We start from the raw sequence: 56,693 nt of genomic DNA, 5'->3' as shown, positions 1-56,693 counted from the left end.
ACGACATCGGTGATGGTGGCGCCGGCGGCCATGCGCTCGACATCAGTATCGCGTGCGGCCGCACGTAGTGCATCGACATCGGCAGCGCTCAAGGAGCCTTTTAGTTCGATGCGGCGCTCGAAAGAGGTGGAACCGGTTTGGGTGATGGATACGTGGACATCGTCAAGCGCAAGCTTCTTGCCGGCCTCCTTGATGGCCTGGGTGGAAGCAGAAGCCAGGGCAGACATGAGCAGGCCGGTTGCGGTAAAGCCCTTGCCCTTTCCGCCTTCCTTTTTGGTGCGGTCCGCGGTCACGGAGTGATCATTGTGGCGGACCACGACGCCGAACTTGGTGCCGGTAGCGGGACGGGCAACGGCGGCGTCGGTGCCCACTTCCTCGGGTTCATAGTCGGGAACAATAAATTGCTGGGACCAGGCACCGATCAGATCAGCGGCGCGGGCTGCGGTTCCCTGCTTGGTGAGCAGGTGATCGGCCTTATCCAGCGAAACGAGGGATTTGGGGTAGCGGGTCATGCGGAAGATATTCTGCGCATTATCGATGCCCACCGTCTGATCGATGGGGGAATGCAGGGACAAAAGGGGCTTGCGCAACCGCGGCAGGTATTCTTCGGGGTTGGTTTCTGCCAAATCCTCCAGGAATTTGCGCGAAATGGTCAGGGCCCTGCCGCCCAAGACGACCTCGACCTCACCATTAGCGTCTACCTCGCCGATCTTATCCGCGTAGTGCAGCACGGAGTGCGCGGGATCGAAGGGGGCGCCGATGGTGGCCACGGCGCGAATCTTTTTCATTGCCGTGGCGGCCTTGAGCACCGCTGCGCCGCCCAAGGAGTGACCAATGAGCATCTGTGGTGCGGAATAGTGTTCTTCTAGCCAGTCCGCGGCGGCGCGGATATCGTCGACATTCTGGTTAAACGTGGTGTCCGCGAACTCGCCTTCTGATTGCCCCAAACCGGGAAAATCAAAACGCAACGTAGCGATACCGAATTCCGTTAATTGCTTCGAGGTGCGGGCCGCGCCAGGGGTATGGCGCGAGCCGGCAAAGCAATGCGCGAAGACGGCGAAGGCGAGAGGGGGAGCATCAGGAAAGTCGATGGTTCCTGCCATCTCGGTTCCTCGGCTGGACGGCAGCTTAACATTGACGGATTGCATGGCACCTACAATAACGGCCCCATAAGTTCCAAGCCAGATGAGGTTGACTAGAGTCGTAGGCAGCCAGCCCCTAAAGGAGGAATTGTCGTGGGAGCATTCGATTGGTTCTGGAAAGCGATGGGCTCGCAAAGCGAGCGAAACGATAAGAAATCCAAGGCCATCGTGGATGAAGCTCGCTCCGCCGCGGATATATTCGCGCAGAGCGACGATGCTGCCGTGGCCCAAGCCGCCCGCGATGCGGTGCGCGGCGGCGAGGTCGCAGACAAGGCCCAATTCCTGGGTGCCCTTGCCGTAGCGTGTGAACGCACCCTGGGCCTGCACCCATTCACCGTGCAATCGCAGGCGGTACTGCGACTGCTTACCGGCGATGTCATTCAAATGGCTACCGGTGAGGGCAAGACTCTCGTTGGCGCGATGGCCGCAACGGGTTTCGCGCTGACCGGAAAGCGCGTTCACGTCGTGACGGTCAATGACTACCTAGCCAGTCGCGATGCCGAATGGATGCGGCCTGTCGTGGAATTTTTTGGGCTGCAGGTAGCCTCCGTGACGGAGGGCATGAGTGCGGACGAGCGCCGCGATGCCTATGCGCAGAATATTATTTATGCCCCAGTCAATGAATTGGGCTTTGACCTGCTGCGCGATAATCAGATCACCGAACGTGCACAGACGGTGCAGGCTCCTGGCGATGTCGCCTTGGTAGACGAGGCCGATTCCGTCTTGGTGGACGAGGCCCTCGTGCCGCTGGTCTTGGCCGGAAATCGCCCCGGTGAAGCGCCCACCGGGCAAATTACCAATGTGGTCTCCCGCCTCCGAGAGAACCACGAGTACGTCATCTCGGATGATGGGCGCACGGTGCAGCTTACCGATGTCGGCGCAGCCCGCGTAGAGCGAGAGCTCGGCATCGATTCCCTTTACTCCGAGGACACTATCGGTACCGTCCTAGTCAAGGTCAACTTGGCGCTGCACGCAAAGGCGCTGTTGATCCGCGATATTCACTACATCGTGGTGGACGGCAAGCTGCAGCTTATCGATGCCTCCCGTGGCCGCGTCGCCGACCTGCAACGCTGGCCCGACGGGCTGCAAGCCGCGGTAGAGGCCAAAGAGGGCTTGGAAGTCTCAGAGGGCGGGCGCATCCTCGATACGATTACCCTGCAAGAACTCATGCGCCGGTACCCGCTGGTCTGTGGAATGACGGGTACTGCGGTAGAGGCCACCGACCAGCTGCGGCAGTTTTATGACCTGCGCGTCTCCGTCATCGATCGGAACAAGCCTTTGCGGCGCTTCGATGAGCAGGACCGTATTTTTGCCACCATAGGGGAGAAGTCGGTGGCAATCGTTGAAGAAATTGCCCGCCTGCACGATGCTGGTCAACCTGTGCTTGTGGGAACCCAAGACGTGGCGGAATCAGAAAATTTGGCTGAGGCCTTGCGCGAACGCGATATCGAAGTCAACGTGCTCAACGCCAAAAACGACCGCGAAGAGGCGCAGATTGTCGCCGAAGCCGGCGATGTGGGGCGGGTAACCGTCTCCACACAAATGGCCGGCCGCGGTACCGACATCAAGCTCGGTGGCGCCGATGAGGCCGACCACGATGAGGTGGCCGAACGCGGCGGCCTTGCCGTGATCGGAACTTCTCGGCACCGCACCGCGCGGCTCGATAACCAGCTGCGCGGGCGTGCAGGGCGCCAAGGGGACCCAGGCTTGGCGCTATTTTTCGTCTCCCTGGAAGATGATGTGGTGCAACAAGGCGGAGCTGGGGAAAAGGTCAGCGCGCAACCTGGCCCTAGCGGGCTCATCGAATCCAAACGAGTGCAGGACTTTGTAGCCCATTGTCAGCGGGTAGCAGAGGGCCAATTGCTAGAAATTCACGCGCAAACCTGGAAGTATAACCAGCTCTTGGCGGACCAGCGCATCATCATCGATAAGCGCCGTGCAGCGCTATTGGATACAGACCAAGCGTGGCAGGAACTTGCAGAGCGCGCCCCAGAGCGGGCCAACGAGCTTGCGGATCTCCCGGAGCCAGTGCGAATTCAGGCGGCGCGAGAAATCATGCTGTATCACCTCGACATGGGCTGGGCCGATCACCTCGAGCTGCTCGATGATGTGCGCGAATCCATTCACCTGCGCGCCATCGCGCGCGAGACCCCAATTGACGAATATCACCGCATCGCGGTGCGCGAATTTAAGGACTTGGCGCAGCGGGCGGTTGATCAGGCCGTAGAGACCTTCAGGCAGGTGCCTATTGACGCCGAGGGGGCACACCTTGCAGACTCTGGGTTGAACCGTCCAAGCGCAACGTGGACCTATATGGTCTCTGATAACCCCCTTGCGGGGCAGGGAAATTCCGTGTTGAGCGGCATCGGAAATATTTTTCGGTGAAATAATTGCCCACTGAGAGATCAAAGACTCGGTAGAGTCGCTATTATTGGTATAAGTAACTCAAAACTAATCCCCGGAGGTAACAATGAGCGAGAACACCGGAACCCCGGAACCACAGGTGGAGACCACCTCTGTATTCCGCGCTGACCTGCTCAAGGAAATGGAAAATGGCACCAAGGGAACCGAGACCTCTGCGGTAGGTACGGAAAACTTGGAGGACGGCCAGGCGTTGCTTGTGGTCAAGCGCGGCTCCAATGCCGGTGCCCGCTTCCTGCTGGATCAGGACACCACCACGGCAGGGCGCCACCCAGAGGCAGATATCTTCCTGGATGATGTCACCGTTTCCCGCCGCCACGCTGAATTCCGCAAGAACGATGACGGCCAATTCGAGGTAGTAGACGTGGGATCCCTGAACGGCACCTACGTCAACCGCGAGCCGCGTAACTCGCAGGTGCTCGAGGTTGGAGATGAGATTCAGATCGGTAAATTCCGCCTCGTCTTCATCACCAAGCAGGACTAAAACCGCAGCAGACAAACCGTTTTGCCGTACTTGGTTAAAGCGGTTTAGTCTCCTTTTTATATCCAACGACTACTGAGACACTTTTAAAGAGATAGACACAGTGAGCGCAGCAGAATCCGCGGCGGCATCAGCTCGCCGCAAGAGCCCGAACACGAAGAAGGCTAAGACCATGTCCATTGGCGTGGTCTTAGAAACACTGAATCAGCAGTTCCCTGATGTCACTGTGTCTAAAATCCGCTTCCTCGAGTCAGAGGGGCTGATTTCTCCCCAGCGCACTGCCTCCGGCTACCGCCGGTTCACGCAGGAAGACGTGGATAGGCTGCGCTATATCTTGACCACCCAGCGGGATAATTACACCCCGCTTAAGGTCATCCGCGAGCAGCTGGAAGCGATGGATTCCGGCCAGGTCACCGCCATTGTTTCTGCTGGCAATGCGGAGACCTTGCTGTCCCCGCAACAGTTCAAAGCACCCGCGGTAACGCGCTTGACCGATGCCGAGGTAGCAGAGCAAGCCGGAGCATCCGAGGCGGATATTGCCACCTTTATCAAGGACAAGCTCATTAAGCCGGATGCCGCGGGATTTTTCAATACCGACGACGTGGCCATTGCTTCTGCCGCGGTAGCGTTGCAGGCCTTCGGCTTTAGCGCTAGCCAGCTGAAGTCCCTACGCAATAGCGCACGCCGCCAAGCAGATTTGATTTCGCAGGTTGCGGCCCCCGTGGCGCACTCGAATTCCGATACCGCGCACCAGCAGGCAGAAGAGCTCTCCCAGCAGATGACGGCGCTAGTCGTTTCTTTGCACGCCACCCTGGTAAAGACGGATTTGCGCCACGAATTTAACGCTTAACTCACCATGGCAGCCTCCCTTGTGGGAGAGTGGTAGCTATGAGTGATGTAACCCTTGAATTTCACGGCATTCACCAGCTTGGGCCAGAAGATGATGTCTGCGCGCTGCTGCGGTGGCCCGAAGAAAATCGCCTCATTCCAGTCTGGCTTTCGGCCGTAGACGGAATCCAATTGGCCGCCGTTTTTGCTGACCAGCGCCCGAACCGCCCCACGACCCACGATCTTCTGTGCGAGGTCTTGGAGGCTGCAGGTGGCGTCGAGGCCATCGAGATTGTCAACCACCATCAAGGCACCTTCATGGTGGATATTCAGACCGCGCAAGGTGAAGTTTTTGATGCACGTGTAAGCGACGCCTTGGCGGTAGCCGAGTACTTTAAGGTGCCCATTGTTGCCGAATCTGCGCTCTTGGCGCAGGTATCCGTCTTCGCCAGCGAGGACGACATCAAGGAATACTTCGACCTCGAGCTTCCTACCCCCACGCAGGACTGGGAAGACAGCGAGGACTCCTCTGCCGAGGAAAGCACCTCTGCATCCGGAAACGCGCAGGCCGATGCCGATTTCGAAGAGATGATGCGCAGCCTTGGCATGGATGAATCCGATTTCCACACGGGGGAAGAAGACGAAAAAAATTAATGACACGCGTGTGACTAATGGTGACAATGTGGTTTTTAAAGTCTAAAGTTGTACTCGAAGGTTAAGCAAGCACCGCTTGACGGGGGTGTGCGCTTGGCATTTAATTGATCTTTAGAGCTTCCAACAAACCCCATTGGAGTAATTACGTGAGCATCACCGAGGACACTCAGTCCGAGTCCCAGTACGTCCAAGAATCCCTCTTTGATGTGGGGCCGGATGAAGAAGTGGGGTACCGCGTGCCCATCGCTTGCCAGGTTGCTGGCATCACCTACCGCCAGTTGGACTACTGGGCACGCACCAACCTGGTCAACCCCTCCATTCGCACCGCACGCGGCTCGGGCTCGCAGCGCCTATATTCTTTTAAGGACGTCTTGGTCCTCAAGATTGTCAAGCGCTTGCTCGATACCGGAATCTCCCTGCAGAACATCCGCTTGGCCGTGGAATCGCTGCACGACCGCGGTGTCAATGACTTGGCGGAACTCACCCTCGTCTCTGATGGCACCACCGTATACGAGTGCCGCTCCAATGATGAGGTCATTGACCTTCTCGCCGGCGGCCAGGGCGTCTTCGGCATCGCAGTCCCGGGAATCTTGAAGGAACTGTCCGGCACGATTACGTCCTTCCCCGCAGAGCGCATCGAGGAATTGCCCGATGACAACGTGGTTGGCTTGGATGAGCTCGCCGCTCGCCGCAATCGCAAGAGCTCCTAAGTCCTCTTAATAGGTTCTCCCTCCAGACCCCAGCTCACGGGGGTGGAGGGAGTTTTTATACCAAGGCTTGGCTCCTAGATTCTAGGGGTCGCTGCAACGATGATGGTTACTTTGGTTTGTTGCTACGTAATCACGCTGTGGACGATAAAGGGAAAGTCCTCCCTACCTAATAAGGAACTTGAATCATTAGGTTTAGATGAATACTCGACCTCGCCCAGCGGTGCTTCTAGTGCAGTCACTAATGAAGGCGGGGGAGCTTTCCGATCTCTTAGGTACTCTTGATGCGCCTTGGGCTATAGATACGACAGGGGCCTCAGTTCATACATGGTATGAAATTCGTCAAAGCACGATAGTTCAACATATTTCACCAAATTCTTCAACGCAATTTCCCGTAGTAGTAGATCCTTTTTGGATCCCATTCTTGGGAATCATTGGTGGAAATCTCCCGCGTCATGCGTTGACCCAGATGGCTAGGCGGAAGATCAATAAAGAGCTAGTTGAGCACGTTATAAAACAGGCAGAACAAGCAAGGGTAATTATGAATTTTGATTATGACCCAGAAGCTGATGCAGCCTATCTAGCTATAGCGCAGCCAGGCACCCTCTCTGAACGGCAGATATCAGCAATAACTATAGAAGAAATGGAAGGAGAAATAGAGATAGATATCGACGAAAATGGAAAAGTTATTGGTATCGAGTTCGTGAATGCCTCCTTGATTCTTCCGTCAGCCTTCCTAAATAAAGCAAACCGGATATCATAGGCATCATCTAAAGGGGCGCCGCCGAGATAGAATATCTTCTCCTGCGCAGGTTTCTGCAAAAATAGGTCCCAGACCCCATCATCACGTGTAAAAGACGTCCATAACAGGCTAGCCCAGTTCACAGGATCACCTCGTGATCATGTCCACGGCTTTGATTTATCCGAATTGCTGATCCGTACTCAGATGAGCACTCGATGACTTGCAACGTAATGATGTATTCACACTAAACGTCCTTGGCTGTAGCTCCTCCGCAAACGCAAACTCCTCCAGGCCTGCAGGGCTTGCGATTTGTTTTGAGCCGCGTATATCTCCTTCAACGCTTGACACGCGTCCTTGTGATCCACATGGAACCCATCCTGGTTCGCCAGCTCAGCACAGGCATGAGCCAAAACGATGCCCCTTCATTGATTTGGATTCATATGCCAAGCACACGGCTTGTGGCCGTTCGTGTCTACCCTGACAGTCAGTTAGGTAGCCTTGTTGATAGCTGAAGTGTCCCAGATTTTCCCATCTACTCAAACGGAACAAAACCTGGGACTTCACTTAAGCGAGAGATTCCTTTTAAGCTATTTCCTCGATGCCAAAGTGGTTTGAGTCTCTTTGCCCTTTACACCAGAGAATCCCAGATACAAAAGTGGCACAAAAATCATAACGAGAGTATACACAGATATTAGTGGTTGCCAATATAACTCACTCAACATCTCAATCAAACTGATATTCCAGACGAACATCATGAGTAGTCCTAGAAAAAACACGCCAACAAGCACTAATACCTGCGAAGAAAAAACTATTGAAGCAAGTGTGAGAAGTAATGCGAAATGGTATTCACGACTCATAATCCCTAGCTTGAGGAATTTATGGAGGCTACGGTTGAGCAATTGGCTAAGTATGAGACTTGCGGAGATAATCGCTAGTAGCGTAAAGGCTAGAGGCACGGCCATGAGCACCCAGAAGTCCCACTGCGCAATGCCGCCTTCTCCCATGGCGCGGGCTTGCATACCAGATGCGCTGAAAAGTAATGCAGGGATGCTTGCAATGAGGAACAGGAATAACGAGATACCTGAAAAACGTGACCGGTATTCAGAAGTCACAGATTTACTCAAAATGGGGCTGGGACGGTACGAGGATAACCTTGAAACGAGTGTCGTAAGGTTGAGTGCAATACGCGGAGCTGCCTGGGGAACAAGAGTAGAACCAACAAGCAGTATCCCTACCGTGAAAAGAATTCCACCTTGTTGTCCGTTTTCATAGACTATTCCGAATATAATTAATGCGGTCCCGCCTAAAGCGAAAATCCCCGGCAAGAGCCAGCGTTTGATGGATCGTAAAGTTCTGAAGCTATTGTTCACCCTCGTCACTAAATTCGTACTCAGAAACAATACCGAGATAGTTAGTGGAATGAAGAGGCTGATTATTGCGAGAACAATGCCGAAAAAAGTAGGAACGCCAAATGCACTGACACTGATTAATGGAGCTCCGTTATCATCAGGAAGCCATTCTAACAGTGCAGAAAATGGTAAATAAAGCACGACTGTGAGGAGTAAGGCGCCGACGATCGGCTTCCACATTTGCCCAAGCATTATGCGGATAAAGTGACGCCGACCTAGTCCAAAGCGTATAAGCGTTATGGATTGCTCGCGAAGGAGTAAAGACCCGAGAACTGCAAGCGGAATGTTCATGGCGATGGCGACAAATGTTGCCCAAAAGAGCATATTGCCACCAATAAACTTGAATTGGTCATCCGGAAACTCATCAATCAATCGCGACCAAACTGACCCTAGAACAAGAACAAAGCTGGTGGTTATTCCGAGGGCTAGTGCAAGGACAAAGAAATATATTTTGGCCTCGCCGACGATCGACGTCCCAATTTTTTGCAAATTCTTATTCATGGTTTGCATCGTCCTTTTCCATAGTGATTACAGAATCAACGAAGCTTTCGACGACTGGATCGTGTGACACCATGAGAACACCCGTTCCCTCGTGCACCGCATCGTCAATGACACGGAATAAGCTGTCCCTCGAGTCGCTATCTAACGCACTGCTCGGCTCGTCAAGTAGAAGTAATTTAGGTTGTCGTATGAGTCCACCAGTGATCATGACTCTCTGTAATTGACCCTTTGAAAGTTCATTCAGCATCTGGTTTACAGTGTGTTCTACACCTAACGATTCAAGAATTCCGACATAGAATGCTGAATTCACTTCTTTCTTACAAATTTGTAGATTGAATTCTAAATATTCTTTTACCGTAAGGCCTGGGAAAGCTACTAATTCTTGGCCAACGTAGGAAATATCGCTTCGGAGTAATTTCTGGCGGGTCGATACTGAGGTCTTAGATATGTTGAACTCGTTAAGTAGCACTACGTTTCCTTCATGGAGGGGGTGCAAGCCTACGATTGCGTTCAGAAATGTGGTCTTGCCGCATCCAGAAGGACCTGACAATAATGCCTTTTGCCCGCGAGTAAGCTCAAAATCTAGTGGCAACGCTAGAGGGGAGCTATGCCTTGGGGTCGCCTTAACAGTAACTGCTTGAACTTCGAGTACGGGGCTAACGGTTCTCATGGAAGTGTCTTTCTAATAGAGCGAGGAAGGAAATAATCAGGGGGTTGTAGCTGAAATTGTCTGATAGCCTCCGAAATGAGGGGTGGACAAGATACATGGGTCCTGATCCCCGGAAAGTGGACACGTAGGTGGTTAATTATGCAATTTTAGCCAGTGTAGCTGAAATCTCGGCAAAAACATCAGGAGCCACAAGATTGCACTAGGAGTGTCGTCTGCGCTTGTTGTAGCGCATGCACCACCGGCAGACTGAAAGGTCCCAGGTTTTGTTCCGTTTGAGTAGATGGGAAAACCTGGAATATGCCAAGAAGATTTGACTAGGATGCCAAGAACCGTGCGGTCCGTCTCGTGGAAGATTGCATCTTGGCGGAAAATATGTCGATGCGCCCCGCGTGCCAGGCAATAGCCCCAAAGCTGGGGGTTTCATGGAACACGGCGGGTCCTTGGTTTCTAGTGGTCGTGGAAACACCTGACATGGGTTGGGTGATTGTGTGGAGTCGAAATGGGATCCGAGTTCTGGTGTAGTGGCGCGGTTTGCGGCGTTGGTTCGGCTTGGTAGTTCAATCCGGGGGGCTGCTGGAGTGGGGTTTGTTTACCAGAGTCCCCGTTAAACCCCAGAGGCCTTATCCATTGCCGCATTAAAATCTTCCTGCGTGCCCGCATCGACGCTGGTGAAATTGTCGGCGGCGTTTTTTAGCTGTTCATCGACTGCCCCTGGACCCACGTGAACAACGGATAGCTCTACGTTGTCTGACTTCGCGCCGTCAAGGGCGGCGGCAAATTGGGCTTCGTCCATGTCGAGCTCGGTGCCGGTAGTAACGAGGACGACGCGCGCCTTCTGGTTGGTGCCCGCGGCTTGATCCGCTGCGGTATTCAGTGCGGCTATTGTGGCGCTGCGCGATTGCGGCACGCCACCGGTGCCAAATGCCGCGAGCGTCTCCGGCACCGCAGCGCCGTTGCCGAATCCAAGATTATCCCGGTAACCCACCGTGGCGGCTTCCGAAATGGGCGACGAATAGTTCCACAAGGCAACCTGGCTATTGTTGTGGCTCAGCTTTCCCGCGGTGCCAGATAGCGCTTGTTGCGTTGCATCAAACATTGCCGTCATATTCGCGGAAGTATCAACGAGCAGGAGCGTATTGGGCGCCATTTCCACGGTGGAGGAGGAAGCTGGGGAAGAAGAATCTTTGCCTTCTTCGGCGCCGTCTGCCGTGGAAGGCTTCGATGCATCTGCGTCCGTCGTGGCAGGAGTGGAAGAGGAGGCTGCAGTACTGCTTTCCACAGCAGATTCGGATGCGGTCTCGGCGGCAGTAGTCTCGCTCGAGTTATCCCCGCCGCGCAACAGAAAAACCACTAGTGCAATGGCAGCAAGGATCGCGATGATGGCGACCGCGACAACCCAGCCGGCTAGTGTGAATTTGTTTTCCCCGTTTGAGTGCCGTGCCATGTAGTGCCTTTCTCCGAAGTCTCCCGAGCCAGCGCATGATGCGTTTAATCTAGTGTAACTGGGAGTAAGCCCTTTCCATTACTGCGACAAGCCGCTCGCGCAGCGGTTGGGCTCGCTCCGCAAGGCCCCGCTGGCGGTTGACGTATGCCGCCTTTCCCTCTGGTGTTTCAATCGGCACCACCCCAAGGCCCCAGTCGCGGCAGTCGTACGGGGAGGCTTCCATATCAAGGATGCGGGCATCGATAGCCAGATCCAGGCAATCGAGAAAGAGATCACCTGGGACCAAGGGCCCCAATTTCCACGCCCATTTATAAAGATCCATGGTGACGTGCACGCAGCCTGCTTGATCGTTGGCTGGTTGATCCGCACGGTTGAGTACCGTGAGATTGAGCGGACGCGCCGGCGGGGTAAAGAAACGGTACGCATCATAATGCGAGCATTTGAGGGAGTGAGCGTCAACGACGCGGTTGGTCCCCGCTGCGCCTAGGCGCAGCGGGAGATCATGGCGCGGGGAGTCCGTGTGGTAGACCATCGCCCATTCATGCAGGCCGAAGCAGTCAAAGTGCGCCGGGTTGGTAGAAGAGCGCCGCAGTAAGTCCAGAATATAGTCGACGGAGCTGCCGCGCCGTTTCATGTAGGACTCCACGTCCACGGTGATGCCATCCGCGGTTTCGTGGTAATCGCGCCAGTTAGCCTGCGGCGCGTTTCCCGCGAGCGCCGTGTCGATGCCCGGGTGCCAACGCTTCAGATGCGACGGGCGGACAGGGTAGTACTCAAAGAGGAAATCAAATACGGGATGATAAGTGCCGGGATGGCGAAACCTTTCCAGGCGGTCCGTTGCCCGCCGTTCGTGCTCATCCATGCGGGCGGTCCAGTCAGCGGTAGATAAAACCTGCACGGGCCTATCCTCCTTTCTATTGCGCCAGCGCTTAGCGACGCCGCCCCTTACCCCTCCTGGCTCCACCAACCTGCCGCTTCTGTTGGCGTGGGGGTTGTTTCTTTTGTTGCTGGCCCGAGCCGTGCGAACCGTCTTGGCCCGGCGGTGGAAGGGCCGGTCCGTGCGGTTTGCGGGCGCCGGTGACCGTGCGCAGCTCGGGAGCGCCGGCCGGGTTATCGCGGTGGGAAATATCGTATTCGGTAGCGTTCACACCGGCCTTTTTGATGAGGGCAGCTACTTCTGAACGCTGTTCATCGGTGACCAGGGTAACCACCGTGCCTGTGGCGCCGCCGCGGGCCGTGCGCCCTGCGCGGTGCAGGTAGGCCTTGTGTTCTGCCGGCGGATCCACGTGAACGACGAGGGAAACGTCTGCGATGTCGATGCCGCGCGCCGCAATATCGGTGGCAACGAGGACTGGAATGGAGCCATCGGCAAAGCCAGAAATGGCGCGGGTGCGCGCGCCTTGGCCCTTATCCCCGTGGAGTGGATAGGCGTTGATGCCGACGCGCCTTAGCTTTTTCACCTGCCTATCCACGCCGTGCTTCGTTCGCATGAACATAATGGTCTTGCCCGCGCGTGCGGCGATGCGCATAACCACCTCGTTGCGGGCGGGGCGATCGCCGACGAAAAACAGGTGGTGCGACATCGATTCCACCGCCGCGGTCACCGGTGCGGTGGAATGGACTACGGGATCGTGCAGGAATTGCTCGACCAGCTTATTGACGTCCCCGTCGAGGGTCGCCGAAAACAGCAACCGCTGACCGGTGGGCGGGGTGTAGTTTAAGAGCTTGCACACTTGGGGAAGAAACCCCATATCGGCCATCTGGTCCGCCTCGTCCAAAGTGGTGATCTGCACCTTGTCAAAGGACAACTTGCCTTGGGCGATGAGATCCTGGGCGCGACCAGGTGTAGCGACCAAGAGATCCACTGGGCGCGCCAAAGACCGGATGTGGTGGTTGATATTGACGCCGCCGACCACCGCGAGGACGCGCAGCCCTAATGCGGCGGCCGGCTCATCGAGGCGTTGTTGGATCTGCGTCGCCAACTCGCGGGTGGGGGCGAGGACGACCGCACGGGGGTGGCCGGGGGTCGAGGCACCCGAGCCAGCCAATCGGGCCAGCGTGGGAAGCCCGAAGGTAAAGGTCTTTCCGGATCCGGTAGGCCCGCGGCCGAGTACGTCCTTGCCCGCGAGTACATCCGGGATGGCTGCGGCTTGGATGGGAAATGCTTCCGTGATTCCTTGGTCGTTCAAAACGTGAACCACGCGCTGAGGTAAGCCGAGTTCGGCAAAAGTAGTCATCGTTGGGCAATTCTAACTGGAGGGTGCGCAAAATCCCGCATCGGCTAGCGCACGATTGGGCACCGTCTTTATGAGTGAGAAATGCCATAGCAAAAATAGGGCTCTACTTTAGGTATTTCACTGGTTATTACCTAACGTGGAAGGTGGTGCTGGGAAGCACACACGATTTATTCCTCCACTCACCGGCCCATCCCAGGGCCACAACGAACTGTTAAGGAGTCGTCTCCATGGCTCAAGCACAAGCATCCACAGCCAGTTCTTCTTCCCACTCCTCGCCGCAGGAATCTACAGAACCCACGAAGACGGAGAAATTTCACCTTGATGCCGTGTGGTTCGCGCTGGCCTTCCTGGCCCTAGCGGCCGTCTTACTTATCCCGATCCCGGGACTCGACTGGCCCGCTAAAGTGGCCCTAGGCATGCTGGCCTTTGCGGTGATCATGTGGGTGACCGAGGCCGTGAGCTATCCGGTGAGCGCCTTGCTGATCGTCGGCCTTATCTCCCTACTTTTGGGGCTCGGGCCGGATCCAGAATCCGATGGTATCTACGGCACCTCCAACGCCCTCAAGGTCGCGATGGCAGGATTTTCCTCGTCTGCGGTAGCGCTTGTGGCCGCGGCGCTAATCTTGGCCGGAGCGATGCAGGCTACGGGCCTGCATAAACGGATTGCGCTGTACGTGCTGAAGATCGCGGGGGAGAAGACCTCCCACATCGTTATCGGCGCCATCGCGATCGCCATCATCTTGGCCTTCTTCGTTCCCTCTGCCACCGCGCGTGCGGGCGCCGTGGTGCCCATCTTGCTCGGTATGGTGGCCGCCTTCGGTCTATCCTATGAGTCGAAGCTGGGTGCCCTACTCGTCATTACCGCAGCGCAGGCCGTCTCGATCTGGAATGTAGGTATTAAAACCGCAGCCGCACAAAATCTCGTGGCGGTGGGATTTATTGAGGATCAAATGGGGCAGTCGGTCTCCTGGGGGCAGTGGTTTATTTGGGCCGCGCCCTGGTCCATCCTGATGTCCGCCGCGTTGTACTTCATCATGCGCGCCGTCATCAAACCGGAAACGGAGCGCATTGAGGGAGGAAAGGAGCTCATCGCCAAGCAGCTAGAGGACCTTGGGCCCACCTCACCGGAAGAGAAAAGGCTCATCGGGTTTTCCCTCCTCCTGCTCTTGTTCTGGGCCACGGAGGGACTACTACACCCGATTAGCTCGGCCGTCATTACCGCGGTGGCCGTCGCCCTGATGCTGCTGCCGAAGATTGGCGTATTTACCTGGCCAGAGGCCCAAAAGTCCGTGAGCTGGGGTACCCTCATCGTCTTTGCCATCGGCATTTCCCTCGGCTCATTCCTGCTGGATACGGGCGCCGCAACGTGGCTATCAGAAAAGACCTTTGGGTTAATGGGGCTGGATTCGCTGCCGATTCTGGCAACGATTGCGCTGGTATCGCTATTTAATATCCTCATCCACTTGGGCTTTGCCTCAGCGACGTCGCTGGCCTCCGCACTCATCCCGGTCTTTATTGCCTTGGCCTCCACGCTGGATGTGCCCAACGGCGGCATCGGCTTCGTGGTCATCCAACAGTTCGTCATCTGCTTCGGATTCTTGCTGCCTGTCTCGGCGCCGCAGAACATGCTGGCCTATGGCACCGGTGCCTTTAGCACCAAGCAATTCCTGCGCTCCGGTATCCCGCTGACCATCGTCGGGTACCTGCTTATCCTGCTGCTGTCTGCCACCTACTGGTCGTGGCTGGGCTTGGTCTAAATCCAGAGACGAAAAAAGGGGAGGGCCTGCACCGTGCAGGTCCTCCCTCTTTATTTTCAGTACTTAGTCCGTCTGCGTCAGGCTGCGGTCGCCGGACCACTCAACGTGGAAGGTGCCCGGCTTATCGGTGCGCTTGAAGGTGTGTGCACCAAAGAAATCGCGCTGGCCCTGGATCAGGGCGGCGGGCAGGCGCGTGGCGCGCAGGCTGTCGTAGTAGGACAGCGAAGAGGCAAAGACCGGAGCGGGCAGGCCCATCTGGGTTGCGGCGACGACGACGCGGCGCCACGGTTCGATGAGATCTTCCAGCTCGCCCTTGAAGTAGGGATCCAGGATGAGGGCGGGCAGCTCTGGGTTGTTATCAAATGCCTCGCGGATGCGGTCCAAGAACTTGGCGCGGATGATGCAACCGCCGCGCCAGATGGTGGCTAGGTCACGCGGATCGACATCCCAACCGAATTCGGCGGAACCGGCCTTGATCTCATCGAAGCCCTGGGAGTAGGCGATGAGCTTGGCTGCATAAAGGGCCCGGCGAACGTCTTCGATGAAGGCATCCTTATCGATGTCGAAGTCCGCGTTCGTGCCTGCCGGAAGCTGACCCTCCTGCGCGGCGGCGCGCTGCTGGCTCGAAGAAGACAGTGCGCGGGCAAAGACGGACTCGGCAATGCCGGTAATTGGCACGCCCAATTCGAGGCCGTTGATGGCGGTCCAGCGGCCGGTGCCTTTCTGGCCGGCGGCGTCCAGGATGACATCGACAAGCGGGGCGCCCGTATCCGGATCCTTCTGGGCGAGTACCTCGGCGGTGATCTCAATGAGGTAAGAATCCAGGTCGCCGGAGTTCCATTCCTTGAAGATTTTCGCGATCTCGGCAGGCTCCAGACCCGCGCCGTAGCGCAGCAGCTGGTAGGCCTCGCCGATGACCTGCATATCGGCGTACTCGATGCCGTTGTGGACCATTTTGACGAAGTGGCCGGCGCCATCCGGGCCGATGTGGGTCACGCACGGGGTGCCATCCACCTCGGCGGCGATGGATTCCAGGATGGGGCCCAAAGTCTCCCAGGACTCGGCCGGACCACCAGGCATGATGGACGGGCCGTTCAAGGCGCCTTCCTCGCCGCCGGAAATGCCAGCGCCGACGAAGTGCTTGCCGCGCTCGGCCACTTCCTTTTCGCGGCGAATGGTATCCGTAAACAGCGCATTGCCGCCATCGATGATGATATCGCCGTCATCCATGGCATCGGCAAGCTGATCGATGACCGCATCGGTAGCCTTGCCCGCCTGCACCATGATGATGGCCTTGCGGGGGCGCTCCAGGGAAGCGACGAAATCCGCGATGGACTCGGAAGGAATAAAGTTTCCTTCGTTACCGTGGGCCTCAATGAGGGCGTGGGTCTTTTCCGGGCTGCGATTATAGACGGCGACGGTATTGCCATTGCGGGCAAAGTTGCGGGCCAGGTTGGAGCCCATTACCGCTAGGCCGACAACACCAATGTGCGCAAGTTCGTTCTTTTCAGTCATGGTGCCTATCCTACGTCACCGCCGCGCTTTCGCCGCGCTGGCGGCTAAGCTTAAAGACTATGTCAGATACCCAGATACTCAATGACTTGCTTCATACCGCGCACACGCGCCTGCTCAACGAGGAAGAGCTGGAGAAACTAAATTCGGTCAACGGCGGGCTTGCCGAGTTCATCGGCCTTACCTTCGACCGCGTTGGCCCAACCGAGGCCCGCGCGCGCCTTACCGTGACTTCTCAGCATCACCAGCCGTGGGGCGTGGCTAATGGCGGGCTATATTGCACCATCGCGGAAACTGTCGCCTCCATTGCCAGCGTCGCGGCTGCCGATGCCCCGGCGATGGGCGTCAATAACTCCACGGACTTCATTAAGGCGACAGGGGAGGGCGAGCTTGAAGCGGTGGCCACCCCCATTCAATTGGGCACGCGGACCCACGTGTGGAGCGTAGAGATGCGCCAAGGAGACACCCTGGTTGCACGCACCACGCTGCGCACCATGATTATGGATAAGCGCAGCTAGAGCCAGTGGTTCTTCCGGAACCACGCCCACAGGCCGCCAACGACAGCGACCATGATGATGATTGCCATGGGATAGCCAAAGGCCCAGTGAAGCTCCGGCATGATATCGAAGTTCATGCCGTAAATACCGGCGACGAGGGTCGGCGCGGCCCACATGCCGACGACCGCGGAGATCGTGCGCATATCCGAGTTTTGCTGCATGGTGACCTTGGCCACCGAGGCATCAATAAGCGAGGTCAGGCGTTCATCGAAGCTGGCGACCAAGTCATTGACCACGAGCTCGTGGTCATAGACATCGCGCAGGTAGGACCGGATCTGCTTAGAGATGAGATCCTTGTGATCCGAGACCATCGCCTTTAATGCCGCAGAGAGCGGATAAATGGCGTGTTTCATCTCCAAGACTTCGCGCTTGAACATATAAATGCGGTCGACGTCGAATTTGAGGTTCGGGGTAAAGATTTCCTCTTCGAGTTCATCGACTTCATCGCTAATCAGGCGGGCGACCTCGGAGTAGCGGTCCACCATCATGTCCAGGATCTTCCAGGCCATGGCGACGGGGCCGAGCTCCACCAGGTCCTGCTCGTCTTCGACCGTGTAGGCCAGATTGGGCAGCTTCGCACCGTGGCGAACGGTAATGATGAAGTTAGAGCCCATAATCATCTGGATTTCGCCCGTGGAAATAATCTGGCGCTTATCTTTCACCTCATCGTGGTCGCGGTAATTCACCGAGCGGGCCACCACAAAGAGCTGGTCATCGTAGCGCTCCAGCTTCGGGCGCTGGTGGGCCATGACGGCGTCTTCCACGATGAGCTCGTGGATGCCAAATTGCGAAGCGATCTTCGTCATCTGGGATTCATAGGGCTCATGCAGGCCCACCCAGACGAACCCGCGGCCGTATTCCGCCACGGTTTCCAAGGCGGAATGCGCGGAATACTCGCCGGGTAGGGCCTCACCATCGACGAAGACGCGGCAGTGCTCAATGGCGCGCTCCGCGGGAACCGGCGGGAAGGAGGGCTGACTAGGAGGCGTGGATCTCTTTCGGCCCCTAAAGGGCGTGGGTACGGACGGCATCGTTTCAGCCTCCTTTGCACGGTAGTGCGGATAGTAACGCAATCAAGTAGTAAAACGGGCCACGTTTTACGCAGCGGGTAAAGCTTACACCGACGGTGGGTAATATAATCGAATCTATGCCTACGTGGAAAGAAGTTACCGAAGCCAATCCCGCCCACTCCCATAATTTCGCCCGCAAATGGAAGATGCTTGAGGCGCAGGGCAAAGACATTCATGGGGAGGCCCGGCTTGTCGATGCCATGGTGGAACGCAATTCCACCATCCTCGACGCCGGCTGTGGAACCGGCCGCGTCGGCGGGGAATTGCTACGCCGTGGTCACAGCGTGGTGGGCATCGACGTAGATCCCATTTTGATCGAGCACGCTGAACATGACTTCCCCGACGGCGAGTGGTTCGTCGGGGACCTGTGCACGGAAGAGGTTCCTGAAGGCCCCTTTGACTTGGCTGTTTCCGCAGGAAACGTCATGGGCTTTTTGGCCGTGGACGGCCGCGAGGAAGCCCTGCGAAATATTTTTAACTCGCTGGCCCCCGGCGGGCGCTTCGTCACCGGCTTTGGGGAAGGCCGCGGATGGGAATTCCAGGACTTCCTCGATATGGCGCAGAAGGTGGGCTACCGCGTTGACTTCACGTTTTCCTCTTGGGACATGAAGCTTTTTTCGGAGCATTCCACCTTCTTGGTCGCCGTGCTTTCTAGGCCTGGCGCGGACCTCTTGGCCTAAAGCCTTAAAAGCGCCGGTCCGCTTGGTCGAAGAAATCGACCTCGTGGATGCTGGCGCTGATAAAGGCGCGCTCGGCGCGGGTCCGGGTGGCCTCATCCGCCTTCTCCAGGGTTTCCTCCACAATCTTGATGCTCTCGCGCACCCCGGCGAGGAAATCTTCGCCGCCGTAGACCTCCAACCAGGCATGGTAGGGGTGATCGGGCGAATCGAATTCCGCCAGGTGCAAGCCCACCTCTGCATACAGCCAGTAGCAGGGAAGTACGGCCGCGATGCCGACGGCATAATCATCCGTGTGCGTGCTGCGGATGAGGAAATCCGTGTAGGCGCTAGTGACCCGCGATGGCGCGGTAGTAGCAGAATCCTTCAACCACCCGCGGTGCAGTTCAGCTTCCTCTGCGAGGCACTCGTAAGCGCCCTGCGCCCAGTGCAATTGCTGTGCGGTATCGGGTGCCTGGCTGGCCAGGCGGGCCAGGGCCTTCGAGTAGGAAGCCAGGTACTGCGAATCCTGATCGAGGTAGAAACTGAAGGCGTCGTTGGCGAGTGCCCCGGACCCCAGCTTCTGAATAAAGGGTAATGCCTTTACCTGCTCCCAGTGCTCCGCCGCGATATTCCACAGGCGCTGCGTGTACGGTCCTGCGGGCGCAACGCGCGGCTGGTCTGGGCTTTCCGCCTCTTCCAAAGGCCCAGCCAGGTGAGGAAGCGGTACCGAGGACGCCGCCCGCATTAAGCGCTGCGAGCGGTGCAGGTGGTCTACCGGCCCGCTGCCCTTGCCAACGGCCAGCGCATCCGCATTGGCAATCGCCTCGTGCAGCCAATCCGTCGACCATTCGAGGGCGGTGGCGACATCATCGCCGGCACCGAGCCGCGTTGCGAGGGCAGAGGAGAGGGAGCAGCCAGTGCCGTGGGTATTCTTGGTCTGCACTCGGGCCGATTCCACGCGGTGAACCTTGCCATCGGCGGTGACCACGGCGTTATCGGCAATCGCCGAGTCAAGGTGCCCGCCCTTGACGATGACCGCCGTATCCGCCTCAGCGGCCCACGCCTTAGCCACCTCGATGGCACGGTCCAAATCCGTGGCTTCCTCCGTCTGTGTCAGTACGGCCAGCTCCTTGAGGTTGGGTGTGATGACATCAGCGCGGGAGCATAGCTCGCGCACCGCCTTTTCTGCCTCGGGGGCCAAGAGGCGGTCGCCACTGGTGGCCACCATGACCGGGTCCAAGACTACGGGGACGGACGGGTCGATCTGGTCGAGGAACGTGGATACGAGGTCGGTGATGGGGGCATCGGCAAGCATGCCGATCTTGATGGCATCGATGTTTACGTCTTCGCGGACGGAATCCAGCTGCTCTTGGAGGAAATCTAGCGGCGGGACGTGGACGCTGCGCACGCCCTGGGTATTTTGGGCCACCAGCGCGGTGACCACGCTCATTCCATACCCGCCCGCGGCGGCGATGGACTTCAAATCGGCCTGGATGCCGGCTCCGCCTGTGGGATCGGTTCCAGCAATCGAGAGAATACGGGGGTAGGTTCCTTTAGCCACAGTAGGCCTCCTTTAGGTTGTGTGCTGCCGCTGCCGGGTCATCGGCAGCCATAATGTCGCTGACCACGCAGATCCCTGCGAAGTCGCTTCCGGAAAGTTCGTGGGCATTGTGTGCCTTGATGCCGCCGATGGCGACGGACTCGATGCCGCGTTCGCGCGCCGCGGTGGCAAGGCGCCTGGCGGCCTCGGCACCGATTCCCGCTGGCGCATTCTTCTTGGTCGCCGTCGAGTGAACCGGGCCGATGCCAATGACATCGGGGGCCTCCTGCGGGTCAATGGCGTCCAGCTCTTCCCGCGTGCCCACCGAAAGCCCGATGAGCTTATCGGGGCCAAGCAGCTCCCGTGCTTGGTTAAAATCCATATCGTTTTGGCCAATGTGCAGGTGGCAGCCTACCTTGGCCGCTACCTCGGCGCGGTCATTGATAAAAAGCGGTACGCCGCCTAAGACCTTCATGAGTTCGCGGGCGGTAGCCTCGACCTCCTCGTCGCTGGCTTCTTTATCGCGCAATTGCACGACGGTAGCCCCGCCGCGTACCGCCTCTTGCACGATGGGAACGACCTTGTCCCGCCCGCCGGCGAGCTCAGGATCGGTGATGAGATACAGCGTCCAATCGATGCTCATGACAGCCCCGCAATGTCTGCGATCTCGGAGGCAGAGTTGCGCTCCTCGATTGCATCGGTGGACAGCTCATGCAGCGCATCGAGCCAAGCAACCGCAAAGGAGCCAGGTGACGTGGATTTCTCAGCGGCAACGCTGCCCGCGGCTCCTACATGCGCATGCGCGGCGATGATAGCCGCGAATGGATCCTCCCATGCTGCCAGGTAAGCCGCGCAGATAGCGCCCAGCGAACAACCCGTGCCGATGACGTTTTGCAGCATCGGGTGCCCAGACTCGAGGCTTACCGCACGCGGCCTTTCGCCTGCCTGCACGATGAGATCCGTGGGGCCAGATAAGCCAATAACGGCCCCGGTTTCGCGGGAAAGTTTGAGCGCTGGTTCCAGCGCCGCCTCCACGCCATCGGTGGACTCCACGCCGCGCCCGCCGGCTCCGGTTCCTGCCAAGGCGATGATCTCGGAGGCGTTGCCGCGAATCGCCGTCGGGCGCTGCGGCAAGACTTCATGCATAAATTCGGTGCGCTTTTCCAGCCCACCCGCACCGACGGGGTCAAGGACCCACGGGTTTCCGGCCGCGGTCGCACCGGCGATGGCCTCGCGCATGCCGGCGTATTGCTCGGAATTCGGGGTTCCGCAATTGATGAGCACGCCGCTGGCGATCTTCGCAAAATCTTGCGACTCATCTGGAGTATCTACCATTGCTGGGCTGGCGCCGATGGCCAAAAGCGCATTGGCAGAAATATTGCTGACGACCTTATTGGTCAAGCACTGAATAAGTGGAGCGGTTTCGCGCACCGCATCGTGGGCACGCAGAAATGATAAGTCCACAACAATCCCTTCGCTAGTTCTAACTAAGTGCAGGTTCGATGGGTTTTTCTCAGCCACGGTGCGTGGCACCCCATGTTGTAATGCCCAAGCCTAACAAAAATGGGAAAATAGGAACGAAAACCACAAAAGCCGCCGCCCACAGCCCCTAGGTCGGGAGTAGGACGGCGGCTCGTGCCAAGGAGAACTTAGTTCTTTTCTTCTTCTGCCTCGTCGATGAGGTTGCGGGCGATGCGCTGCTGGGTAGTAATCTCCAGGTTGCCGCGGTTGCGGGAGAGGATATTAGCTGCCCAGTTGACCAATACGGCCAAGCGGCTGCGCAGGCCAATGACGTAGGTCAGGTGCAGGGCCAACCAAGCCAACCAGCCTGGGAAGCCGGAGAACTCGGTCTTGCCCAGCTTCACGACGGCATTGAAGCGGGTCACGATGGCCATGGAGCCCTTGTCGAAGTACTCGAAAGGTTCCTTTTCATCGGCGGTGGACTCCTCGTCCACCTTGGTCTCGATGAGCTTGGCGACGTGCTCGCCGCCCTGGATGGCCACCTGTGCCAAGCCCGGCAGGCGGTTCAGGGACATCATGTCACCGATGATGTAGACGTTGTTGAAGTCACCAACGGTCATGTCATCGTTGACGGAGACGCGGCCGGCGCGGTCAGCCTCGACGCCGGCTTGGTCAGCGACCATCTTGCCCAGCGGGGAAGCGGCAACACCGGCGGACCAGATCTTGGTTGCGCCCTCGAGGGTGACCTCTTCATCGGTCTTCATGTTCTTGTAGGTCACGGAGTCTTCGTTGACATCGGTCACCATGGCGTTCAGGCGAACGTTGACGCCTTCCTTCTCCAGGGTGCGCTGGGCGCGGCGGCCCAGGCGCTTGCCGAACGGCGGGAGTACCTGTGGCGCGCCATCAAGCAGGTAAATCTTAGCGGCGGAGGTGCCGTAGGTGGAGTAGACATCGCTAAGCGTGCGGTTAGCCAACTCCGCGATCTGGCCGGTGAGCTCCACACCGGTCGGGCCGGCGCCAACGATGATGAAGGTGAGGAGGCGCTCGCGCTCTGCGGGGTCATCGGTAAGCTCAGCCTTTTCGAAGGCCGAAATGATGCGGGAACGCAGCTCCAAGGCATCATCCAGGGTCTTCATGCCTGGGGCAAACTCCGCAAAGTGGTCATTGCCAAAGTACGACTGGCTGGAACCAGCGGCGACGACGAGGGAGTCATAGGAGTAGGTGCGCGAAAAGTCATCGAGCTCGGCCGTAACCGTCTGGTCTTCCAGGTTAATGTCGGTCACGTTGCCGTTGACAAAGTCCACATTATCCTGGTTGCGCAGCAGCTGGCGGGTCGAGGGAGCAACCTCACCTGCGGAAATCATGCCAGTTGCCACCTGGTAGAGCATCGGCTGGAACAGGTGGTGGTTTTTCTTATCGATGAGGGTGATCTCAACATCGGCGTTCTTCAACTTCTTCACAGTGTTAAGACCGCCGAATCCACCGCCAACCACGACAACGTGGTGACGGCTTCCGTTTGGACGATAAGGGGTATCAGTCATGGAATTAATGCGACCTTCCTCGAGAAAGCTTAATTTAAGTACCCGTATAGTGTAAACGCTCGTCACATAACGTGCATACTTGATACCCATTTACATGCGTTTCGGGTTTACTTTCCTGCGGAGCGTCTTGACCGAAACCGCTCAGAAACTGGCTAAAATAAGCCCACACCGTGACCCCTTGCACCCAGGAGCGCTCCCCAAACCATGAGTTTTTCCACCCCCGAGCATTTACGCTCCATCGACGCGGAGGCATGGCCCAATATCGCGACCGTGCCATCGCAGCGCTGGGCGACGCTAAAATCCCGACGGGCCGAGGCAGAATTCGCCAAGGCCTGCGATAATGCCGGCTTGGAACTGGAACTCGATGCAGCGGGCGGCCCCGATTTAAAGGTGGGCCACGATGCGCTCTTCGAGCGGATCGCCGCTACCGGATGGTTGGGCTTTGCCGAAAGCTATATGGCAGGCGAGTGGACCGTCGAATCCTCCGCCCAATTGGTAAAGGTTTTGGGCAAGCTCCTGCAGGTGGGATACCTCCCCAAGCCGCAGGGAGTAAGCGTCCGCGATTCCGAGCCAGGGGAGCTGCCACTCGACTTGGTGCGCCTCTATGCCGGCGATGGCCTCAGCCACGTTGGCGGGATTTTCTCCAGCGGCGTGCCGACGACGATCCGGGAAACGGTCGAAAGCTTTAGCCCAAAGGCCGGCGGCAGGGAGCCGAAGAGCCACTTTGTCGATGTCACCACGGTGAGCGAGCCCACCAATGTGGACCGGGATGACTTGGGAGAGGCGCAGCGCAGGGCGGCAGATTGGCTCCTCGATGCCACCCGCACCGGCGCCGGCACCCACCTTCTGGTCTATCCCGCGGCCGGAATGCAGGCCGCGATACGCGCTACCAAGCGCCGCGCCACAGTCGACGTCCTGACCAGCGATGTCGAACAAATCACCCAGATGCGCGAGGCGCTTGTCTTTGCCGGAACGGAAGACTCTATCCACGTAGAGCGGATTCCGGATTCCGTTCCGAGCCCCAAGCAGTGGCGCGGGCACTACGACGCGATTATCAGCGTGGAAAAATTCGAGCAATTGAGCCCGCGCGAGCGCAAGGCCTATATCCGAGTCCTCGATCGCTTCCTTACCGCAAACGGGCGGGCGGCTTTTCAATCCATCGTGGCCACCGAATCCATGTCGGATGCTGCCCGAGCATCGTTGCAGGCCATGCGGGCCTATATTTGGCCAGGCCTCGACTACCCGCTGACTATGGATGTGCACCGGCTCGTGGATAAGAACTCTCACCTGCGCATCGTGTCCGAGACGCACGTGGGCAGCCACTATATTGAGTCCCTGCGCCAGCAGCGATCCTTTTTTGATGGGCACCTTCGCGAGGCCGCCGCTGCCGGCTTTGATCCGGTTTTCCGCAGGTTATGGACCTTCCAATTCGCACTTCGCGAGGCGCTCATAACCCTTGGGATGATCGATTCCGTCCAATTCGGATTGACCCACCGCAATCGCGGCGGGCGCCGCTAGCTCTTTAGTGCGGAAGCTCGTCGAATTCGTCTAGCAAGTCAACGCTCGGGACGAAAAAGTTCGTCCCGGTCAAGGCCGTGGAGAAGTCCAGGATCCGGTCGTAATTGCCTTCCGGATCGCCGATAAACATATTGCGCAAACGCTCGTTGATATCTTCTGGGTCTTTGGCATACCCAATGAAGTACGTGCCCATCTCACCTGCGGCAAAGGAACCGAAGACCATGTTCTCGCGGTAAATATCTTCCTCGAGGTCATTGAGGGCCACGTGGGAATTGGAGGGCTGCGCATCCTCATCGAGCTCCACGTCATCGGCCTTGGTGCGCCCGATAACGCGTTCTTGCTCTTCGGTGCTGATGCCGCTCCATTTATCGAGGTCATGGGTGTACTTTTGCACGGTGACGTAGGAGCCGCGGGGATAATCGGCGTCATCGGCAAGCAGCACCGTCTCTAAAGCTTCCTCGGGGAGGGGATTGGCGGTGCCATCCACAAACCCCAGGAGGTCGCGCTGGTCCAGGTACTTGAAGCCCTGGGTCTCATCGACCACGGTGGCGGCATCGCCCAGCTGGCGCAGGACCTGGCGCGCCATCTCGTGGCAAAGGTCATACGTATTCGCGCGGAAATGCAGCAGGATATCGCCGGGCGTAGAGGGAGCCTTGTACGTACCCTCCAGCGGCTCGAACTCCTTGAGCTTGTCCGGGCGGGGAGCGCTGGTAAGGCGCGGCCACATAGACGCGCCAATGCCGACGACCGTATAAAGCTCGCCCTCATTGTGGCGGAAATTGACGGACTTGAAGGTATCGCTAAAAGCGGAGAGCATGTCCCGAGTGGCTTGCTCGCCGCCTTCCGCAATATCCAAGACCAGGAACAGGGCGGCGCGGGAAGGCTTTTTAACAACGCGTTGAATAGTCATGAGCTCCAGCATATGTGTTGGCTTTCGGCGGTGCACGTTTGGTGTCGTGTGCCGGCGTGGCTTGCTGGCGTGAGGCGTTGGCATGGTGTGATGCGTTGGCATGGTGTGATGCGTTGGCATGGTGTGATGCGTTTTTGCAAATAGTGATCCGATTTGGGCCGTTCGGAGGGCACTATTTGTCAATTTGGAACATACTGCGCTGTGAGTGGCTTGAACATTCTTGACTGACAGGCCTCGGCACGATGGGAGGGACTTTGACGGATCTAAAATGACATAATGTACATTATCGGACAATTATGGGGATCTGCAGGTTAAGCTGAGGTCGGCTTGAGTGTGCTTGGATTGCACGGGATCCCGCCTGCCGTATTCGCCGGTTCTGTCCGGAGCTTTGACCGCCCTGTTTGTTTTGGATGCGGCGCGCTAAGGCTTGCAGGTTCCGTGGTTAAGCTGGCCCAGACTTGGCCGAGTCGCCTTTGAGCGCCTAAGGCGAGCCGGCCTTTCGAATCCGCTTGGGCTTGCCTAGGGTGTCCGGCGAACCTCCCGACGGCCCAAACGCCCGATTGTGCGTACGGGCGCCGATAGCGGGACTTTCCTGCCGCTGCGTTAAGGCACTTATACCCTGACATTTAGTCACGGTGACGTTAATCAAAGGAGGAAGCCTTGGTCCTCTATTGGTTTTTATAGGCACTCCATAGCTGCCAGATGGTTAATACCGCCAGCAATGCTGCAACCGCAGTGACAATCCACATCTGCTGGACCGCAACGAAAATCGAGAAAGCTATGACGACTATGAGGCGGAACCACAGGGCGGAAATTAAACGTCGAGAATTCACGATGTAGTCCTAATTCTTAGTCCTTGTTCAGGGAGATGCGCAGGTTGATCTCGCCGTCCTCGGCGACCTTGGCCGCCAGCATGTCAGGCGTCTCCACGTTGTAGTCCAGGCGGTTGATCGGAATATCGCCGCCAATGACTATATCGTCACCGTCGCGCAGGACATCGAACTCATGGGTGATCTCCTGCGTCTTGTCCTTGATCGTGAGGTCACCAGTGAGCTTAACGGAGCCGATGGTGCCGTCTTCGGGGACATCGGCAAGCGAGGCGGGCTTGGTAAGCGTGAAGGAAGACTCTGGGAAGTCTGAAGTCTTAAAGAGCTTGGACTTCATGTTTTGGTCGCGGACCTTCTTGTCCGTGGTGAGGGCATCCATATTGACCGTAATGGTGGCGGATTCCAGCGTGGAATCGGAAATCTCCGCCTGGCCGGTGACCTCCGTGGTCGAGCCGGAGGTGGACGTCCTCTCCGCGGGCAGAACCTCATCGAAGGTAAAGCCCACCGAGGTGTGGTTATCGGCGCGACCCTTGGCCACGGACCAAGAACCGTCGAGCGGAGTCGAGGCTGCCTTGGCGCCATCGGCAGTCACGGGCTCCGTCTTGACGCCGCCGCTTTTAAAAAGCGAGTACACAATCGGGCCGATCGCTACGGCGGTAAGCACGAGGATTAAAACCACGAAGATGGAAACGACGAGTTTCCGGTTATAAAAAAGATTTTTCATCTACTATCGAAGTCCTTCTAAACGCCGAGCCAGCGAAACAAGCTCCTCACACAGACTGGAAAGCTCTTCCCCGCTCGCGCCTTCTTCTGCGGCGGTATGAATATCTTCTGCGGAACACCGCAATTCAAAAAGGCCGTCGCGCAAACCTTGCACTTTATCTGGGCTTAAGATTACTGCATCAGCAGGAATATCCGTGCCACTGACATTGTTTCTTTGTTCATAAGCACGCTGTTTGCACGAGGCGCTGCAAAACTTACGTGGTCGTCCCCTACCGCCTTGGTCAATATCCTTTCCACACCATTGGCAGGAACCGACATTGCTTTCACGACTAGCTGTACGGATCACTCGATACACTTTAGTCCATTAAACGGCGGGCTGGGAACAATACCGCGTGGGTGTTCGTTATAATTAATAGCTCTTAGGCGAAACTATCGCCGTCAATCAGGGATCTCTTTGAAAAGGATGATGTTGCATGGCAGATCGCGTACTCCGTGGCAGCCGTATGGGCGCAGTCAGCTACGAAACTGACCGCGACCACGACCTCGCACCGCGCCAGATGGTGAAATACCGCACGGACGATGGTGAGATTTATGAGGTGCCCTTTGCACATGAGGCAGAAATCCCTGAAGAATGGATGTGCAAGAATGGCAAACTGGGCCACCTCGTAGAGGGTGAAGGCGTGGAAGCTAAGCCCATCAAGCCACCGCGCACCCACTGGGATATGCTGCGGGAACGTCGCTCCATCGAGGAACTCGATGAGCTTTTGGAAGAGCGCATCAACCACCTGCGCTCCCGCCGTCGGACCGCTGCTCGCCTCCTCAAGGAGCAGGAACAGCAGAAGAAGTCTTAAAGGCTCAAGCGGAATTAATTTAAGCCCGTACCCTGACTGCCATTTTGGCACGGGGTGCGGGCTTAAATGCTGCCTAGATTACTTCTTCTTGGTCAGCTGGCCCACTTGGTGCTTGACCAAGTAGCCCAGCTCATTGGCCAAATTGGTAGCCCAGCCCACACCGTTACGGGCCTTCTGGCCGGCATTGTGAACGGAGCCGTATTTCACCTCGTGGTCCGCCAGCTTGGACACCTCGCCGGCGAAATCCTTCACCTGCTCCGCGCGGTGGGCCACGCCCCACTTGGTTACCTCGAAGAGGGAGTCCTTGACAAAGGAGCCATCCAGCTTGGATTCGCCGTACTCGCGCTCGGTGAAAGTGATGGGCACCTCGCGGATATCGTATCCAGCCTTGACCGCGCGGAAGGCCAAGTCCACCTGGAAGATGTAGCCGGCCTTGGACAGCTCATCAAAGTCGATGTCTTCCAACAGCTCGCGGCGGAAGGCGCGGTAGCCTGCGGTCATATCGGACAGGTCGGTGCCGAGCGCGAAGGAGATGTAGAGGTTGCCCAAGCGGGACAGGTACTCGCGGGATGCCGGCCAGTTAACGGTCTCGCCGCCTGGCACGTAGCGGGAACCGATGACGAGGTCCGCGCCCTTGTCAATCTCCTCCAGCAGCAAGTGCAGCTGCTCTGGGGCGTGGGAGCCATCAGCATCCATCTCACAAAGGACCTGGTAGTCACGCTCCAAGCCCCACTCAAAGCCGGCGAGATAAGCGCCCAAGAGGCCGCCCTTGCCCTCGCGGTGCAGCACGTGAATGTGGTCATCTTCTGCTGCGAAAGCATCGGCCTTCTCGCCGGTGCCGTCGGGGGAATTATCATCCACAACGAGGATGTGAACCTCTGGCAGCGCCTCGCGGACGCGGCCGGTAATCAAGGGAAGGTTTTCAATCTCGTTATACGTTGGGATGATAACCAGCGTCGCAGAATCAAGAGTGCTCACAGTAATTAATGCTCCTACTTTTCTTTAGCGCCGACACCGCGAGGTGTACGACCCAATCGGTTGGTACGCACGGCAATGAGTGCGCAGACGGTACCAATAATAACCATCAGCCACTGCATGAGCGAACCGTAGCGCACCGAAAATGTTTCGCCGGTTTTCAGCGGCAGGCTTTCTACCAGTGCCGCGGGCTCAAAGAGCTCCGAGGATTGGCTCACGCTACCGTCCGGGTGCACGAGTGCGGAGACCCCGGAGGTGGCCGCGACCACGACGGCGCGGTCGGTTTCGAGCGCGCGCAGCCTGCTCATGGCCAGCTGCTGGTACGTCATATCGGAAAACCCAAACGTTGCGTTATTGGTAGGTGTCGTCAGAATCTGCGCGCCGTTATTAACTGACTCGTGGAAGGCGTTGTCGAAGGAGACCTCGTAACAGGTCGCCACACCTACCGCGACGGAATTCATGGAGACCACACCGGGTCCATCCCCTGCCTTGAAATCCCCGGCGAGGTCGACGTAGTCCGAAAAATGCGCGAAGAAGTCCCGCATGGGCATGGTCTCACCGAACGGCTGCAGGTACTTCTTATAGTGATGGTCGCCCACGCCGTGGCCGGGGGTAAAGACTTGCATGGTATTGCGCGCGCCCACCTCATCGCGGGTGGCGGTGCCAACCAGCACTGGCGCGTCAATGGCATCGACGGCCCCGCTAATGGCCTGGGCTGCTTCCCCATCGCGGAAAGGATCGATATCGGAAGAATTTTCCGGCCAGATCACCAGATCTATATCGTCTTCGCGGCGGGCTAGCTTCTCCGTTTCCTGGACGTGATTATTCAGTACCGCGCGACGCTGCCCAGCGAAGTCCAGACCACTGCGCGGCACGTTGCCTTGAATGGCGGCCACCTTGGTCTCGCCAACCTTGGTATCTGCGGGATCGATGCCGCGCCCAGCCGCGAGTCCCGCAATGAGCGGGAGGATAAGTGCGGCGCCAGCGGCCACCTTTACCCGCCCGCCGCGCAGCAACAAGCCGGCCAGGCCGCAGGCGCACAATGCCGTTGCCACCGTAATCAGCGAGGTCCCACCCCACGGGGCGAGGTTGGCTAGGGGCCCTTCAATTTGTCCCCACGCCAGTTTGACCCAAGGGAAACCGCCAAAGGGCACCGAGGAACGCAGGACCTCAACGGCGAGGTATACGAAGGGAAAGACCAAAAATCCGTATCGCCACCGCGCCACAGCGGCCCCGAAGATACCTAAAAGGACCGCATATACCGAAAGCCAGATAGCAAGCGCCGCATAGGGCACGGTCCCAACCAACTCGCCAATCCACGGCAGGCTCAGCAGGTACAAGACCAACCCGTGCGTCACCGCCAAAAGCGCGCCTACGGATCCGCGCACCTGTCGCCCACGCCACGGCATCAGGCTCACATATAACAGGGCGATGCCAATAATCGCGCCCCACCACCAGCCACGCGGCTCAACGGCGGTAAAGGTCAGCGCACCAGAAATGCCCGCTATGACGAGGCGGGCGAAAAATACCGCCACTTATTTTCCACCCTGTGAGTTATCGTCGCCTCCGCGAGGACCGAAGTCATCAGGGTCCAGGTTCTCGGACCAGTTGCGCAGCTCTTCCTCATCGATTACCTCGTGGGAATCGCTCTGACCAGAGGACTGGCCAAAGGATTGCCCCGCTGCTTGCCCAAAGGAACCAAAATTGCCATAGCTATCGTGCTGTTGCGCCATGGGCGATGCCTCGTAAATGCGCACACCCATCTTCTCCACCTTGCGGTAGATGGATACGGCCATAAACTTTCGAAACAGCGACCGCGTTGGGGCGAAGATGAGCAGAATCCCCAGAAAACTGGTCAAGAACCCAGGCAGGGACAGCAACATGCCACCGGCCAAGGTCAAGCCCACGTTGCCGGCGGTTTTTCCTACGTTGTCATCGCGCACGTAGTAGGTCCCGTCACCGGCCTGCTCTACCTGTTTACCCATCAGCCGGCGCACCTCAATGCCGGCGATGGACATGCCAAAGAACATCGTGATGAACAGGGCAATGAGCGCCCAAAAGACGCCAATCCACTCGGCTACGGCCCAAAACGCTAGGGTTTCCGCCAGCATATAGAGGACGAGATATAAAAACGGCATAGCTTCCAGTTTAACGAGCATTGCTGACAATATGCTGGCAACACTCAGGCTACACTGGCAAGCTATGCATTACCCCGAATTTTTCCAGCATCCCGAGTCCGGCACTTGCCTGCGCCTGCACGTTGTGGGCGGTTTTACCAGCCCCAATGATTGGATCCATTTGGGTTATTGCGCGGCGCACTGGGCCGATGGCAGCGTCTATATCCGCCCCAATTCCGCCATCGAGTTGCGGGGAGTTACAGACAAGGCCCAGCTTGCGGCGGAGCTGGATAAGTTAGAGCTGCAGAGCTTCCACATTCCTATGCTGGCCTCTCCCCTTTCTGCCGCGGCGAAGCAGGCCGCGCGCGAGCTGGCCACGCACCTGAATACCGAACAACCCGGCTTGGAGTCGCTCGCGATTACCACTACCGACGACGATCTCCCGGCTTCTGCCACGCAGGTCAGCATGCGGCTGCTTGACGATGCCACCTTGGATATCATCCAGTCCCCCGCCACCAACAGCCCGACCGCGGGCCTCTCGCTTGCCGATGCCGCAGCCCACCTCCTTCGCCTCGGTGTACAAAGCACCGAGGCGAAGGGCACTGGGGCAAGTGGCGCGGAGCTTAACGCGGAGCCAGGGCCCATTGGCTGGCTGGACGAGCACCACCAGGCAGATGGCGTGGTCGACCTTGGCGCGGGCGTCCACCAAGGCGCCATCCCGGCACAGTTCGCGCAGCTTATCGGCCAGCTCGAGGTGGCCATCACCGTCACCCCGTGGGGTGGCTTAGTTTTTCACGACATCGCGGAGGGCGATGCCGAGGTCGTCCTCCGCGTGCTCGCCCCGCGCGGTTTCATCTTCGACATCAACTCGCCCCTGTTGCGGGAAGGCGAAGCCGACTAACGCGGCATGTGCCGCCACACGGGTCGGGGCACCAACCGCATAACCCATGCCAATGCTTGCAGCGCCCTTGGGATCCACAGGGTGTGGCTGCGCGCCTGACCGCGGCGGTCGTCGTTATCAATGCAGGCAACGACGGCATCGGCGACATCGCCTGGCCGCACCGATAGCGGGGCCGGTTTCATTCCTTGGGTCATGGATCCAATGACGAACCCGGGGCGCGCGGTAATCAGCCCGAGCCCGCTGCCGTGCAACCTATCCGCAAGGCCCTGGCAAAAAGCATCCAGGCCAGCCTTGGTGGAACCGTAGACATAATTGGCGCGCCGCGCCCGCCAGCCAGCGATGGAGGAAAAGGCCACGATATGGCCGCGCGGCATCGATTGCGCCGCCACCGTGAGCACGGAGACCTGGGCGGTGTAGTCGATGGTGGCGATCTGTGCCGCGTGGGCAGGATCGGTGTCCGCCCTATCTTGATCCCCCAGGATGCCAAAGGCGACCACCGTCAGTTCAATGGCGCCGACGCGTTCCTTGGCCTCGGCAAAGATCTGGCGGTGCTGGGAAAAGTCCTCCGCGTCAAAGGACAGCTGGTGGACGCTGCGCGCACCAGCGGCCTTTAGCTGGGAGGTAATCTCCTCAAGCCCGTGGGTCCCGCGCGCGGCGAGGACGATGTCGTTGCCGCGGGCCACGCGCTGGGCGATTTCGCCGCCGATATCGCTGCGCCCTCCCAGGATTAGTACGCCAGCCACTTAGCGCACTTCGCGTTCGACGACGTTGAGGGACTCGTAGCCATCCTTGGTAAGTACCACGATGTCCTCGAGGCGCATGCCCCACTGACCCTCCAGGTAAATCCCCGGCTCGATGGAAAAGGCCATGCCCTCTTCCAGCGCCAGGTCATTGCCCTCCATGATGAAGGGCTCTTCGTGGGTCGAGAGACCAATACCGTGGCCGGTGCGGTGGACGAAGTTATCGCCCCAGCCGGCATCGGCAATAGCCTTCCTAGCAACCCCGTCGATTTCTTCGGCCGTGCTACCGGGCTTGGCGGCGGCGCGGGCGGCCGCCTGGGCATCGTAAAGCACGGCATAGGCGTCCTGGAAGTCCTGCGGCGCCTGGCTGAGATCGCCGCCTACGACGTAGGTGCGGGTGCAATCGGAGTGGTAGCCGGAGGGCAAGGTGCCGCCGAGATCCACGACGACGGGCTCGCCCGCAGCCAGCTTCCGGTCGGAGAAGCTGTGGTGCGGATTGGCGCCATTCGGGCCGGAACCTACGATGACGAAGTCAATGATGGAATGCTCTTCGAGGATGAGCTTTTCCAATTCACGGGCCACCTCGGCCTCGGTGCGGCCGGGATGCAGGAGCTCGGGGACCTTGGCGTGCACGGCGTCGATGGCTTGGCCGGCTTTGCGCAGCTCCGCGATTTCCGCTTCGTCCTTGCGGGTAAACAGCTCCGCGAGCGCGTAGGTGGCAAGGACGTAGTCCGCCTCAGGCACGAGCCCCTGGAACTGCAAAATATGATCCGCCGTTAGGGATTGGCCCAGCGCGACCTTCTTGATCGACGCAGCGCCCTTGAGGGCGAGCTCGTAGGGATTATCGCCGTCATTCCACCCGCGCAGCTCCACATCCAGCTTGCCGACGGGCGCCGATTTAATATCCGTAATATCCGTATTCGGCGAGACGACCCACGGCGTGCCGCTTTGGGGAACGGCCAGCACCGTCAGGCGCTCATGGGACGATACCCACGAACCCGTCAGGTAGGCGAAATCGGGGCCGGTGCCAATCAGCAAAAGGTCAATGCCCTGCTGGGCGGCCGCTTCTTGCGCAGCCGCGAGCCGGCGCGAATACACTTCGGGAGAAAAAGCCTGAGTAGTCATGCCCCACAGTCTACTAGCCAGTAGGACGCGCTAGCTTAAGCCCCGATCGCGACGACCCCGCGCTGAATAGCGTCGATTGCGCGGCGCGCGTTGCGCTGGATCTGGCCATCGTAGCCAGTCTTGGCGATTTGCTGCAGTAGGTCCACGACCTGGCGGCACCACCGCACGAAGTCACCGGGGGTAAGCTCCGCTCCCGCTTCATTGGCCGCCGCCATGCAATAGCCCAAGGGCGCACCCGCCGACCACTGGTGAATGGCCAGCGCAAAGCCGGCTTCCGGCTCGCGCGTAGGCGGCAGGCGGTGGCGCCGCTCATCCGCGCTGAGCTCGGTATAAATGCGCCAGGTCGCATTCATGGCATCGGCCATGCGATCCGTTGCTGCCTCCGGCTGGCCCCCTGTGGCCTTCCTATTTTCAAAGCAGCACAGGGAAGCAACGCCGGCCAATTCCGCCGGATCCAGCTCATCCCAAATACCTCGCTTCAGGCATTGGGCAACGAGCAGATCGGATTCGCTATGAATCTTGGCCAGGCGCTCGCCTTCCTCAGTGATGACCGGCGTGCGATCGCTGCCCGCGCCAGAGAACTCGACATAGTCCATCTCCGCGAGCAGATCCACGATGCGTTCAAAGGTGCGGCCCAGCGTATCGGTCGCCTTATTCACCTTGGCCTGCAGCTTTTCGAGGTCGCGCTCGCGGCGCGCCAACTTCTGCGCCACCCCGGCCAGTTGCTCCCTATCGGTGGCGGGCCACTCGTGTGCAGGGTGCTCGCGAATGGCATCGCGCAACTCGCCCACCCGCTTATTTGGTCGCAGGCGTGGCTTCGACTTCATCCGCTTCGGGCGGTCAAACTTTTCGCGGCGGAAGACATCTTGAATGTACTTGGTATTGCGCCGCGGGTTCTTCCGCACTGGCTTCGGGATCTTTATACGGCCCAGCTGAATCGGCGGATTGCTAATACCAGTGGCATCGATGCGCCCTGACCACCCAGATTCCGTGGTCACCCACGGGCGAGGATCCTCAGTCTGGTTGGCCGGGGTGACCACCGCGGCAAGGGTGGGCCACTTCTTCCCGGCAATCGCAATGACATCGCCCAATTGCAGGCGGGCTAGCACCGCGATTACTTCCTGGGTGCGTTGGTGTTCCTTATCAACCTTGGATTGTTTTTCTTCTGCCGTTAGCTCGCGGCGCAACCGGATATAATCCATGAGCACCTCGGCGGGATCCTCGCCGTCCTTGGCTGGTGGTGCGAGGGCATCGACGGCATCGTCAAGCTGCTCCCGCAATTCGCGCACGCGATGCTCCGCCCGTTCAAGTTCACGGGTTTCTTCCACCACGGAGCCATCGGCCTGGAACTGCGCGAAGGACTTTTCCAGCAGCCGCAGCGAGTCCTCAAAACCAAGCATACCCAGCAGGTTAATGGCCATGTTATAGCCTGGCGCAAACGTGGAAATAAGCGGATACGTCCGGGTCGATGCCAAACCGGCGACAAAACGCGGATCCATGGCAGGTGCCCACTGCACGACCGCGTTGCCCAGGGTATCGATTCCACGCCGGCCAGCGCGCCCAGTCAGCTGCGTGTATTGGCCTGGCGTGAGGTCCACGTGCGCTTCACCATTGAACTTAATGAGCTTTTCGAGCACCACCGTGCGGGCGGGCATATTAATGCCCAAGGCAAGGGTCTCTGTTGCGAATACGGCGCGCACCAAGCCGCGGACAAAGAGATCTTCTACGATGTGACGAAATGCCGGGAGCATTCCTGCGTGGTGGGCGGCAAAACCACGGGAGAGCGCTTCGCGCCACCGCCGGAAATCCAGGACCTGCAAGTCTTCTTCCGGAATGCCCTCAACGCCGGCATCGACGATGGCCTTGATCTCTTCTGCTTCCTCTTGCGTCGTCAGCACCATCCTGCTGCGCAGGCACTGATAGAGCGCGCCATCGCAACCGGCGCGGGAAAAGATGAAGGTAATCGCGGGCAGCATATCTTGCGATTGCAGCACCTTCAGCACCTCAGGGCGCCCTAAGGGGCGGTAGCGATCTTGCGGCCGGGAGGAACCGGAACGCCCGCCCGCTTTACCATGAAATTCGCTGCGCCCTCCGCCCTTGTGGCGCGCCCTCGCGCGAAAACCCTTGCCGGATTTATAGTCCGCGCGTCCATCATCGCTATCGCCTGCCTCCAGGCGCTGAATTCGGCGCTCTAATTCGGAATTGACTTGCCCGCCGGATTCCGGCTCGAAAAGCGGGTAAATCTTGCGGCCCAGCATCATCCATTGATCGAGCGGGACTGGACGGTGTTCGGTCACAATGACAGAGGTATCGCCACGGACCGTGGCGAGCCATTCACCGAATTCCTCGGAATTGGACACGGTGGCAGATAGCCCAATGATGGATACGTGGTCCGCCAAGTTCAGGATCACTTCTTCCCAGACCGCGCCGCGGGAGGCATCCGCAAGGAAGTGGATTTCATCCATGACCACGTGGGTAAGCCTATCCAGCGCGGGCGAATCCGCGTAGATCATATTGCGCAGAACCTCGGTAGTCATGACGACGATTTCGGCATCGGCGTTGATAGAGACATCGCCAGTGAGCAGACCAACGGCATCCTCGCCGTGCTCTGCGACGAGGTCGTGGTATTTCTGGTTGCTCAGTGCCTTAATCGGGGTGGTATAAAAGCACTTCGTGCCGCGGCTTAGTGCCAAAGACACGGCGAACTCGCCAACGACGGTTTTACCTGCACCAGTAGGGGCGCAAACGAGCACCCCTTGGCCATTTTCTACCGCCTCACACCCCTGCACCTGGAACTCATCCAAGGGGTATGGGAGGCCGGCGGCGAAGGTATCCAGGTGAGTTTCAGTCATATCTCACAAGGCTACCCGTGCTTAAAGCACATCGTCGAAAAAGCCGCCTTCATCGGTAGGCCGGTGCGGCCCCTTGCGATACTCAGCCTGTTGCGAAGCGCTATCCGATGCCCCCTTTTCCGCGCGGACAGTCTGCGATGACGCGCTGGGTGCCGCGGGCTTTGGCGAGGCATACACGCCCGAGGGGGCATCGACAGGCGCGGGCCCGCCTACGCCCGTGGGGCCCTCATCAAGCGCGGACGCGGATTCATCATCGAGATCCATCCACGCAGGGCGCTCACGGTTCTGGCGTTTATCGTGAACGCGGCAGAACTGGAATGCAATCTCAATCAGCAACAAGAGGCAGGCGGACAAGACCACCATCGTGAAGGGATCTTGGCCCGGAGTCACGAAGGCGGCGAAGATCATCACGGCGACGATGATAATGCGGCGCTTGTCCTTGACGTGGTTATATTCCAAGGCGCCAATAAGGTTGAGCGAGACGATCAACAGCGGAATCTCGAAGCTGATGCCGAAGATGAGCAAGAGCGCCAAGAGGAAGTAGAAGTATCGCTCACCGGTTAATGCTGCTGTTTGATACTCGGCGCCGATGCCGATGAGGAATTCTAGGCCCACGGACAAGATGAAGTAGGCCAAGATGGCGCCCACCAAGAACAGGAAGACGGCCACAGCGACGAAGCTCAAGGTATAGCGGCGCTCATTCTTATGCAGCCCAGGGACGATGAATGCCCACACCTGGTAGAGCCAGACCGGGGATGAAAGCACCGTGCCTGCCAAGGTGCCGACCTTCAGGCGCAAAATCAGCATCTCGAAGGGGCTGGTGGCAAGCAACCGACACTCGCCGTCGTTATTGAAATTGGCCCGCTTATCTTCCGGCAAAGAGCAATAAGGCTCGCGCAGAATCTCTCCCAGCGGCGGAATCCGGAAGGGCGCCTGCTGGTACCAAATAAAACCGATGATCGCGCCGATGACCAAGGCCAGCAAGGAGATAATGATCCTTCGCCGCAGCTCTTGCAGGTGCTGCACTAAGGTCATCTCGCCCGTTGGGTTCTTGGGCTTGCGCGAAAAACCTCGCCGCTTGCGGCGCACGCGGGATCCGTGTTCACCGGCAGGGTTGGACTGTGAGGACATCAATTTGGCTCTTTCAACGCACAAGAGCGAACACTACCCTGCCCACTCGATTTCTGAGGGCCGGTCTCCGGCACGGCCGACGAGTGCATAGGCAGAGCGTGTTCGCCTTTTTAGCTGGCAGGCGTTAATTCTGAGAGGAAGAGTTTCCCTGCTGGTGGCCAGGTTGCATATCCGGGCGGTTCCAGAACTCCTCATCGGACTGCTGGCGCTTCTGGCTCAATTGAGCTTGTGCCTCAGAGCGCTTGGAGTCCTCCGATTGCATTTCATTGACCTCGGATTTGAAAATGCGCATCGAACGGCCCATGGAACGAGCAAGATCGGGCAATTTCTTCGCGCCAAATAGCAAGATGATGACAAGAACAATCAGGCCGATTTCGAATGGTCCTAAGGTCATAAGATCCTCTTTCGGTTCTTCTTTGCCTGCGCCGGGTAGCCGCCGCGGGCGCTCCCTTCGCGGGGAATAGTCGCGGGGCACGTGTAAGACGCATGTGCGTGCAGTAACTGAAAATTAAGTATAGCCCTTCAACGCGGCATTCCCGCGTTCCGCAATGAGATTCACGATAGATTGCGGGGCTATAACGCGTAACCTATCTGCCTGACCGAGGGCGAAACGAACCACCCAATCTACCGATCCCACCTGCATTGTCGCAGCTATGGTGCCGTTTTCTAGGCGTTTTCCTAGTTGCATGTCGTAGTATTCTGCCAACCAGGTGAATTCTTCGCGGATGGCTAATTCCACGGAATCCGCCGTACCTAAATTAAAGGGTGCCGCAGCGTCGAAATCCAACTCCTTGAGACGCGGATGAGCGGTTTCCTCGGTCAATTCGGCATGCTTGATGCGGTCGATGCGGAAGGTCCTGTGCCCCTGCTTTTCTTCCTCCCACGCCGCGAGATAAGGCTCCGCATCCACGATGAAGATCCGGGCCGGATCAACTAGGCGCTCGGTTTCCTTATTAGATGAAGCACTCCAATAGCGCATCCGGATGCGCCGTTTTTCATTGAGCCCGCGGTTTAAGGTTGCCTGGATATCGGATTCTTGCGGGTCCACCGTCGATAATGTGTCATAAATGCTCAGCGTGCGCTCATCCATAATGGAGCGCAGTTTCGCGGCGGCAGACTTAATCGCCCGCGTATCTAATAGCCCGGACATAGCCTCGAGGGATTCAAGGGTAAGTAAGAGCGCGCCGGCCTCGGTTGGGGTAAGCCGCAATGCTTGTCCCAGACCTTGGTCATTGTAGATGGTGACCCCATCGCGGTAGCTGAAAGAGAGATCGATGAGCTCTTCGGTATTGCGGCCGGTCCCAGAGCAAAACAGCCGGTCCACGGCATCTTTGAGCTCTCCTGGGTCCATCCCCAAATCCGCGGCCGCCTCCATCGGGGTTTTATCCGGATGGTTTTGAAAATACGGGATGAGGTTGAGCGACCGGACGAGCGCTTGCAGTTTATGAGATCCATCGGCCATTGGTTTACTCAGCTCCGTTGTGGTTGGCGGCTGTGCGCAAAAGGTTAACGATGTCAGTGCGCACCTCAGGGGGATCGAGCACTTTTACTTCTGGGGCATAGCCCGCTGCGGTGCGCACCAACCAATCTTTTTGGACCCCGGTCAGCACTACGGTGCCTTCGGCGGTGCGCTCCCCCGCGCTTTCTAGCTCTTGGGCTTGACCTTCAGGGATATGCAGGGTCGCATCTACCTTTTCGCCGCGTTGTAGTGCTTCTTTGACGAGCTTGTCGATGTCCACCGTCGGCTCGATGTGCTCAGCCGGCTGGTGGGACCTTTTGATATCGGAAAGCCTTAAGGCCCGGAAGACGCGCGGGGCGGCGCGGTCCACATCAAAGCCAACGATATAGATGCGACTTTGGTGGTTGACCACTCCCCAGGGATCCATGGTCCGGCGCACGGTCTCAGCCGCCGGATGGGGGCGGTAGGAAAAGGTGATGCGCACTTTATTCCGCACGGCGGCGAGGACGAAGGTGATCACTTCGGGGGCGAGCCGGGTGATGTCATTGACCGCGGTATAGACGGGCGCGCCCTCCAGGTTGCGAGAAGCGCCCGAGGCGGCGATCTTGGTCCACCCGGACAGGGAGAAATCGCTCAATCCACCAGGGGTTCCCACTCCCCCTGCGATGCCAAGCACCATCGCTTCTTCCGGTGAAAACTCCACCGGTGGGAGCTGGTAATTGCTTTGGTCGAGGCGGTACGAGGCACCGTCTTCCCCACCGGTGTGCACGATGGGGACTCCGGCGCGTTGCAAGGTGGCGATATCGCGCGCCAGGGCCTTGGTAAAAGCCTCGTCGGATTTATCGCTATAACCTGCGACGTGGCTGCGAATCCAGGCTGCAGAGCGGTCAGGTGAACCGCCCGAATTCGCCGCTCCTTGCAGCGCAAAGGATAGGTTGGTGAGCCTTTCTACTGCCGCATCCTGCCGGCTCGGCGTGGATCGTGATGCCACCACGTTGTCTACTCTCCCCAGTGCTCAATGTGCACGCCCTAGGCGTGATTTTCGTGCATATAGTCTAGCAATGCCTCAACGCGCGGATCGGTGGACGCGAAGGGATCGAGCAGTTCCTCGGTGCGCGGTTCTGGGCGGTTGACCTTCAGCCGCGTCCAATCCACGGTCACGTGCGCGCCGCAGTCTTCGGCGGCAGTCAGGAACGCGCCGCGCAAGGCCGCGCGCGTGGTCGGCGGCGCGGTCGATACTGCACGCTCGATGTCTTCATCTTCAATCCAGCGCTCGATCATCCCGCGGCGCAGCAGGACATCGTATAAGCCTCGCCCGGGCCGGATATCGTGATAAGTCATATCAACCTGCGTCAGCTTCGGATGCGCCCAGTCACCGCCCAAACGGGAGCGGTAGCGCTCGAGCAACTCGAGCTTGATCACCCAATCAATCTCGCGGTTCACGCCGGAGTAATCTCCGGTCTCGATGGCGCGCAGGATGCGCTCCCACAGGTCAACGACGCGCTCCAATTCCGCCGTGGGCGTGCCGGCGTCTTCGCGGTGAGCAAGCCAATCGCGGGCCCGCGCGCAAAGCTGCTGCTGGACCTCCAAGGCTGTAATGGTTCCCCCGCTAACAAGCGGCAACGGCGTTGAGCCGGTCACATCGCGCGCAATGGAGCGAATGTGGTGGATTGGATCTGCGATCTCGAGTTCGGGCAGCTCGAAGCCCGCCTCCAACATCTCCAGCATGAGCAGGGTGGAGCCGACCTTTAGTGCGATGGTGGGCTCTGCCATATTGGAATCGCCCACGATGATGTGCATGCGGCGGAAGCGCTTGGAATCCCCATGCGGCTCATCGCGGGTATTGATGATGGGCCGGGAACGGGTGGTCGCGGACGATACGCCCTCCCATACCTGATCGGCGCGCTGGGATAAAAGGAATTGCGCGGGGTGATCGCCCTTGGCAGGCTGTACCATTCCCGCCCCGCAGATAAGTTGGCGGGTAATCAAGAACGGCAAGAGCGCCACGCCCAGGTCTTTGAGCACCATGTGCCGGCTAATGAGGTAATTCTCGTGGCAGCCAAAGGAGTGCCCGGCGGAATCGACGTTGTTCTTAAAAAGGTAGACCGAGCGCTCGTTTCCTTCTTCGGCCAAAGCGTCTTCTGCCTGCAGGGCCAGGCGGTTCATCACGCGGTCACCGGCGCATTCATGGGCGATGAGCTGGCTGAGGCTATCGCATTCGGCGGTGGCTACCTCAGGGTGCGAGCCGACGTCGAGGTACAGGCGGCTGGCATTGGTGGCAAAGATATTGGACGAGGCGTACTTTTCCACGATCGGCCGAAAGAGCACGCGCGCAACCTCATCCGGACTTAATGCCCGCCGGCTCTTCGGCGTCGCGGTGGACAGACCATACTCGGTTTCGATGCCCATGATCCGCCGGGCAAACACGGGACGGGTGGATTCCACGCCTACTGTCCGCCCTTTTGGACGTACGAGCGGACGAATTCTTCCGCGTTATTTTCTAGCAGGCCATCGATCTCATCCAAGAGATCATCGGTGCCGGAGGTGTTGATATTGAGCTGGGTAGCGGTAAATTCTTCCTCTGACTCGGGGCCATTTCCCCCATTATTGCTAGAAACCTGGCGATTCGAAGTGGACACGGTGTCATCCTTTCGTCATATTAGGTGATCATTACTTACGATACTCGGGCTGGATGCCGATGGCAGCAAGCCCTTCAAGTAACTCCTCTACGCTGCTGGCGCCCTCGATAATGCCTTCGCAGTCCGCGCGGGTAAGGCCGCGGGTATCATCCATGGCCACGGTGGCCCAGACGCCATTGCGGGAGCGCCCGTCCGTATCACCACGGCGCAGGGTGAGGCTTTGCCAACTGGCGGCGATGATATCTTCGCCGAATTTCTGCGTTATGCGCCCGCGGAAATATGCCCGCGTATCGGCGGGCGGCTCGGCCGCGGCGCGGTGCAGATCTTCGGCGCTAAAGAGCTGGCGCATCTGCCCCTTGCGCACCAGCGCATGGTGCAGCGACTTCTCGGGATCGATTTCCGCGTATTGCAGGTCGATCAGGCGCAGCTTGGGATCATCTGGGGCGATGCCGCGGTCGAGGTAGCTCTTGATCAACCGGTACTTGGCCACCCAGTCCAGAAGGTGGGCGGCCTTGAGGGGGTCATCGGCAAGCAGCTCTACTGCCTCGTCCCAGGCCGCTAGCACCTTGTGATCGGCGTCGGTCTCCGGCTGCAGGCGGCGGCGGTATTCGGCGAGCAGCTCGAGGGCGGTGAGCGTGCGGCCATCGGCAAGCGTGAGCCGGTGGCGCAATTCGAGGTCGCGGCTTACCAGGGGGACCTCCGCGACGGCATCGGCAAGGCGCAGATCGCTAAAGTCCGTGCCGGCCTCAATGGCATCGAGCACCAGCGAGGTCATGCCCAATTTCAGCAGCGTCGAGGTCTGCGACATATTCGCATCGCCGATGATGACGTGCAGGCGGCCGAAGTCATCGTGGATGGCATGGGGCTCGTCGCGGGTATTGATAATGCCGCGGTTGAGGGTGGTTTCCAGGGAGATTTCCTGCTCAATATAATCCGCGCGCTGGGAAATCTGGAACCCCGGTTCCTCGCCAAACTCCCCGCGCCCCATGCGCCCAGCACCAATGACGACCTGCCGGGCCACGAAGAAGGGAATCAGCGCCTGAGCCATGACCGAAAAATCGGTGCTGCGAGCATACTGATAGTTCTCATGCGAACCGTAGCTGGCGCCCTTGCCATCGACGTTATTCTTGTACAACCGCAGCGGCGGGCACGGCTGCCGGTCCGCCAAGACGGAGTTTCCCTGTGCCGTCAGCTCCGCCACAGCATCCCGGGCCTGCAGCAGTGTGAAATCGCCGGCGGCATCATAGAGCGTTGCGTCCCAAGCATTCGTGCACTCCGGAGCCGAATACTCGGGGTGGGCGTGGTCCACATAAAACCGCGCCCCGCTCGGGGTGACAACATTGGCTACCCCCACCGCATTGGGGTCTACCACGGGAACCGTATCGTAGCGCTTGAGATCGAAACCGCGCGAGTCCCGCAAGGGGTGTTCCTCCGCAAAATCCCAGCGCGAACGCGCCCCCGTATACAGCGCGGCATAGGCCACAACCGCATGGGTCGAGGTAATGATTGGGGATTCCTCCGGCGAATCAGGCGTAGAAATACCGTATTCCGTTTCCGTTCCTAGCACGCGGGCCACGTACAGCTCCTTCCGCTTAAAAGTTCCACACTGGTCACACGCGATCCGCTGTGATCCGTGGAGACAATCTTGCTCCATTCCTCGGGGTTGGTTGAGGTGGGCATGTATTCCGATTCTTCCTGCTCGGCGGCGATGGCGGTGCGCAGATGCTGCTTGCCGATGCCCCCTTTAACGCCCCCATCGCCTTCCTCCGCGGCGCGCTGCGCACCGTGGTGCGATAACGCCTCCTTGATGGCCAGCTTCTTTGCCCGGGCCAGGATATTGGCGATCATCGCGCCAGAGACGAAATCCCGGTAGTGCAGGACCTGGCGCTGCCCATTGCTAAAGTGCAGCTGCGCAAAGGGCCTATCGCTATAGAGCTCATCCACGGCATCGCCGATGAGCTCGTCGATATCGCCCTCGTGTGGAATGGACGGATCGAAGTGGCGGGCGAAGATCTCCCGCGCGCCGCGCTTAGTGGGGCGATTGATGCGCACCTTCATATCCAGCCGGCCCGGGCGCATGATGGCGGGGTCAATGAGCTCTTCCCGGTTGGTGGCGCCGATGATGACCACATTGCTGAGGCCCTCCACGCCATCGAGCTCCGTCAGTAGCTGCGGAACGACGGTGGTTTCCATATCGGAGGAAACCCCGGATCCGCGGGTGCGGAAAATGGATTCCATCTCATCAAAGAAGATGACCACGGGGCGATCCGCGCTGGCCTGGGCGAGCTCGCGGGCGCGCTCAAAGATAAGCCGGATGCGGCGCTCGGTCTCACCGACGTACTTATTCAGCAGCTCTGGGCCCTTAACATTGAGGAAGTAGCTGGATCCGTCTCCCCCCATCTGGGTAGACAGGGAGTTCGCCACGGCCTTAGCAATGAGCGTCTTTCCGCAGCCGGGTGGGCCATAAAGCAACACGCCCTTGGGCGGCTGCAAGCCATACTGCCGGTAGAGCTCGGGATGGATAAAGGGCAACTCGACGGAATCGCGGATCTGGGAAATCTGCTCGTCCAAGCCACCGATGTCCTCGTAGCGCACATCGGGTACCTCTTCCAGCGAAAGCTGGGAAACCTCTGCTTGATCCACCTTTTCCACGGCCACGGAAGCCTTTGTATCTAACAGCACCACCTCGCCCGCGCGCACGCTTTCTTGCAGCGCCTGTGCGAGCAGAACAACGCGGTTATCCCCCGCAGAATTAGCCACGACGGCGCGGCGCTGGTCCAAGCGCTCGACCACGGTGGCAAGCTCGCCAGTGCTCGTAGGAGCGCAGCCTTCGACGACCACGAAGCCATCTCCCAGCCGGACCTGTTGGCCCACCTGCAGGCTGCCCGGCTCCACGTTGGGAGAGACCTTGAGCTGCATGACGCGGCCGTTGGTATAGACCTCCGCGGTGGTACCTACCTCGCTTTGGTGCGGCGAGTAGGCCAAAAAGACCCCATATGTAGAGGCGGGCTCTGCAAGCGCATTAACCTCAGCAAATAACTGCTCGAGCTCGGCGCGCGATTTCTGTAATAGCTCCACCAGCTTTTGGTTGCGCGCAGCAAGCTGGCTGAGTTGCCGCTTATTATCCGTGGCTTCATCCATGCACACCACTTTAACGTGCGAGCAGCTATGAGCGAGGCCACTTTAGTAATTAATTACACCCGTGTACTTAAAACTGTGCACCTTATTTGCGGGCGCGGCGCTGGGGGCGCGGCGGGGTGACGCCATCGGCAAGCCGCCTGGTCCAAATAAGGAATGCGGTGTGCGCGTTCATGCGGTGCTCCGGGCGGGTGGCTAGGCCTTCTACCTTCCACTCGCGCACCAGGGATTCCCACGCCTTCGGCTCAGTAAAGCATTGCAGCTCCCGGATGCCCTCCATGACCTTCATCAGCTGTGGAACGGTTGCCACATAGGTCATGAATACGCCGCCGGGGATCAGCAGATCCCGCACGGTCTCCAGGTTCTCCCAGGGTTCCAGCATGTCCAAGATGATGCGGTCGACGGGGCCGCCGAGGTCCTCAGCGGTGACATCGCCGAGATCGCCTAGGCGCGGCGACCACCACTCGGGGCGGGATCCAAAGTATTCCTCGACGTTATCGACCGCGTACTCCAAGTGATCGTCGCGGATCTCGTAGGAATAGACGTGGCCTTCAGGGCCCACGGCGCGCAGGAGGGACATCGACAAGGCGCCGGAGCCCGCACCGGCCTCCAGCACGCGGGCGCCCATGAAAATATCGCCCTCGACCAAGATTTGCGCGGCGTCCTTGGGATAAATAACGGCGGCGCCCCGCGGCATCGAGAGGACGTGATCCACCATGAGGTGGCGGAAGAGCAGGAAGGACGAGCCCAAGGTGGACTCGATGACGGAACCTTCATCCATCCCCACGATGTCATCGTGGTTGATTATGCCTTTATGGGAATGGAACTGGCCTCCTTCTTTCAAAATGACCGTGTAGTGGCGCCGCTTGGCGTCCGTCAGCTGCACGCGGTCGCCATAGGAAAAGGGGCCAGAATAAGCCATGCCGCAAAACTCCTCGAGGTTGTGGGTACTAACCCTTCAAGTATGCCTCAAGAGCCCGCGAGAGCCATATTTGGTCCTGCTCGCCCACCATCTCGCGCGCGGAGTGCATCGAAAGCATCGGCACGCCCACATCGACGGTGTCGATGCCCAGCCGCGTTGCGGTAATCGGGCCGATGGTCGAGCCACACGGCACATCGTTATTGCCCACGAAGCGCTGCACCGGAACCCCAGCCTTGGCACACGCGGTCTCCCACAGCGCAATCGTCTGCGCATCGGAGGCGTAGCGCTGGTTACCGTTGATCTTGGTCACTGGGCCCTGCCCAATGATCGGCTGGTGGGTGGGGTCGTGCTTATCCGCGTAATTGGGGTGCACCGAGTGCGCGGCATCGGCAGACACGCAGCTAGAACGCGCAAACATCTGGAATCGCTCTTCCTCATTGGCCCCCAGCGCGCGGGCGGTGCGAGTCAGCACGTCCTGCAGGATCGGCCCGGCGGCACCATAGCGGGAGCTCGAGCCCACTTCCTCGTGGTCAAAGGCCATCATGACCAAAATATCGGAACCGTCATAGTCCTGCGCAGCGCTCTGCATGGCCTCGAGCGAGGCGTGCACCGATGTCAGGTTATCCATGCGGCCAGCCGCGATGAATTTCTCGCCCGCGCCAAAGACGGCACCCCGGGCGGCATCAGCGGTAATCAGGTTGAAGGAAGCAATATCCTGCTTGGCGATGCCCGCCTGCTCCCCCACCACCTGCAGGATCGACGCCTCTTCATCGCCAACCGTCAGCACCGGCTGCATGTGCTTTTGGCGGTCCGGCTTGAACTCATCCTTGCGGTACAAGTGAATAGCCAGCGAAGGAAGGCGCAGGACTGGGCCCGTATTCACGAGGTGCTGGCGCCCATCCGTGGTCACGACCTGGCCGGCGACGGTAAGTTCGCGATCGAACCAGGTATGCAGCAAGGCGCCGCCGTAGATTTCCACCGCTACCTGCTGCCAGCCCGCAGCGGAAAAATCGGGCGTTGGTTTAAGCGCCAGGCCCGGCGAATCGGTATGCGAGCCAACGATGCGAAAACCGGAGTTCTTATCGGCGCCTTCCGGCACGTACCACGCGGCAACCGCGCCGCCGCGGACCATGACGTGCCCGCCCGGTGCGGCCGACCAATCCTCGCGCTCATCCTGAACCTGGAAGCCAGATTCTTGCAGCTGGCGCGCTACCTCATGCGCGGCGTGGTACGACGACGGCGAGGCCGCCAGAAAATCAAGGAACTTATCGGTATAACTCATACCTTCTAGCTTGCCACGAAACTAACGGCGATAGGCTAGATACACCATGGCTACTTCATCTACTCCCCGTTCCCGCCCCCGGCCCCGTCCCCTTGCGCTGTCGCCTTCGCGAGCCTCCGACTACCAGCAGTGCCCGCTGCTCTATCGTTTCCGGGCCATCGACAAGATTCCCGAGCCCAAGACCATCGCCCAAGTTAAGGGAACCCTGGTCCACGCGGTTTTAGAAGAAACGCATAAACTCCCGCGCGAAGAGCGCACCTACCCGGCAGCGGTAAAGATGATTAAACCAAGCTGGGCCGCGATGACAGAAAAGGACGCTGAACTGCTCGAGCTCGTGCCCGAAGAAGAAACGTATGACTTCTTCGTCGCCGCCCGCGAACTGCTCAAGGGATATTTCCAGATGGAAAACCCGCAGGGCTTCGACTGCCAAGAAACCGAGATGTATGTCAATACGGTCCTGCCCAATGGCGTACCCGTGCGCGGGTTTATTGACCGCGTGGACCGCGCCCCCACCGGCGAGGTGCGCGTCGTGGATTATAAGACGGGAAAGAAACCAGCACCGCGGTTTTCCCAGAGCGCCCAATTCCAGATGCGCTTTTACGCCCTGGTGTACTGGCGCCTGCTGGGTATCATCCCCCACCAACTGCGGCTGATGTATCTCAAGGTACTGGACTCGATGTTTTTAGCTCCTAGCCAGGAAGAGCTCGAATACTTCGAGCGCGATCTAGGCCAGCTGTGGGCCAAGATTGAAGCCGATGGGCGCGCCGGGGACTTTCGCCCGAAGCGCTCCAAGCTCTGTGATTGGTGCGCGCATCAGGCAATATGCCCCGAATTTGGCGGCACGCCGCCGGAGTACCCGGGGTGGCCGGGCTCCGCGGCGGATTAAAACCTTTTAGAACAGTCCGGATACCGTGCCATCGGCGGCGACGTCGATATTATTAGCCGCCGGCTTCTTAGGCAGGCCTGGCATAGTCATCACGTTACCGGTCAGCACCACAATGAACCCGGAACCGGTGCGCGGCAGTAGCTCGCGCACGTGCAGCGTGTGGCCTTCCGGTGCGCCCAATGCCGTTGCTTCATCGGAGAAGGAATACTGCGTCTTGGAAATGACTACGGGCAGTTTATCCCAGCCATTGTCCTTGATGTACTGCAGGTCCTTCACAGCCTTGGAGCCGTATTCCACGCGGTCCGCGCGGTAGATCTCGCGGGCGATGGTCTTGATGGAGGCCTCGATGCCTTCTTCCGGATCGTAGAGCTGCTGCGCGCCGCCCTCGAGGTTCTCCAACAGGGTCTCGGCCAGCTTCGTCGCTCCCGCGCCGCCTTCGGCCCAGACGTTAGCCTCTTCCAAGGCCACGCCGAAGTCGTTGGCCCAATCGCGCATGAACTGGCGCTCCGCCTCCGTATCAGACCAGAAGAGGTTCAGCGCGACGACGGGCTTGATCCCAAATTTGCGCAGGTTTTCTACGTGGCGCTCAAGGTTGACGATGCCCTTCTGCAGCGCCTCAAGGTTTTCCTCGGTGAGCTTGTCCTTGGCAACGCCCCCGTTGTACTTCTGTGAGCGAATCGTCGCCACAACCACCGCGCCGGCCACGTCCAGGTCACCAAAGCGGGACTTGATATCCATAAACTTCTCGCCGCCGAGGTCTGCGCCGAAGCCGGCTTCAGACAGCACGATATCGCCGAACTGCAGCGCGGTCTGCGTCGCCAGCAAGGAGTTGCAGCCGTGCGCGATATTGGCGAAGGGACCACCGTGCACGAGTGCGGGAACCCCGCCGAGGGTTTGTACAAGGTTCGGGTTCAAGGCATCGCGCATCAGCGCGGTCAGTGCACCTTCCGCATCGAGCTCGCGCGCGGTCACTGGGCGTTGGTCATAGGTAAAACCGACGGTGATATCGCCCAAGCGCTGCTTGAGGTCATCGAGGCTCGTCGCCAAGCACAAAATAGCCATGATCTCGGAGGCTGCCGTAATGGTAAAGCCAGTTTCTGCCGGCACGCCGTGCGCAGGGCCGCCGAGCCCGGTGACCACATTGCGCAGTGCGCGGTCGTTCACGTCGACGCAGCGCTGCCACGTGACGCGGCGCGGGTCGATGCCCAGCTGGTTGCCCTGGTGAATGTGATTGTCGATGATGGCCGCCAGCGTATTCGTTGCCGCGGCAATGGCGTGGAAGTCACCAGTAAAGTGCAGGTTAATATCCGCCATCGGCACAATCTGGGCGTAACCGCCGCCCGCGGCGCCGCCCTTGATGCCCATGACCGGGCCCTGGGATGGCTCGCGCAGGGCCACGATGGCCTTCTTCCCGATCTGGTCCAGCGCATCGGTCAAGCCGATAAGCACCGTAGATTTTCCTTCCCCGGCAGGTGTTGGGGACACTCCTGTCACCAGCACGAGCTTGCCGCGCTTGTCTTTGGCGTAGTCCACCTTGGTGATATCCACCTTGGCCTTCGTGGAACCAAAGGGAATTACTGCATCTTCGGGGATGCCTGCTTTGGCTGCGATCTTCGCAATCGGCTGCAGGTTATGGGCTTGTGCGATTTCAACATCGTATGGCTGCGTAGTCATAGCACCTACCCTACCGATTTCTGGCATAAGCCAAGTCGCATGGGGTATCAAATGTGAGACACAACATTTTTATGAAGGGCTCCCACATAAAAGTGGCGCCCTCTCCGCGGAGAAGACGCCACTGGGAATGCGAATTGAAGGACTCGCTAAATGATTACCGCGCCGAGTGCGTAGCCCAAGAGCACGGAACCGACAATGCTGACCACGCCGGGGATAAGGAATGGGTGGTTAAAGACGGCCTTGCCGATCTTGGTCGTGCCCGTATCATCCATTTCGACTGCTGCCAGCAACGTTGGGTAGGTAGGCAGGATGAACAGGGCAGATACTGCCGGGAATGCGGCCACGGCGGTAACCGGGCTTACTCCCAGCGCCAAGGCGGCGGGCATGAGTGCCTTGGTGGTGGCGGCCTGCGAGTACAGCAGGGCTGCGGCGAAGAAGAGCACTACTGCCAGCAACCATGGCGAAGCTTCGATGACGTCGCCAGCCAAGGCCTGAATATCGTCCAAGTAGTGGTTGATGAGGGTGGTTCCCAACCACGCGACACCCAGCACACAGATGCAGGCAGACATGCCCGATTTAAATACCGGGGTGTTGAGGACGTCAGCTGCCGGAATCTTGGTCTTGAGCACGATGATCGTTGCGGCCGAAAGCATGACGGTCATAATCGCCTCATTGCGCGGCAACGTGGGATCCGTAATGAGACCAACCTGCTCGGAAGAAATGGTAGCCCACGCCATGACGATGACGATGGCGATAAGGAAGATAACGACGGAAGACTTAGCGCCTTCCTTTGGCTCATATTTGCTAGCACCAATCGGCGCTTTGACCAAGCCCTGCGCCTTGCGCTCTTGGTAGACGGGGTCATCTTCCAGTTCCTTGCCAAACCTATTGGCCAGCCACGCTGCCGGGAAGATGGACAGGAAGGTAGCTGGAATCAGCACGCCGAGCACCTGGAGGTACCCCACGCCCATGGGCTCCAGCAGGCCAGCCAGGATGACCACCGCGGCCGAAATCGGTGAGGCACAGATACCCATCTGCGCGGCGACGACCGCGATAGACAGCGGGCGCGACGGGCGGACCTTGCCCTCCTTGGCCACCTCGACGATCACCGGCAGCGTAGAAAAGGAGGTGTGGCCGGTACCGGCAAGGACCGTCATCAGCCACGTCACAATGGGTGCGTAGTACGTAATTTTCTTAGGGTTTTTGCGCAGGAACTTCTCGGCCACGTGAACCAAATAGTCCATGCCGCCGGCTTTTTGCATGGCGGCGATGGCCGCAATCACCGTCATGATGATGGCGATGACATCGAACGGAATGTCTTCCCTAGTTACGGGAACTCCCGCAACACCCAAAAGGAGAACGCCCAGGCCACCGGCCATGCCGATACCTATGGACCCAATTCTCGCACCCAAGATAATGGCCGCGAGAACGATGACAATATGAACAATAACCATGGATACACTCCACACGTTCTCAACTACACGTAGTGGACCCGCCTTGACCTGCCGGTCGTGGACCACCCTTACACTTCTATTTTGCCCTGAATGTGTTGTTTTATTGACACAATATGCCCGTTTGTGTCGGTTCCCACATGTGTTCTACCTCGCGTTATAAACCGTTCGGTATATTTCCATGCCACTGCGCTATGGAAGCGGGAGACACCAATTCGGGCATAGACGAAAGAGGCCGCACACACCGTGGAGTACTCCCCTCCCGTTTTCCACGGGAAGAGGGAGCACGGTGTGTGCGGAATGTTGCGCTATGGATCGCGGGCTTTACTTAGTTTTCGTCCAAGAAAAGCTGGCCGCGGAATTCTGGGTGCATGAGGTTTTCTACCGACAGCACCTTGTTCAGCGTTGCCTCATCAAGAAGGCCCTTCTCCAGGACGAGTTCCTTGACGCCCTTGCCGGTCTTGAGGGATTCCTTAGCAATCTCGTCACCGTTGTGGTGGCCAATGAATGGGTTCAGGTAGGTGACGATACCGATGGAGTTCTCCACGTACTGGCGGCACACATCGGCGTTAGCGGTAATACCGGTGACGCACTTTTCGCGCAGCGCATCAACCGCGTTGCCCATAATGCGGATGGACTGGAACAGCGCCTCACCGATGACCGGCTCCATCACGTTGAGCTGCAGCTGACCTGCCTCTGCGGCCATGGTCACGACGTGGTCGTTGCCGAAGACCTTGAAGCAGGTCTGGTTGACCACCTCTGGGATAACTGGGTTGACCTTACCCGGCATGATGGAGGAACCTGCCTGGCGGGCCGGCAGATTGATTTCGCCAAGGCCAGCGCGTGGACCGGAGGACAGCAGGCGCAGGTCGTTACAGATCTTGGACAGCTTCATGGAGGCGCGCTTGATGGCGGAGTGCAAGAATACGTAGGCACCGCAGTCAGAGGTGGCCTCGATCAGGTCGCTTGCAGTCTTCATCTCCAGGCCGGTGACTTCAGACAAGGCGGCAGTAACCTGGTGACGGTAGCCGGCTGGAGTGTTAACGCCGGTGCCGATGGCAGTAGCACCGAGGTTGATCTGCAGCAAGCGGCTCTGTGCGTCGCGCAGAACGGCCTGCTCCTCGTTCAGGTTATTGGCAAAGCCCTTGAACTCATCGCCCAAGGTCATGGGGACGGCATCCTGTAGCTGGGTGCGGCCCATCTTCAGGATGTCTTGGAACTCATTGCCCTTGTCTTGGAATGCGGAACGCAGGCTGTCGATGCGCACGACGAGGTCATCGATGGCAGCGTACAGGCCCAGACGGAAGCCAGTTGGGTAAGCATCGTTGGTGGACTGGGACATGTTGACGTCATCGTTGGGGTTGATGATGTCGTAGGAGCCCTTCTCCTCCCCCAAGTGCTCAAGCGCCAGGTTGGCAACGACCTCATTGGTGTTCATGTTCAACGAGGTGCCGGCGCCGCCCTGGAATACATCGAGCGGAAATTGGTCCATGCAGCGGCCCTCGTCCAAGATCTGGTCACACGCCCAGATGATGGCCTCTGCTTTCTTCTTTGGAAGCACGTGCAGGCGACGGTTGGCCATCGCAGCGGCCTTCTTGACCTGCACCATGCCGCGGATGAAGTGCGGAATGGTGTTAATGGTCACGTAGGAAATCTGGAAGTTATCCATCGCGCGGACGGTGTGGACACCAAAGTAGGCATCAGCAGGAATTTCCAAGTCACCGATCAGGTCGGTCTCCGTACGAGTGTTTTTGCTCGACGTCTTTGGCTGCTTCTGCTCAGCTACCTTTTTCTGTGCAGAATGGGTGGTCTTATCCTCCTGCTTTTCCTGCCCTTCCTTTGCAGCAGACTTAGTGTCTTTTTCTTCTTTCTTAGACGACTTTGCCATGATGGCGCGGCTCCTTTGCCTGTCGAGAATGATGTCCGAGTAAATGTTCTCAAGCGCCAATGGTAGCCACGTTTCGCCCCAGTTGGGACGACCAAGAATTTAATACTCCCCCTAAAAGCGGGCAATGCGGAGATCGGAAGCCAAAATTGCCTCCGCACCGAGTTGGGAAAGTCGATCCATAATCTGGTTGGCTTCCTTCTGCGGAACCATCGCACGCACCGCCACCCAGTCTTGCCGCGCCAACGGTGAGACCGTGGGTCCAGTCAGACCCGGAGTAACACCAGCTGCTTTGTCCAGATTTTCTTCCGCGATGTTGTAGTCAATCATGAGGTAGGTGCGGGCGTGCAAAATTCCTTGGATGCGGCCTAAGACCACCTGCTCTTCCGGCATCACCTCTGCATCGTGGCGTTTGATAACCACGGCTTCTGAGGTGACGATGGGTTCGCCAAAGGGCGCCAAGCCCTGCTGCCGCAGCGTAGTACCAGTTGACACGACATCAGCAATCACATCGGCCACGCCCAAGTGGATGGAGATTTCCACCGCCCCGTCTAGGCGGATCACATCGGCGGAAATTCCCTTCTCCGCCAGGTCCTGGCGGACCAAATTCGGGTACGACGTCGCCACACGCTTGCCCTCTAGGTGAGAGATATCCCACCCCTCTCCTTGGGGTGCGGCGTAGCGGAATGTCGAGTCGCCGAAGCCGAGCGAGAGGACTTCTTTAAATTGGGCATTGGAATCGAGCGCCAAATCGCGCCCCGTAATCCCTAGATCGAGCACGCCGCGGGCAACATAGATCGCGATGTCCTTCGGGCGGAGGAAGAAAAACTCCACCCCGTTATCCAAATCCACCACGTTCAGCGTTTTGGAGTGGCCGCGCCCCTTATATCCGGCCTCACCAAGGATTTCTAAAGCCGCCTCCGATAAGGCCCCTTTATTTGGTACTGCAATTTTGATCATGCTGTTCTCCAAGAATTTTGCTCCACCGCAGGAGGCAACAAGTTATAGGTATTTATAAATATCTTCAGGGCGCAGGCCACGCTTGATCATCATGACCTGCGTCCAATAGATAAGCTGCGACATTTCTTCCGCCAGTTCCTCATCGGACTGGTATTCGGCGGCGATCCATACCTCGCCTGCCTCTTCGATGATCTTTTTGCCAATATGATGGGCGCCTTCTTCCAGCGCCTGGACGGTCCCAGAGCCCTCAGGCTTCTGGTCTGCTTTGTTTAGTAGCTCAGCAAAAAGTGTCTCAAAATCCTTCACGGCTAACTATTGTTCCACAGGTAAGCAGACAATGCGAAGGGTTTTAGTTCATTTCCTGGATAGCCCGGAACCACTCGTAGACATCCGTGTGGAGCGCGCCCGCGAGGTGACGCGAATCGCGCAGCCGAGAGATTTCTACTACCCCGTCCGGTACTTCCACTCCTTCATCTTCTGGCAGACCGATAACGGTGCATCCCGCGGCCACGGCAGCGCGCATACCCGCCGGGGAATCCTCAAATACGAGGCACTGAGTTGGATCAAGCTGCAGGCGCCGAGCCGCTTCCAAGTACATGTCTGGGGCAGGCTTGCCGGTGGGAACTTCATCGCCGCAAATAGTGTCTACGAAATACTCGCTGCCGATGACCGCAATGGCGGCGTCCGCAACGTCGCGGTCCGTATTCGTCGTAACCATCATCGGCATGCCGTCGTGGAGCAGCGAAGTTAAAAGCTCAGGGATGCCGGGAAAGATTTCGAGGCGGCCGGCAAAAAGAGTCTTCATATAATCAAACATCTTGTGCCGGTAGGCCTCGACATCGCCTGCGCCCAAGACAACCCCAGCGTTGTCGGCGCAAATGCGCAGCGTCGTCGTAAAAGTAGCCCCCACCGTATCCATCCGTTGGCTTGGGGTAAGGCGTTTTCCCAGCACTTCTGAAAGGTAGTACGTCGCCTCGCCCCACAGGGGCTCCGAGTTGGTTAAGGTGCCGTCCATGTCCCAGAAAATCGCCGCTGGACGGGGCAAAAGCTGGGAATTACTCACTGTGGTCATACACACTCCACCGGATTTTCCGGCATAGAATTAAGGCTCAACGAGGATATTCGCGCTGCGCGGTGATCGATCAACTTCACCTTAGGAATCTACCCACGGCGGGCTGGCGCCGTAAAGAGGCTTAGAAGTCCAACTCGGGAATCTGTGATAGCGCCTCATCATCGGCACCGGTTGCCGCGGAGGCGTTGTACATAAGCTCGGCGATTTCTTCTTTTTCCTCCGGCTCCACCACGGCATCGTGTTGCTTGCGATTAAAGGTGGCGAGTTTTTTAACGGTCTTATTCAGCACCGCGGCGAGCTGGCCGCCATCAGGATCATCCGGCAGCCCGTCTAGCCCGTCCAGCATCTGCTCGAGGTGGCCTTTAAGTTCTGGTAGCACCGCCGCGTTAAACGGCGCCTCCCAGAACTCTTTTTCCTCATCCTTGAGGTAATCACCGGTGGCAAAGGACTTCAGATCAGCAATGAACTCATCAACGGTGGGTTGGAAATCTGCGCGAATGCTCATGCTGTCGATATTGCCCTAAGTTGGCTAGGCCCGCACGCCGAGCAGCGAATCAAGTGCGGTACGCACCAACTGCGCAGCCCCTTCCTCGTCCTCGCCGCGGTCACTGCCTGCCCAATCGTCGATGGCGCGCAGGGCGGTGGGGGTATCGAGGTCATCGGCAAGCGCTTGGCGAAGCCCCGCTACCGCACCTTCTGCAGCCGACAGGGACCCAGGGGCCTCCAGTGCGGTCCGCCAGGTGGCCAGGCGGGCCTTGGCCTGGTCGAGCACCTCATCGGACCAATCCCGCTCGGCGCGGTAGTGGCCGGAGAATACGCCAAGGCGGATGGCGGAGGGATCCTCGCCCTGCTCCACAAGCTTGTGGACGAAGACCAGGTTGCCCAGGGACTTGGACATTTTCACGCCGTCGAGGCCGATCATTCCGGTGTGGACGTAGAACTGCGCCATGCGGTCTACGCCCAATGCGGCCTCTGCATGCGCGGCGGAAAATTCGTGGTGCGGGAACTTCAGATCGCTGCCGCCGCCTTGGATATCAAAGGTGCTGCCCAAGTAGTTGGTGGCGATGGCAGAGCACTCGATGTGCCAACCGGGGCGGCCGGGGCCGAAGGGAGACTTCCACGCCGGTTCGCCTTCGCGGTGGGCGCGCCAAATCAGGGCGTCCATGGGGTGCTTCTTGCCTGGGCGGTCGGGGTCGCCGCCGCGCTCGGCAAAAAACTCCCGCATCTGTTCCATCGAGTAGTTGGATTCGTAGCCAAATTCCTCGGTGGCATCGATGGAGGCATATACATCCGGGTACTCTGGGTCATCGACCACGTAAGCG

At 58.7% G+C, this 56,693-nt stretch carries 53 protein-coding genes and 1 riboswitch (2 of these 54 only partly in view); of the genes, 13 read left to right on the top strand and 40 right to left on the bottom strand.

Going from position 1 to position 56,693, the window contains the following annotated elements; translation table 11 throughout:
• Window positions 1-1,148, bottom strand: partial view of an alpha/beta fold hydrolase gene (locus HMPREF1261_RS09360; RefSeq protein ID WP_023030772.1) — the 5' portion only. It extends 13 nt beyond the left edge of the window; 1,148 of the gene's 1,161 nt are visible here — the first part of the coding sequence; it begins with the start codon at window positions 1,146-1,148; its stop codon lies off the left edge, out of view.
• 87 nt (window positions 1,149-1,235) lie between these two features.
• Here HMPREF1261_RS09360 and secA2 point away from each other — a divergent pair, with 87 nt between their 5' ends.
• The 6 genes from secA2 (at window position 1,236) to HMPREF1261_RS13060 (ending at window position 6,996) form a co-directional block, all read left to right on the top strand.
• Window positions 1,236-3,527 carry an accessory Sec system translocase SecA2 gene (secA2, locus tag HMPREF1261_RS09355; protein ID WP_023030771.1) on the top strand — a complete coding sequence of 764 codons (2,292 nt, stop codon included), beginning with the start codon at window positions 1,236-1,238 and terminating at the stop codon, window positions 3,525-3,527.
• Between the two features lie 85 nt (window positions 3,528-3,612).
• Window positions 3,613-4,047: an oxoglutarate dehydrogenase inhibitor Odhl gene (gene odhI, locus HMPREF1261_RS09350; protein WP_023022279.1), complete on the top strand. Its 435-nt coding sequence runs from the start codon at window positions 3,613-3,615 to the stop codon at window positions 4,045-4,047.
• 100 nt (window positions 4,048-4,147) lie between these two features.
• Entirely contained in the window at window positions 4,148-4,894 is a 747-nt protein-coding gene (locus HMPREF1261_RS09345) for a MerR family transcriptional regulator (RefSeq protein WP_023030770.1), read from the top strand.
• A 38-nt stretch (window positions 4,895-4,932) separates the two neighbouring features.
• The gene (locus HMPREF1261_RS09340; protein WP_023030769.1) at window positions 4,933-5,526 is read left to right on the top strand and encodes a bifunctional nuclease family protein; all 594 of its coding nucleotides are present in this window, start codon (window positions 4,933-4,935) and stop codon (window positions 5,524-5,526) included.
• A 146-nt stretch (window positions 5,527-5,672) separates the two neighbouring features.
• Window positions 5,673-6,236 (top strand): MerR family transcriptional regulator, encoded by a 564-nt coding sequence (locus HMPREF1261_RS09335; protein WP_005282882.1) that lies wholly within the window; start codon window positions 5,673-5,675, stop codon window positions 6,234-6,236.
• A gap of 196 nt (window positions 6,237-6,432) precedes the next feature.
• Window positions 6,433-6,996, top strand: a complete 564-nt coding sequence (locus HMPREF1261_RS13060; protein WP_023017528.1) for a DUF2283 domain-containing protein — start codon at window positions 6,433-6,435, stop codon at window positions 6,994-6,996.
• Window positions 6,997-7,562: 566 nt separating this feature from the next.
• On the opposite strand, the gene HMPREF1261_RS09325 is transcribed toward HMPREF1261_RS13060, so the two are convergent.
• The 5 genes from HMPREF1261_RS09325 to HMPREF1261_RS09305 form a co-directional block, all read right to left on the bottom strand.
• The gene (locus tag HMPREF1261_RS09325; protein WP_023030768.1) at window positions 7,563-8,885 is read right to left on the bottom strand and encodes a hypothetical protein; all 1,323 of its coding nucleotides are present in this window, start codon (window positions 8,883-8,885) and stop codon (window positions 7,563-7,565) included.
• Window positions 8,878-9,555, bottom strand: coding sequence for an ATP-binding cassette domain-containing protein (locus HMPREF1261_RS09320; protein ID WP_084519553.1), 678 nt, complete (start codon window positions 9,553-9,555; stop codon window positions 8,878-8,880). Before HMPREF1261_RS09320 ends, HMPREF1261_RS09325 begins: the two co-directional genes overlap by 8 nt.
• Before the next feature lie 604 nt (window positions 9,556-10,159).
• A complete protein-coding gene (locus HMPREF1261_RS09315) occupies window positions 10,160-10,999 on the bottom strand; it encodes a vWA domain-containing protein (RefSeq protein ID WP_023030767.1) in 840 nt (279 codons plus the stop codon).
• A gap of 49 nt (window positions 11,000-11,048) precedes the next feature.
• On the bottom strand, window positions 11,049-11,897 hold the full coding sequence (locus HMPREF1261_RS09310; RefSeq protein WP_023030766.1) for a hypothetical protein: 849 nt from the start codon (window positions 11,895-11,897) through the stop codon (window positions 11,049-11,051).
• Between the two features lie 31 nt (window positions 11,898-11,928).
• Window positions 11,929-13,236, bottom strand: a complete 1,308-nt coding sequence (locus HMPREF1261_RS09305) for a DEAD/DEAH box helicase (protein WP_023030765.1) — start codon at window positions 13,234-13,236, stop codon at window positions 11,929-11,931.
• A 227-nt stretch (window positions 13,237-13,463) separates the two neighbouring features.
• Between HMPREF1261_RS09305 and HMPREF1261_RS09300 the strand changes: the two genes are divergently transcribed.
• A complete protein-coding gene (locus tag HMPREF1261_RS09300) occupies window positions 13,464-14,993 on the top strand; it encodes a DASS family sodium-coupled anion symporter (RefSeq protein WP_023030764.1) in 1,530 nt (509 codons plus the stop codon).
• 63 nt (window positions 14,994-15,056) lie between these two features.
• Here the strand turns inward: HMPREF1261_RS09300 and gndA are convergent, their stop codons facing one another.
• On the bottom strand, window positions 15,057-16,508 hold the full coding sequence (gndA, locus tag HMPREF1261_RS09295; protein WP_023030763.1) for an NADP-dependent phosphogluconate dehydrogenase: 1,452 nt from the start codon (window positions 16,506-16,508) through the stop codon (window positions 15,057-15,059).
• A gap of 59 nt (window positions 16,509-16,567) precedes the next feature.
• On the opposite strand from gndA, the gene HMPREF1261_RS09290 reads away from it, so the two are divergent.
• Window positions 16,568-17,023: a PaaI family thioesterase gene (locus HMPREF1261_RS09290; protein WP_023030762.1), complete on the top strand. Its 456-nt coding sequence runs from the start codon at window positions 16,568-16,570 to the stop codon at window positions 17,021-17,023.
• Here HMPREF1261_RS09290 and corA read toward each other — a convergent pair.
• Window positions 17,020-18,093 (bottom strand): magnesium/cobalt transporter CorA, encoded by a 1,074-nt coding sequence (gene corA, locus HMPREF1261_RS09285; RefSeq protein WP_023030761.1) that lies wholly within the window; start codon window positions 18,091-18,093, stop codon window positions 17,020-17,022. The two genes, HMPREF1261_RS09290 and corA, sit on opposite strands and share 4 nt — an antisense overlap.
• Window positions 18,094-18,209: 116 nt before the next feature.
• On the opposite strand from corA, the gene HMPREF1261_RS09280 reads away from it, so the two are divergent.
• Window positions 18,210-18,812 (top strand): bifunctional 2-polyprenyl-6-hydroxyphenol methylase/3-demethylubiquinol 3-O-methyltransferase UbiG, encoded by a 603-nt coding sequence (locus HMPREF1261_RS09280; RefSeq protein ID WP_023030760.1) that lies wholly within the window; start codon window positions 18,210-18,212, stop codon window positions 18,810-18,812.
• A 4-nt stretch (window positions 18,813-18,816) separates the two neighbouring features.
• Here HMPREF1261_RS09280 and HMPREF1261_RS09275 read toward each other — a convergent pair whose 3' ends face one another.
• The 4 genes from HMPREF1261_RS09275 to HMPREF1261_RS09260 form a co-directional block, all read right to left on the bottom strand.
• The gene (locus HMPREF1261_RS09275) at window positions 18,817-20,352 is read right to left on the bottom strand and encodes a bifunctional hydroxymethylpyrimidine kinase/phosphomethylpyrimidine kinase (RefSeq protein ID WP_023030759.1); all 1,536 of its coding nucleotides are present in this window, start codon (window positions 20,350-20,352) and stop codon (window positions 18,817-18,819) included.
• On the bottom strand, window positions 20,345-20,974 hold the full coding sequence (gene thiE / locus HMPREF1261_RS09270) for a thiamine phosphate synthase (protein WP_023030758.1): 630 nt from the start codon (window positions 20,972-20,974) through the stop codon (window positions 20,345-20,347). Before thiE ends, HMPREF1261_RS09275 begins: the two co-directional genes overlap by 8 nt.
• A complete protein-coding gene (gene thiM / locus HMPREF1261_RS09265) occupies window positions 20,971-21,795 on the bottom strand; it encodes a hydroxyethylthiazole kinase (protein WP_034658207.1) in 825 nt (274 codons plus the stop codon). Before thiM ends, thiE begins: the two co-directional genes overlap by 4 nt.
• A riboswitch (TPP riboswitch) is annotated at window positions 21,783-21,878 on the bottom strand. Its footprint overlaps the gene before it by 13 nt.
• A 102-nt stretch (window positions 21,879-21,980) precedes the next feature.
• Window positions 21,981-23,333 (bottom strand): NAD(P)/FAD-dependent oxidoreductase, encoded by a 1,353-nt coding sequence (locus tag HMPREF1261_RS09260; RefSeq protein ID WP_023030756.1) that lies wholly within the window; start codon window positions 23,331-23,333, stop codon window positions 21,981-21,983.
• A 204-nt stretch (window positions 23,334-23,537) separates the two neighbouring features.
• Between HMPREF1261_RS09260 and HMPREF1261_RS09255 the strand changes: the two genes are divergently transcribed.
• A complete protein-coding gene (locus HMPREF1261_RS09255) occupies window positions 23,538-24,851 on the top strand; it encodes a class I SAM-dependent methyltransferase (protein WP_023030755.1) in 1,314 nt (437 codons plus the stop codon).
• Between the two features lie 4 nt (window positions 24,852-24,855).
• Here the strand turns inward: HMPREF1261_RS09255 and HMPREF1261_RS09250 are convergent, their stop codons facing one another.
• From HMPREF1261_RS09250 to HMPREF1261_RS12520, 4 genes are all read right to left on the bottom strand, one after another.
• Complete coding sequence (locus HMPREF1261_RS09250) at window positions 24,856-25,761, bottom strand: Dyp-type peroxidase (RefSeq protein ID WP_023030754.1); 906 nt, start codon at window positions 25,759-25,761, stop codon at window positions 24,856-24,858.
• Window positions 25,762-26,429: 668 nt separating this feature from the next.
• Window positions 26,430-26,594, bottom strand: a complete 165-nt coding sequence (locus HMPREF1261_RS13050) for a hypothetical protein (protein WP_023030753.1) — start codon at window positions 26,592-26,594, stop codon at window positions 26,430-26,432.
• Between the two features lie 16 nt (window positions 26,595-26,610).
• On the bottom strand, window positions 26,611-27,312 hold the full coding sequence (locus HMPREF1261_RS09245; protein ID WP_023030752.1) for a YceI family protein: 702 nt from the start codon (window positions 27,310-27,312) through the stop codon (window positions 26,611-26,613).
• 3 nt (window positions 27,313-27,315) lie between these two features.
• Entirely contained in the window at window positions 27,316-27,657 is a 342-nt protein-coding gene (locus HMPREF1261_RS12520) for a hypothetical protein (RefSeq protein WP_084538540.1), read from the bottom strand.
• Window positions 27,658-27,784: 127 nt separating this feature from the next.
• Here HMPREF1261_RS12520 and HMPREF1261_RS09240 point away from each other — a divergent pair, with 127 nt between their 5' ends.
• Window positions 27,785-28,162 carry an RNA polymerase-binding protein RbpA gene (locus HMPREF1261_RS09240; protein WP_005279221.1) on the top strand — a complete coding sequence of 126 codons (378 nt, stop codon included), beginning with the start codon at window positions 27,785-27,787 and terminating at the stop codon, window positions 28,160-28,162.
• A 78-nt stretch (window positions 28,163-28,240) separates the two neighbouring features.
• Here HMPREF1261_RS09240 and HMPREF1261_RS09235 read toward each other — a convergent pair whose 3' ends face one another.
• Genes HMPREF1261_RS09235 through HMPREF1261_RS09225 form a run of 3 tightly spaced genes read right to left on the bottom strand, consistent with a single transcriptional unit; the run spans window position 28,241 to window position 31,275 of the window.
• Window positions 28,241-29,140, bottom strand: coding sequence for a polyprenol monophosphomannose synthase (locus HMPREF1261_RS09235; protein WP_023030751.1), 900 nt, complete (start codon window positions 29,138-29,140; stop codon window positions 28,241-28,243).
• 14 nt (window positions 29,141-29,154) lie between these two features.
• Window positions 29,155-30,672, bottom strand: coding sequence for an apolipoprotein N-acyltransferase (gene lnt / locus HMPREF1261_RS09230; protein WP_023030750.1), 1,518 nt, complete (start codon window positions 30,670-30,672; stop codon window positions 29,155-29,157).
• A complete protein-coding gene (locus tag HMPREF1261_RS09225; protein WP_232208001.1) occupies window positions 30,673-31,275 on the bottom strand; it encodes an FxsA family protein in 603 nt (200 codons plus the stop codon).
• A gap of 64 nt (window positions 31,276-31,339) precedes the next feature.
• Between HMPREF1261_RS09225 and HMPREF1261_RS09220 the strand changes: the two genes are divergently transcribed.
• On the top strand, window positions 31,340-32,155 hold the full coding sequence (locus tag HMPREF1261_RS09220; protein WP_232208000.1) for a precorrin-3B synthase: 816 nt from the start codon (window positions 31,340-31,342) through the stop codon (window positions 32,153-32,155).
• Here HMPREF1261_RS09220 and HMPREF1261_RS09215 read toward each other — a convergent pair.
• From HMPREF1261_RS09215 to HMPREF1261_RS09155, 13 genes are all read right to left on the bottom strand, one after another.
• Window positions 32,152-32,898, bottom strand: coding sequence for an SDR family oxidoreductase (locus HMPREF1261_RS09215; protein ID WP_005279215.1), 747 nt, complete (start codon window positions 32,896-32,898; stop codon window positions 32,152-32,154). The two genes, HMPREF1261_RS09220 and HMPREF1261_RS09215, sit on opposite strands and share 4 nt — an antisense overlap.
• The gene (locus tag HMPREF1261_RS09210) at window positions 32,899-34,020 is read right to left on the bottom strand and encodes a Xaa-Pro peptidase family protein (RefSeq protein WP_023030747.1); all 1,122 of its coding nucleotides are present in this window, start codon (window positions 34,018-34,020) and stop codon (window positions 32,899-32,901) included. It abuts the gene before it with no gap.
• A 35-nt stretch (window positions 34,021-34,055) separates the two neighbouring features.
• Entirely contained in the window at window positions 34,056-36,872 is a 2,817-nt protein-coding gene (locus HMPREF1261_RS09205) for an RNA helicase (RefSeq protein ID WP_023030746.1), read from the bottom strand.
• Between the two features lie 21 nt (window positions 36,873-36,893).
• Complete coding sequence (tatC, locus tag HMPREF1261_RS09200) at window positions 36,894-38,003, bottom strand: twin-arginine translocase subunit TatC (RefSeq protein ID WP_023030745.1); 1,110 nt, start codon at window positions 38,001-38,003, stop codon at window positions 36,894-36,896.
• A gap of 124 nt (window positions 38,004-38,127) precedes the next feature.
• Window positions 38,128-38,397, bottom strand: coding sequence for a Sec-independent protein translocase subunit TatA (gene tatA / locus HMPREF1261_RS09195; protein WP_023030744.1), 270 nt, complete (start codon window positions 38,395-38,397; stop codon window positions 38,128-38,130).
• Window positions 38,398-38,511: 114 nt separating this feature from the next.
• On the bottom strand, window positions 38,512-39,465 hold the full coding sequence (locus tag HMPREF1261_RS09190) for a YafY family protein (protein WP_023030743.1): 954 nt from the start codon (window positions 39,463-39,465) through the stop codon (window positions 38,512-38,514).
• A gap of 4 nt (window positions 39,466-39,469) precedes the next feature.
• Window positions 39,470-40,456 carry a YafY family protein gene (locus HMPREF1261_RS09185; RefSeq protein ID WP_023030742.1) on the bottom strand — a complete coding sequence of 329 codons (987 nt, stop codon included), beginning with the start codon at window positions 40,454-40,456 and terminating at the stop codon, window positions 39,470-39,472.
• A gap of 35 nt (window positions 40,457-40,491) precedes the next feature.
• Window positions 40,492-41,871, bottom strand: coding sequence for a Pup--protein ligase (pafA, locus tag HMPREF1261_RS09180; protein WP_051142543.1), 1,380 nt, complete (start codon window positions 41,869-41,871; stop codon window positions 40,492-40,494).
• Window positions 41,872-41,909: 38 nt separating this feature from the next.
• Window positions 41,910-42,101, bottom strand: a complete 192-nt coding sequence (locus tag HMPREF1261_RS09175; RefSeq protein WP_005279201.1) for a ubiquitin-like protein Pup — start codon at window positions 42,099-42,101, stop codon at window positions 41,910-41,912.
• Window positions 42,102-42,132: 31 nt separating this feature from the next.
• Entirely contained in the window at window positions 42,133-43,677 is a 1,545-nt protein-coding gene (dop, locus tag HMPREF1261_RS09170) for a depupylase/deamidase Dop (RefSeq protein WP_023030740.1), read from the bottom strand.
• Window positions 43,662-45,242, bottom strand: coding sequence for a proteasome ATPase (gene arc / locus HMPREF1261_RS09165; RefSeq protein WP_023030739.1), 1,581 nt, complete (start codon window positions 45,240-45,242; stop codon window positions 43,662-43,664). Before arc ends, dop begins: the two co-directional genes overlap by 16 nt.
• Window positions 45,243-45,324: 82 nt before the next feature.
• Window positions 45,325-46,161 carry a tRNA (adenine-N1)-methyltransferase gene (locus tag HMPREF1261_RS09160; RefSeq protein ID WP_005282956.1) on the bottom strand — a complete coding sequence of 279 codons (837 nt, stop codon included), beginning with the start codon at window positions 46,159-46,161 and terminating at the stop codon, window positions 45,325-45,327.
• Between the two features lie 28 nt (window positions 46,162-46,189).
• On the bottom strand, window positions 46,190-47,443 hold the full coding sequence (locus tag HMPREF1261_RS09155) for a M18 family aminopeptidase (protein WP_023030738.1): 1,254 nt from the start codon (window positions 47,441-47,443) through the stop codon (window positions 46,190-46,192).
• A 46-nt stretch (window positions 47,444-47,489) separates the two neighbouring features.
• Between HMPREF1261_RS09155 and HMPREF1261_RS09150 the strand changes: the two genes are divergently transcribed.
• A complete protein-coding gene (locus HMPREF1261_RS09150) occupies window positions 47,490-48,329 on the top strand; it encodes a RecB family exonuclease (protein ID WP_023030737.1) in 840 nt (279 codons plus the stop codon).
• 6 nt (window positions 48,330-48,335) lie between these two features.
• Here HMPREF1261_RS09150 and HMPREF1261_RS09145 read toward each other — a convergent pair whose 3' ends face one another.
• From HMPREF1261_RS09145 to mshC, 8 genes are all read right to left on the bottom strand, one after another.
• Window positions 48,336-50,003 (bottom strand): formate--tetrahydrofolate ligase, encoded by a 1,668-nt coding sequence (locus HMPREF1261_RS09145; protein WP_023030736.1) that lies wholly within the window; start codon window positions 50,001-50,003, stop codon window positions 48,336-48,338.
• Between the two features lie 146 nt (window positions 50,004-50,149).
• Window positions 50,150-51,457, bottom strand: a complete 1,308-nt coding sequence (locus tag HMPREF1261_RS09140) for an anaerobic C4-dicarboxylate transporter (RefSeq protein WP_023030735.1) — start codon at window positions 51,455-51,457, stop codon at window positions 50,150-50,152.
• Between the two features lie 325 nt (window positions 51,458-51,782).
• Window positions 51,783-53,342: an aspartate ammonia-lyase gene (gene aspA / locus HMPREF1261_RS09135; RefSeq protein WP_023030734.1), complete on the bottom strand. Its 1,560-nt coding sequence runs from the start codon at window positions 53,340-53,342 to the stop codon at window positions 51,783-51,785.
• 111 nt (window positions 53,343-53,453) lie between these two features.
• Window positions 53,454-54,299: an ATP phosphoribosyltransferase gene (hisG, locus tag HMPREF1261_RS09130; RefSeq protein ID WP_023030733.1), complete on the bottom strand. Its 846-nt coding sequence runs from the start codon at window positions 54,297-54,299 to the stop codon at window positions 53,454-53,456.
• A 42-nt stretch (window positions 54,300-54,341) separates the two neighbouring features.
• The gene (locus tag HMPREF1261_RS09125) at window positions 54,342-54,605 is read right to left on the bottom strand and encodes a phosphoribosyl-ATP diphosphatase (RefSeq protein WP_005279188.1); all 264 of its coding nucleotides are present in this window, start codon (window positions 54,603-54,605) and stop codon (window positions 54,342-54,344) included.
• A 43-nt stretch (window positions 54,606-54,648) separates the two neighbouring features.
• Complete coding sequence (locus HMPREF1261_RS09120; RefSeq protein WP_023030732.1) at window positions 54,649-55,371, bottom strand: HAD family phosphatase; 723 nt, start codon at window positions 55,369-55,371, stop codon at window positions 54,649-54,651.
• A 121-nt stretch (window positions 55,372-55,492) separates the two neighbouring features.
• Window positions 55,493-55,876 (bottom strand): hypothetical protein, encoded by a 384-nt coding sequence (locus HMPREF1261_RS09115; RefSeq protein ID WP_005279186.1) that lies wholly within the window; start codon window positions 55,874-55,876, stop codon window positions 55,493-55,495.
• 24 nt (window positions 55,877-55,900) lie between these two features.
• Window positions 55,901-56,693: the 3' portion of a cysteine--1-D-myo-inosityl 2-amino-2-deoxy-alpha-D-glucopyranoside ligase gene (mshC, locus tag HMPREF1261_RS09110; RefSeq protein WP_005282976.1), read on the bottom strand. The gene runs 446 nt beyond the window's last position; 793 of the gene's 1,239 nt are visible here — the last part of the coding sequence; its start codon lies beyond the right edge, outside the window; its stop codon occupies window positions 55,901-55,903.

This window comes from Corynebacterium sp. KPL1818, assembly GCF_000478135.1.
Classification (GTDB): Bacteria; Actinomycetota; Actinomycetes; order Mycobacteriales; family Mycobacteriaceae; genus Corynebacterium; species Corynebacterium accolens.
The sequence above is the reverse complement of the archived record's forward strand: the minus strand, read 5'-3'. Positions and strand labels throughout refer to the sequence as shown.

What these genes read in the sequence shown, in the direction of transcription:
- odhI (WP_023022279.1), top strand. Translation starts at nt 3,613, where the DNA reads ATGAGCGAGAACACCGGAACCCCGGAACCACAGGTGGAGACCACCTCT.
- HMPREF1261_RS09340 (WP_023030769.1), top strand. Translation starts at nt 4,933, where the DNA reads ATGAGTGATGTAACCCTTGAATTTCACGGCATTCACCAGCTTGGGCCA.
- HMPREF1261_RS13060 (WP_023017528.1), top strand. Translation starts at nt 6,433, where the DNA reads ATGAATACTCGACCTCGCCCAGCGGTGCTTCTAGTGCAGTCACTAATG.
- HMPREF1261_RS09325 (WP_023030768.1), bottom strand. Translation starts at nt 8,885, where the DNA reads ATGAATAAGAATTTGCAAAAAATTGGGACGTCGATCGTCGGCGAGGCC.
- HMPREF1261_RS09320 (WP_084519553.1), bottom strand. Translation starts at nt 9,555, where the DNA reads ATGAGAACCGTTAGCCCCGTACTCGAAGTTCAAGCAGTTACTGTTAAG.
- HMPREF1261_RS09315 (WP_023030767.1), bottom strand. Translation starts at nt 10,999, where the DNA reads ATGGCACGGCACTCAAACGGGGAAAACAAATTCACACTAGCCGGCTGG.
- HMPREF1261_RS09305 (WP_023030765.1), bottom strand. Translation starts at nt 13,236, where the DNA reads ATGACTACTTTTGCCGAACTCGGCTTACCTCAGCGCGTGGTTCACGTT.
- HMPREF1261_RS09300 (WP_023030764.1), top strand. Translation starts at nt 13,464, where the DNA reads ATGGCTCAAGCACAAGCATCCACAGCCAGTTCTTCTTCCCACTCCTCG.
- gndA (WP_023030763.1), bottom strand. Translation starts at nt 16,508, where the DNA reads ATGACTGAAAAGAACGAACTTGCGCACATTGGTGTTGTCGGCCTAGCG.
- HMPREF1261_RS09290 (WP_023030762.1), top strand. Translation starts at nt 16,568, where the DNA reads ATGTCAGATACCCAGATACTCAATGACTTGCTTCATACCGCGCACACG.
- corA (WP_023030761.1), bottom strand. Translation starts at nt 18,093, where the DNA reads ATGCCGTCCGTACCCACGCCCTTTAGGGGCCGAAAGAGATCCACGCCT.
- HMPREF1261_RS09280 (WP_023030760.1), top strand. Translation starts at nt 18,210, where the DNA reads ATGCCTACGTGGAAAGAAGTTACCGAAGCCAATCCCGCCCACTCCCAT.
- thiE (WP_023030758.1), bottom strand. Translation starts at nt 20,974, where the DNA reads ATGAGCATCGATTGGACGCTGTATCTCATCACCGATCCTGAGCTCGCC.
- HMPREF1261_RS09260 (WP_023030756.1), bottom strand. Translation starts at nt 23,333, where the DNA reads ATGACTGATACCCCTTATCGTCCAAACGGAAGCCGTCACCACGTTGTC.
- HMPREF1261_RS09255 (WP_023030755.1), top strand. Translation starts at nt 23,538, where the DNA reads ATGAGTTTTTCCACCCCCGAGCATTTACGCTCCATCGACGCGGAGGCA.
- HMPREF1261_RS09250 (WP_023030754.1), bottom strand. Translation starts at nt 25,761, where the DNA reads ATGACTATTCAACGCGTTGTTAAAAAGCCTTCCCGCGCCGCCCTGTTC.
- HMPREF1261_RS09245 (WP_023030752.1), bottom strand. Translation starts at nt 27,312, where the DNA reads ATGAAAAATCTTTTTTATAACCGGAAACTCGTCGTTTCCATCTTCGTG.
- HMPREF1261_RS09240 (WP_005279221.1), top strand. Translation starts at nt 27,785, where the DNA reads ATGGCAGATCGCGTACTCCGTGGCAGCCGTATGGGCGCAGTCAGCTAC.
- HMPREF1261_RS09225 (WP_232208001.1), bottom strand. Translation starts at nt 31,275, where the DNA reads ATGCCGTTTTTATATCTCGTCCTCTATATGCTGGCGGAAACCCTAGCG.
- HMPREF1261_RS09220 (WP_232208000.1), top strand. Translation starts at nt 31,340, where the DNA reads ATGCATTACCCCGAATTTTTCCAGCATCCCGAGTCCGGCACTTGCCTG.
- HMPREF1261_RS09210 (WP_023030747.1), bottom strand. Translation starts at nt 34,020, where the DNA reads ATGACTACTCAGGCTTTTTCTCCCGAAGTGTATTCGCGCCGGCTCGCG.
- HMPREF1261_RS09205 (WP_023030746.1), bottom strand. Translation starts at nt 36,872, where the DNA reads ATGACTGAAACTCACCTGGATACCTTCGCCGCCGGCCTCCCATACCCC.
- tatC (WP_023030745.1), bottom strand. Translation starts at nt 38,003, where the DNA reads ATGTCCTCACAGTCCAACCCTGCCGGTGAACACGGATCCCGCGTGCGC.
- tatA (WP_023030744.1), bottom strand. Translation starts at nt 38,397, where the DNA reads ATGACCTTAGGACCATTCGAAATCGGCCTGATTGTTCTTGTCATCATC.
- HMPREF1261_RS09190 (WP_023030743.1), bottom strand. Translation starts at nt 39,465, where the DNA reads ATGGCCGATGGATCTCATAAACTGCAAGCGCTCGTCCGGTCGCTCAAC.
- pafA (WP_051142543.1), bottom strand. Translation starts at nt 41,871, where the DNA reads ATGGGCATCGAAACCGAGTATGGTCTGTCCACCGCGACGCCGAAGAGC.
- arc (WP_023030739.1), bottom strand. Translation starts at nt 45,242, where the DNA reads ATGGATGAAGCCACGGATAATAAGCGGCAACTCAGCCAGCTTGCTGCG.
- HMPREF1261_RS09160 (WP_005282956.1), bottom strand. Translation starts at nt 46,161, where the DNA reads ATGGCTTATTCTGGCCCCTTTTCCTATGGCGACCGCGTGCAGCTGACG.
- HMPREF1261_RS09155 (WP_023030738.1), bottom strand. Translation starts at nt 47,443, where the DNA reads ATGAGTTATACCGATAAGTTCCTTGATTTTCTGGCGGCCTCGCCGTCG.
- HMPREF1261_RS09150 (WP_023030737.1), top strand. Translation starts at nt 47,490, where the DNA reads ATGGCTACTTCATCTACTCCCCGTTCCCGCCCCCGGCCCCGTCCCCTT.
- HMPREF1261_RS09145 (WP_023030736.1), bottom strand. Translation starts at nt 50,003, where the DNA reads ATGACTACGCAGCCATACGATGTTGAAATCGCACAAGCCCATAACCTG.
- HMPREF1261_RS09140 (WP_023030735.1), bottom strand. Translation starts at nt 51,457, where the DNA reads ATGGTTATTGTTCATATTGTCATCGTTCTCGCGGCCATTATCTTGGGT.
- aspA (WP_023030734.1), bottom strand. Translation starts at nt 53,342, where the DNA reads ATGGCAAAGTCGTCTAAGAAAGAAGAAAAAGACACTAAGTCTGCTGCA.
- hisG (WP_023030733.1), bottom strand. Translation starts at nt 54,299, where the DNA reads ATGATCAAAATTGCAGTACCAAATAAAGGGGCCTTATCGGAGGCGGCT.
- HMPREF1261_RS09120 (WP_023030732.1), bottom strand. Translation starts at nt 55,371, where the DNA reads ATGACCACAGTGAGTAATTCCCAGCTTTTGCCCCGTCCAGCGGCGATT.
- HMPREF1261_RS09115 (WP_005279186.1), bottom strand. Translation starts at nt 55,876, where the DNA reads ATGAGCATTCGCGCAGATTTCCAACCCACCGTTGATGAGTTCATTGCT.